The sequence below is a fragment of the Streptomyces sp. NPDC046931 genome, assembly GCF_040644655.1.
Lineage (GTDB): Bacteria > Actinomycetota > Actinomycetes > Streptomycetales > Streptomycetaceae > Streptomyces.
This window is the reverse complement of sequence record NZ_JBEYWX010000006.1, coordinates 111,466-166,994: the sequence shown is the minus strand read 5'-3', so window position 1 is coordinate 166,994 and position 55,529 is coordinate 111,466. Positions and strand designations below refer to the sequence as shown.

Here is a 55,529-nt window from a genome sequence, read left to right as displayed (position 1 = left end):
GGTCATGTGAAGTCCGTGGACCGGGCGCCCCAGTCGGCGCAGCAGATCGCCGCGTTCCTGGGCGACGGCCAGCTGGGCGAGCAGTTCACCGGGAAGGGCCGCCCGGTGGCCGTCCTCGTACGGCTCGACAAGTCCTCCGGCACGAGAAGCGGTTACCGGTGGTCGTCCGCGGACGGTCCTCCGTTCGCCCTCACCTCCATGACCCTGGCCACCGGTTCGATCCACATGGCCGATCAGCGTCCCGTCGATTGGCTTCTGCCGTGACCGCTCCCCCGGACACCCTGCCCCCGGTACGGGGGAGGCGCCGCGCCGCTCCGCCGAAGCGCACCGTACCCAAGGGCAGGACGAAGACCGTCCGCACCCCCACCGTGCTCCAGATGGAGGCCGTGGAGTGCGGCGCGGCCTCCCTGGCCATGGTGCTCGGCCACTACGGCCGGCACATCCCCCTCGAGGAGCTGCGGATCGCCTGCGGTGTCTCCCGCGACGGCTCGCGCGCCAGCAACCTCCTCAAGGCGGCCCGCAGTTACGGCCTGACGGCCAAGGGCATGCAGATGGACACGGCCGCGCTCGCCGAGGTGAAGGCACCCGCGATCCTCTTCTGGGAGTTCAACCACTACGTCGTCTACGACGGCATGGGGCGCCGCTTCGGCCGCCGGGGCGTGTATGTCAACGACCCCGGCAAGGGCCGCCGTTTCGTGCCGATGGAGGACTTCGACACCAGCTTCACCGGGGTCGTCCTGGTGATGGAGCCGGGCGAGGGCTTCACCAAGGGCGGCCGCAAGCCGGGCGTCCTCGGCGCCATGCCCGCCCGGCTGCGCGGCACCTCGGGCACCATGCCCGCCGCGATCCTCGCGAGCCTCCTGCTGGTGGCGGTGGGCGCCGCGCTGCCCGCGCTCAGCCGGACGTACATCGACATGTTCCTCATCGGCGGGCAGACCTCGCTGCTGGGCGTGCTCTTCGTGTCGATGGCCGCCTGTGTGCTGCTCACGATCGTGCTGACCTGGTTGCAGCAGGCGAATCTGCTGCGCGGCCGGATCATCTCCTCGACGCTCTCCAGCGCCCGCTTCCTGCGCCATCTGCTGCGCCTGCCGGTGACGTTCTTCGCCCAGCGCAGCCCGGCCGACCTGGTGCAGCGCCTCCAGTCCAACGACGCGGTCGCCGAGACCCTGGCCCGCGATCTGGCGGCGGCGGGCGTGGACGCGATCGTCGTCGTGCTCTACGCGGTGCTGCTCTACACCTACGATCCGCAGCTGACGTTCGTCGGCATCGGCGTCGCGCTGCTCAACGTGGTGGCCATGCGGGTGGTGGTACGGCTGCGGGCGACGCGCACCGCGAAGCTGCGCGCGGACAGCGCCCGGCTCACCAACACCGCCTACACCGGGCTTCAGCTGATCGAGACGATGAAGGCGACCGGCGGCGAGGACGGCTACTTCCGCAAGTGGGCCGGGCAGCACGCCACCACGCTGGAGGAACAGCAGCGGCTCGGGGTGCCGAGCGCCTGGCTGGGGGTGGTCGCGCCGACGCTCGCCACGCTCAACAGCGCGCTGATCCTGTGGATCGGCGGTCTGCGGGCGGTCGAGGGACATGTCTCGATCGGTCTGCTGGTCGCTTTCCAGGCGCTGGTGACGCGGTTCACGGCGCCCATCACCCGGCTCAACGGGGTCGCGGGACGTATCCAGGACTTCGCGGCGGACGTGGCACGTCTGAAGGACGTGGAGAACTTCGAGGCCGACCCGCTCTACGGCCGCTCCGGACGGGGCGAGTCGACGCGCCGCCTGCACGGCCATGTCGAACTGGAGCACATCACCTTCGGATACAGCCCGCTGGACAAGCCGCTGCTGAGCGGCTTCAGCCTGGCGGTCGGCCCGGGTCAGCAGGTGGCGCTGGTCGGCGGTTCGGGCAGCGGCAAGTCGACCGTGTCCCGGCTGATCTCGGGCCTGTACGCCCCGTGGGAGGGCGAGATCCGCATCGACGGGCGGCGTCTTCAGGACATTCCGCGCGGGGCACTCGCCGCCTCTGTCTCCTTCGTCGACCAGGACGTCTTCCTCTTCGAGGGCACGGTCCGCGACAACGTGGCGCTGTGGGACCCGTCGATCCCGGACGACGCGGTGGTCACGGCGCTGCGGGACGCCGCCCTGTACGACGTGGTGATGCGCCGCCCGGGGGGCATCCACAGCCGGGTCGAGCAGGACGGGCGGAACTTCTCCGGCGGCCAGCGTCAACGCCTCGAGATCGCACGGGCGCTGGTGCGCGATCCCAGCATCCTGGTCCTCGACGAGGTCACCAGTGCCCTGGACGCGGAGACGGAACAGACCGTGATCGACAACCTGCGCAAGCGCGGCTGCGCCTGCGTGGTGATCGCGCACCGGCTCAGCACGGTGCGCGACAGCGACGAGATCGTGGTGCTCCAGCACGGAACGATCGTGGAACGCGGGCGGCACGACGCCCTGGTGGCGGCCGGCGGGGCGTACGCCGAGCTGGTCAGGGAGCGATGAGATGACGGCGGTTCAGGAGGGCGACCTCGTCCTCGGCGCGCTGGGTGGGATGGGGTCCCCGGTCGACTGCTCGGGCCTGGGCCGGCTCGACCTGGAAGGCCCGCAGGTGCTGTGGCTGGTCGCGTCCGGCGCGCTGGACCTGTTCGCGGTGGACGCCGCCGTTCAGGGCCACTGGCACCATCTGGGCCGTCTCGAGGCGGGTTCGCTGCTGCTCGGCCCGGTCGCGGGCCCCCAGCACACCCTGGTCGCCCGGCCGGTGCGCGACTGCGCGGTGCGCCGCATCCAGCTCCGCGAGCTGTACCAGCAGGCCGACACCCAGACCTGGTCGTACGACGCATACGGCAACCCGCAGTACGTACCGCCGACGACGAGCCCGCTGGAGTACGCCCTCGCCCTGGGCGTCGGCCGGGCCCTGTCGATCCTCTTCCAGGCGCCGATGGCCGGCGAACGGGCCGCAGACATCACGGACGACGACGTGTTCTGGATGCAGGTGCCGCCGGGCAGCGTCCAGTACGGCTCCCTGTACGGGGCGGAGGCCGCGGCCGATCTGCTGATGGACCCGGCGGTCTGGCAGGGCATGGTCGACCAGCAGTACCGCCTGCTCGCCACCCTCGACCGGTGGATCGAGCAGGTGGAGCGCAGCCACGAGACCCGGACCGCGGCCGGCATCAAGGCGGGCGAGGCGGTCCGCGCCCAGGCCGACCGCACACTGCTCGCCTCGATCGGCAGACCGTCGGCCCGGCGCACGACGGCGGCCGAGGCCGACGCCACGTACGCGGCCTGCCGGCTGGTGGCGCGCGAGGCCGGGATCACACTCGCCGACCCCGGGCAGAGCGGCACCGAGAGCGACCGCCTCGATCCGGTCGAGCGGATCGCGGTCGCCTCCCGGGTCCGCGCCCGGGCCGTACGGCTGGAGGGGCGCTGGTGGCGCGACGACGTCGGCCCGCTGGTGGGCCATCGGGCCCTGTCGGGCGCGCCGGTCGCGCTGCTGTGGCGGCGCGGCGGCTATGTCGCCGTGCAGCCGTCGTCGGGTCGCGAGACGCCCGTCGAGAAGGCGAACGCGGCGGAGTTCGAGCCGCGGGCCGTGATGTTCTACCGCCCGCTTCCGGAGCGGCGACTGGGCCTGCTGCGGCTGCTGCGCTTCAGCATGCGCGGCACCCGGGGCGATCTGCTGGGCCTTCTGCTGAGCGGTCTTGTCACCGTCGCCATCGGCGCGCTGGTGCCCGTCGCCACCGGCAAGGTGCTCGGCGAGTACGTGCCGAAGGCCCAGGAGGGGCTGATCGTGCAGGTCTGCCTCGCCGTGATGGTCACGGGTGTGGTGGCGGCGGCGTTCATGCTGCTGGAGAACCTGAGCATCCTGCGCCTGGAGGGACGGATCGAGGCGACGCTCCAGCCTGCGGTCTGGGACCGCCTGCTGAGGCTGCCGACGAAGTTCTTCGCGGAGCGCTCCACGGGTGAGCTGGCGAGTGCGGCGATGGGCATCAGCGCCATCCGCCGGCTGCTCGCCGGAGTCGGTCCGGTGGTCGCCCAGTCGGTGACGGTCGGGGCGATGAATCTGGGGCTGCTGCTGTGGTACAGCGTGCCCATGGCACTGGCGGCGATCGGCATGCTGGTCGTCATCGCCGCCGTCTTCCTGGGGCTCGGCCTGTGGCAGGTGCGCTGGCAGCGGCGGCTGGTGCGGCTCGGCAACAAGCTGAACAACCAGGCGTTCCAGACGCTGCGCGGTCTGCCCAAGCTGCGGGTCGCGGCTGCCGAGAACTACGCCTACGCCTCCTGGGCACGCGAGTTCGCGCGCAGCCGTGAGCTCCAGCAGAAGGTGGGCCGGATCAAGAACCTCACCACGGTGCTGGGCGCGGTGTATCTGCCGCTGTGCTCGCTGTTGCTGTTCATGCTGCTCGCGGGCCCGGCCCGGGGCTCCCTGTCGGCCGCGGACTTCCTCACCTTCAACACCGCGGTGACCATGCTGCTGACCTCGGTCACCCAGCTCACCGGCGCGTTCGTCTCGGTGGTCGCGGCGCTGCCGCTGTTCGAGGAGATCAAGCCGGTGCTGGATGCGGCCCCGGAGGTGCGTACGGCGAGTACCCGGCCGGGTGTGCTGTCCGGGGCGATCGAGGCGCGCCGGCTGTCGTTCCGCTACGCCGACGACGGTCCCCTGGTCCTCGACGACGTGTCCTTCGAGGTGCGACCGGGTGAGTTCGTGGCCATCGTGGGCCCGAGCGGCTGCGGCAAGTCGACGCTGCTGCGGCTGCTGATCGGCTTCGACAGGCCCGTCTCGGGCGGCGTGCTGTACGACGGCCAGGACCTCGCGGCGCTCGACCAGTCGGCGGTGCGCCGGCAGTGCGGGGTGGTGCTCCAGCACGCGCAGCCGTTCACCGGTTCGATCCTGGACGTCATCTGCGGCACCGAGCCGTACACGCCGGAGGAGGCGATGGCGGCGGCCGAGATGGCGGGGCTGGCGGAGGACATCAAGCGGATGCCCATGGGTCTGCACACCATCGTCCAGGGCAGCGGCGCGGTCTCCGGTGGACAGCGCCAGCGGCTGATGATCGCCCAGGCGCTGATCCGCCGCCCGCGCATCCTGTTCTTCGACGAGGCGACGAGTGCCCTGGACAACGAGACACAGCGGAAGGTCATCGAGTCCACCCGTGCCCTGAACGCCACCCGGATCGTGATCGCCCACCGTCTGTCCACGGTGCTGGACGCGGACCGGGTCATCGTGATGGAGGACGGGAAGGTCGCCCAGCAGGGCCCGCCGGCGCAGCTCCTCGCGGACACGAACGGGCGGCTGCACGAGCTGGTGCGGCGTCAGCTGGCGTGAGCGGTCAGGCGCCGGCACCGGGGACGGGCGCGCCCGAGGGGACGCCGGCCCGGACGTAGCCCTCGTAGTACTCCTTCCAGGAGGTGCCGACCCCGGCATGTGGTCCCTCGTGGCCTTCGCCCCGGGCCCGGGCGTCCAGGGCCGAGAGGCAGACCTCCCAGCCCGCGCCGTTGCGGGCGGCGGCGTCCCGCTCCCCGAGGACGTTGGTGAGGGTGAACCGTGTGCGTCCGCCGTCCAGTTCCTCCAGGTCGAAGTGCAGTTCGTCGCCGCCCCACAGGAACGACAGGTGCCGGGGCGCGTCGACGGCCAGTACCGTGCCGGTCGAATCGGGCATGTGGGGGTCCCCGCTGAAGCGGACGGTGCCGCCGGGACGCAGCTCGAACTCGGCGCGGGAGGGGAACCACCGGGCGAGTTCGTCGGCGTCGGTGACGAACCGCCAGACGCGGTCGGCCGGGTGGTCGTAGACGCGGCTGAAGCGGACGGCGGAACGGCCGTCGTCGAGGGTGAGGTATGTGCCGGTGAGGTCGGCGGTCATGGCGGATCAGTCCTTCGCGGAGGTTCGTCGGGGTCGTCCGAGGTCTCGTCGAGGCGCCGTCCGAGCGCGTCGAGGCTGCTGTTCCACAGCCTGCGGTAGGGGTCGAGCCAGGCGTCGAGCGCGGCGATGGGGGACGGGTCGAGCGCGTACACGCGGCGCTGCGCGTCCTGTCGTACGCGGACCAGGCCCGCGTCGCGCAGCACCTTCAGGTGCTTCGACGTGCTCGGCTGGCTGAGCCCGCACGCCTCGACGATCTCACCGACGGGCCGCGGCCGCTCCAGGAGCAGCGCGACGATGGCCCGCCGGTGGGGGTCGGCGAGGGCGGTCCACAAGGAGGCTTCGGACACGGCCCTAATATGCCCTTGCAGTTATATTCCCGTCAAGGAATACGCGGTCGGCCCCTCGCTCGTCCGCGGTACCGGGCGACGAGGGCGGCGAGCCGTGCCTGCTGGGCGATCTCGTTGCCCGGGACGGCGGGCCGGTAGACGACGAGCGCCCGGTTCCGTTTGCCGAGCCGCAACGCCCCGGGAGCCGGGACGGCCTCGCCGTCGTACGCGCAGGTGTCGGTGCCCCTGAGGTTCTCGATCCGCACCTCGGGCACCCGCTCGGCGGCATACACCCGGGAGCGTGCGAGCGCCCCGGCCAGCGCCGAGAGGACCACCCGGGTGCGGGCCAGCCGGTGGTTCCCGTCGATCAGCCGCAGATCGAGCAGCCCGTCGTCGAGCCGCGGACGGAAGGCGGGCACGAAGCCGTCGGGCACATAACGGCCGTTGCCGGCGAAGAGCAGCCAGAGCCTGCGGGGACGCCCGTCGAGGCGCAGCTCGGCGGGCGTCGCGGTGCGCAGCACCCGGATGAGCGCCACGGTCGCCGCGGGCCACTTGCCGAGCCGGGGCTCCAGTCGCTCGCGCAGCCGGACCAGTTCGGGATAGAGACCGATGCCGAAGGTGTTCAGGAATTCCATCGGCACCGTGGCCGCGTCCGTACCCGCGTCCGCAGCCCGGTCCACGAGGGGTGCGGCGATCCCGACGTCCACGGCGACCGCCTCACCGCGCACGACCGCGGCCGCCGTGTCCTCCACGTGCGGAACACCCACGTCGAGGGCGAAGTGATTGAGGGTGCCGCCGGGGAACACCGCGAGGGCCAGACCGTGGCGGGTGGCGGCCCGGGCCACCGCGTTGACGGTGCCGTCGCCCCCGTGGACGCCCAGTGCGCCACCGAGTGCGAGGGCGCGACGGACCGCCCGGTCGAGCAGGGCCCCGAAGTCGCCGTCCGGTCCGCACTCCACGAGTTCCGCCCGCGGCAGGAGCTCCGTCAGGAGGGCGGCGAACGGCAGCGGGCCGGCCGGGGGCCCGGCGCCGGTGTTCACGAAGACGACGAGCCCGTCGCCGCCGGGCAGGGCGGGTGCCGCGACGGGCGGCCGCTCGCGCTGCGGGTTCACCTGGCGCGGCGGCCACCAGTGGCAGGTCAGCACCGCGGCGCCGATGCCGATCATGGTTCCGGCCAGGACGTCCCCCGGGTAGTGCACGCCCACGTAGACCCGCGAGAAGGCGACCGCTGCGGCCACGGGCGCGATCAGCGCGCCGTAGCCGGTGGATTCGAGGGCGACCCCGGTGGCGAAGGCCGCGGCCGACGCGGAGTGGCCGGAGGGGAAAGACGTGGTGCGCGGCTGCCGGAGGAGGTGCCGGATGGGCGGGACGGGGTCCAGCAGCGGTCTCGGACGCCGGGCCGTCCATTTGACGACGGTGTTCACGGTGAGCGAGGCGAGGGCGAGCGAACCGGCTCCGCGCAGGGCGGCGCGCCGGGCGGCGGGGCCGCCGAGCGCCGATAGCCCGGCCGCCGCCCCCAGCCACAGCCGTCCGTGATCGGCCGAGCGGCTCAGCCGGGTGAGCGCCGGATCGGCGCCGGGCAGACGGGCCGTGGCGACCCGGGTGAACAGCCGCTGGTCCAGCTCGCCGAGGAAGCGCATGCTCCACGGCTACCGGTATGCGCCGGCACCGGCATCCGGGACACACCCGACCGGCGTCCCACCTGCTCCGACCGATGGACACCGCGGGCCCACGGGCCCCGCCGTCCGGTCAGCCCAGCTTCGCCAGCAGTTCGGTGGCCAGCGGAGCGGAGGACGCGGGGTTCTGGCCGGTCACCAGGTTGCGGTCGACCACCACGTTCGGCGCCCAGGGCTCGCCCGTCTGCACCAGCACGCCGGCCTCGGTGAGACGGTCCTGGAGCAGCCACTTGGCCCGGTCGGCGAAACCGGACTGGGTCTCCTCGGCGTTGGTGAACGCCGCCACCCGGTACCCGGCGAACGCGTTGGAGCCGTCGGCCCGGGTGGCGGCCAGCAGTGCGGCCGGGCCGTGGCACACCACCGCCAGCGGCTTGCCCGAGTCGAGGGCGTGAGCGAGCAGGCGGCCGGAGTCGGCATCGACGGCGAGGTCCTCCATGGGACCGTGACCGCCGGGGTAGAACACGGCGGCGTACTCGTCGAGGTCGACGTCCGCCAGCGGGAGTGGGTGGCTGAACTCGGCGGCCGAGGTGAGGACCTCCCGGATCCGGTCGGCGTTCTCCTGGCCGCCGTTGAGCTCGGGCGTCAGGCTGCTCTCGTCCACGGTCGGGACGACACCGCCGGGGGTGGCCACGACGATCTCGTGGCCCGCGGCCCTGAACGCCTCGTAGGGGGCGACGGCCTCCTCGGCCCAGAAACCGGAGGGGTGCTTGGTGCCGTCGGCCAGCGTCCAGTGGTCGGCGCCGGTCAGCACGAAAAGGATCTTCGACATGGATTGTCTCCGAGGGTGCGGTCATGGGGGCCGGCATCCCGGACGGGGATCGTCCGATGCGCCGGCTTCCTCGACCGTAGGGCGCCGGGCGATAGGATTCCAATGATCGATGCAATGCCTGGTATTGGAAATCGAATGACTCAGGAAGCCTCGCGCCCCGCGGCCCCGCAGCCACAGCCCGATCTGAACCTGCTGCGCACCTTTGTGGCGGTGTACCGCTCCGGCTCGTTCACCGGTGCGGCCCAGTTGCTCGGGCTGTCGCAGCCGACGGTGACCACGCAGATGCGCACCCTGGAACGGCAGACCGGTCGCGAGCTGTTCGAGCGGCGGCCACGAGGCGTGTCACCGACGCCCGTCGCCGACGAGCTGGCCGCGAGGATCGCCGGCCCCCTGGACGCGCTGCTGACCGCCGCCGGGCCGGAGGGGGCGCCGGGCGGCCGGGCGGGCCCGGTGCATCTCGCCGGCCCCTCCGAACTCCTGTGCACCTCCGTGCTGCCCGCCCTGGCTCCGCTGGTGGCGGAGGGCGTCCGGTTGCGGGTGACGACGGGGCTGACCGACACGCTGCTGGAGGAGCTGCGCGCGGGCCGGCACGACCTGGTGTGCGCCACGACCCGCCCCCGGGGCCGGACCCTGACCTCCGTGCCGCTGGGCGACGAGGAGTTCGTGCTGGTCGCGGCGGGTCACTGGGCGGAGCGTGTCCGGCGGCGGCTGGCCGCCGAGGGGCCCGCCGCCCTGAACGAGGTGCCCCTGGTGTCGTACGCCGAGGACCTCCCCATCACCCGGCGCTACTGGCGTCATGTGTTCGGCACCCGGCTGACGCGAGCAGCCGCCCTGACGGTGCCCGACCTGCGCGGGGTCCTCTCGGCGGTCGTCGCGGGTGCGGGCTTCGGCGTCCTGCCGCGATACCTCTGTCTGGGCGAACTCGCCGCCGGAACCGTCGTCCTGCTGCACGAGCCCGACGACCCGCCGATCAACACGGGCTTCCTCGTCCAGCGTCCCGGTCCCTCGGAGAACCCCGACGTCGACCGGGTCCGCGACCAACTGCTGCGCGCCGCACGCTCCTGGTAGCCACCCGGCACACGGCACCCGGCACCCGGAAGGCACGGGGGAAGGGCCCGCTCCGGTATGGCCTTCCTCCGTCTTCCGCGTTGCCCCCCGCTGTGCTTGCCTGGGGAGCCCTTTCGGCGGTCGGGGCGGGAGTTGCGGCATGCGGAAGCCGTGGATCGTGGGAACGCTGGTGGCCGCTCTGCTGCTCGGCGGGTGCGGAGATCCGTCGTCCGGGCCCCAGCCGGCACCGCCCGCCCCCGCGGCCCCCGCGACGGCTCACCAGCGGGCGGCGGCCACCCCGGACCCCGCCCCCACGCGGACCCCCTCGGTGCTCTATCTCGGGGACTCGATCGCCATGGAGAACCAGAAGGTCCTGGGGCAGCAGCTCAGGAGCACGGTGCACGCGACGTACACGAGCGCGCCGTACTCGGGAACCACCCTGTGCGACTACCTGGAGGGCGGCCGGGAGCGGTCGCTGGTGCCGCCCGCGGACAAGGCGGCCGCGCTGGTACGCGCCGTCCATCCGGATTTCGTGGTGCTCCAGTTCTGGGGCAACTCCTGGGGCTACACACCCTGTATGGACGGGATCACCTACGACTCGGCGCGCTCCGGGTACTTCGCGCGCTACGCCGCGGACGCGGCCAGGCTTACGGAGCAGATCGCCGCGGCGGGCGGCACCCGGCGGCCCAGGATCGTCTGGGTGCTGCAAGGACCCGATCCGGTCACGCCCGACCGGGTCCGGCGCGTCAACGAGACGTACCTCAGGCAGGCACGCGCCTCGGGCGACCTCGTCTCCGACGCCGGCGGGAGGGTCAGTCCGTCCTCGGGCCGCTACACCTGGACGCGCTACCTTCCGTGCACCGCCTACGAGCACGAGCACCCGGTGTACTGCACCGAGCCGGCCCGCGGCCGCACGGCCCTGCATCGCGGCGACGACGCGCTGCACTTCTGTCTGGCCCCGACGACCTCGGCACCGAGGCCATGCCCCGTCCGCTCGCCGGGCGTACTGCGGATCACACGCGAGATTGCGCGGACCATCGCCGCGCACCGCATCTGACGGCTCCGGGCCCACGGGGCCGCTCCGTCGTGGAGCAGCCCCGCCGCCCGTGGCGGCTACCCGCCCGCGTACGCCTTCTCCAGGGCCGCGATGTCCAGCTTGGACATCGTCATCATCACCTGGGTGGTGCGCGCCGCCTTCTCCGGATCCGGGTCGCTGATCAGCTCGATCAGCCGGGCCGGTACGACCTGCCAGGACAGGCCGTACCGGTCCTTGAGCCAGCCGCACGGGCCGGGTTCGCCGCCGCCCTCGGTGAGCCGGTTCCAGTAGTGGTCCACCTCGTCCTGGTCGTCGCAGAAGATCTGGAAGGAGATGGCCTCGCTGAACGTGAACTGGGGGCCGCCGTTCAGGGCGACGAACTTCTGGCCGTTGGCCACGAACTCGACGGCCATGACGGAACCGGCCGGTCCGGGGCCGGCGTCGGTGTAGCGGCCCACACGGCCGAGCCGCGAGTTCTTGAAGACGGACACGTAGAAATCGGCCGCCTCCTCGGCCTGGCCGTCGAACCACAGACATGTGGTGAATCCGTCGGTGGGCATGGGCTACCTCCTCGGGCGGGAACGTCGTCACCCTGTAGACCGGCCCTCGGCGCCGAACTCATCGGTGGCGCGGAACCGATTTACAGGGTGGCAGCCGTCGCGGCCGGGTCCTACGATCCGCGCTCATGAGCGCCTTTCCGGATGCAGCGTCCCTCCAGCCGTTCCGCCTCGACATCGCGCAGAGCGATCTCGACGACCTGTACGAGCGCCTCGACCGGACCCGCTGGCCCGACGCGCTGCCGGACGTGGGCTGGGCGTACGGGGTTCCCCTCGACTATCTTCGCGAGCTCGTACGGTACTGGCGACACGACTACGACTGGCGCGCCGCCGAGGCGCGGCTGAACGAGTGGCCGCAGTTCACCACCACGATCGACGGGGCGAACGTCCACTTCGCCCATGTCCGCTCCCCCGAACCCGGTGCCACCCCGCTGGTCATCACCCATGGGTGGCCGGGGTCCGTGGTCGAGTTCCTCGACGTGGTGGGGCCGCTGACCGACCCGGCCGCGCACGGCGGCGACCCGGCCGACGCGTTCCACGTCGTGGTGCCGAGCGTCCCCGGATTCGGACTGTCCGGGCCCACCCGGGACCGGGGCTGGGAGGCGGGGCGGGTCGCCGACGCCTGGGCCGAGCTGATGCGGCGGCTCGGATACGAGCGGTTCGGAGCACAGGGCGGCGACTGGGGCGCGGCGATCTCCCGCGAGCTGGGCCGCGCCCACCCCGACCGGGTGATCGGCGTACACCTCAATCTGCTGCCGGGAGCGCAGCAGCTCACCGAGCCGACCGACGAAGAACTCGCCGCACTCGGCCCCGAGGAGCGGGAGCGTACCCTCACCTCCTGGCGCCGCTGGGAGGCGTGGCAGCGCGAGGGCGCGGGGTACGCGATCCTGCACTCGACCCGCCCGGGGACCCTCGCCTACGCGCTCACGGACTCGCCCGTCGGCCAACTGGCCTGGATCGTCGAGAAGTTCCGCGAGTGGACGGACTCCGAGGAACTGCCGGAGGAAGCCGTGGACCGCGACCGGCTGCTCACCGACGTGATGCTGTACTGGCTCACCGGGACCGCCGGTTCGTCCGCCCGGATCTACTACGAGCGGGCCCACCCCTCGGGCCGGGCGGCCGCCCCCTCGGAGCCGTCGACGGTGCCCACCGCGCTCGCCGTGTTCCCGGCCGAGATCCAGGTCCCGCTGCGGCACAGGGCGGAGCGCACCGAGAACATCGTGCGCTGGACGGAGTTCGGCCGGGGCGGGCACTTCGCGGCGATGGAGGAGCCGGACCTGCTGGTGGACGACGTCCGGGCCTTCTTCCGGCAGCTGCGCGAGAAGGGCTGAGCCCGGACTCCGCCTTCGGCGAATCTGCCACGGGCAGAGAAACGGCCTCCCCCCGTCGCCCGGGGCCGACAGTGGAGTCGACGGCGTCCATGCCACGACAAGGAGACGAGATGACTCCACTGACCACGCTCTCGCCACGGGCGCAGGAGGGCGACACCCCGCCCAGCCGGTTCGACGACCACCTCGCCGCACAACTGCTCGCCCAGCGCATCGTCTTCCTGGGCACGCAGGTCGACGAGGTGTCGGCCAACCGGGTGTGCGCCCAGCTGCTCCTGCTGTCGGCTGAGGATCCGCGCACCGACATCAGCCTGTACATCAACAGCCCCGGCGGGTCGGTCACCGCCGGGCTCGCCATCTACGACACCATGCGGCTCGTCCCCAACGACGTGTCGACCCTGGCGATGGGCTTCGCCGCCAGCATGGGCCAGTTCCTGCTCACCGTGGGAACACCGGGCAAGCGGTTCGCCCTGCCGAACGCGCGGATCATGATGCACCAGCCGTCGGCGGGCATCGGCGGCACGACGGCGGACATCGAGATCCAGGCGGAGAACCTGGAGTACACCAAGCAGGCCATCGAGCGGATCACCGCCGAGCACACCGGGCAGAGCGAGGAGACCATCGCACGGGACGGCGACCGCGACCGCTGGTTCACGGCCGAGCAGGCTCGCGAGTACGGAATGGTGGACCGGGTCGTGGAGTCGCTCGCCGACGTCCGCCCGGCCGCCTCGCGCCGACGGATGGGGTTGTGACATGGGGTCGTACACGGTTCCTTACGTCGTGGAGCGGACCGCGCAGGGCGAGCGGTCGTACGACGTCTTCAGCCGGCTGCTCTCCGAGCGGATCGTCTTCCTGGGCACCGAGATCGATGACGGCGTCGCCAACGTCGTCATCGCGCAGCTCCTCCACCTGGAGTCCGCGCACCCGGAGCAGGAGATCGCCGTCTACCTCAACTCGCCGGGCGGTTCGTTCACCTCGCTGATGGCGATCTACGACACGATGACGTTCGTGCGCTCCCCCATCTCCACCTTCTGTGTCGGGCAGGCCGCCTCGACGGCGGCGGTGCTGCTGGCCGGCGGCGACCCCGGCCGGCGGTTCGTGCTCGAGCACTCCCGGGTGCTGCTCGGCCAGCCGGCGGCCGGCGGGCAGCAGGGAACGGTCTCGGATCTGAGCCTCAAGGCCAAGGAGATGGTCCGCATCCGCTCCCAGGTGGAGGAGGTGCTCTCCCGGCACACGCACCACGATGTGGCGACCCTGCGGGCCGACATGGACCGGGACAGGGTGTTCACGGCGCAGGAGGCCGTCGCGTACGGACTCGCCGACGAAGTGCTCAGCCGACGGGTCCCGTTCGGGTGACGGGTGGGCCGGGAGCCGGACGTCGGCGAGGCGGTCAGGCGACGAGGCACAGACCGTCGTGCCGCGCCGTCGGCGACGTACGGCCCCGGCCGGACCGGCTTCGGGCCTGCCGTGCCAGCTCGTCCCGGGCAAGGGAGAGCAGGTCGGTGAGGCCGAGCCCGAGGGCCCGGGCCGCGGCCGCGAGGACCTCGGAGGACGCCTCCTTCCGGCCGCGCTCCACCTCCGACAGGTACGGCATCGAGATGCGGGCCGCCTCCGCGACGTCCTTGAGCGTGCGCTCCTGGGCGAGCCGCTCGCGCCGCAGTATGTCCCCGACGAGGTCGCGCCACAGAGGCTCCTTCGGAAGGGCCGTCCGCGGCCTGGGTCCCGGCTGCTGCGGAGTACGGGGCACTCCGCCGGTGCCGGGCACTCCGCCGGTGCCGGACGGTCCGCCGATGCCGGGCGCTCCGTCGATGCCGGGCGCTCCGTCGATGCGGGGCGGCGCGCCGCGCGGGGGGAGGGGGATGATGCGGGCGTCGTTCGGCGCATGAGGGCTCACCCCCTCAGCCTAGGGACACGAGGCGACGCGGGAAGGGGGCGGCATTCCGCCCTCGGTGAACCCCTGCCGTCGGGTACGGCGCAGGGCCTCCGCTGCCTCCCCCGGGTGGCCGCCGCGTGACCGACGCCACGCCGTATGGGTGAAAACACTTACATGACATGCCAACACCGGGGTATACGCGGTCACACGACGTATGGACGACGCCCGAGAGACCGAAGAGTGAGTTTCGTGGAAGAGGTAGAGGTCATGGACACCGCCATGAGCTGGTCGACGGTCACCGACGAAAGTGTCCGTACCAGGACTGGTGAGGGCCCCCTGCCGACCGTCACGGATCCGCAGACGGTGGCTCCTCGTGACGCGCGGGAACTGTCCCGGCAGTTCTTCCGGCGGCTGAGCACGCTGGAAGAGGGCACGCACGCGTACCAGTACGCGCGCAACACCCTCATCGAGATGAACATGTCGCTGGTGCGGTTCGCGGCCGGACGGTTCCGGGGCCGCGGCGACGACATGGAGGACGTCGTCCAGGTCGGCATGATCGGCCTCATCAAGGCCATCGACCGGTTCGAGATCTCGCGGGAGGTCGAGTTCACCTCCTTCGCGGTGCCCTACATCGTCGGTGAGATCAAGCGGTTCTTCCGCGACACCACATGGGCCGTCCATGTGCCGCGCCGCCTCCAGGAGTTGCGTGTGGAGCTGGCGAAGGCACGCGAGGAGCTCTCCACCCGCCTGGACCGGGAGCCGACGGTCGCCGAGCTGGCCGCGCTGATGAACCTTTCCGAGGACGAGGTGAGGGAGGCGCAGATCGCGGCCAACGGCTACAACTCGTCGTCCCTCGACGCCACGCTGACCGGAGACGACCAGGACGGGGAGGCGGCGCTCGCCGACTTCATCGGCGAGGAGGACGAGGGCATGCGCCTCGTCGAGGACTTCCACACCCTCGCTCCCCTCGTGGCGGGGCTCAGCGAACGCGACCGTACGCTCCTTCATCTGCGCTTCGTCGAGGAGGCCACCCAGGCCGACATCGGTGAGCGTCTGGGCTGCTCACAGATGCATGTCTCACGCCTCATCAAGCGCCTCATCGGACGGTTGCGCAGCGGCATGCTGGACGATGTCGACCGGGTCGACGCCACCTGAGAGCCAAGAGTTCGGCGCCCAGACCTGTGAACTCGGAGGCCTGTGAGCTCGGAGACCTGTGAACTCGGAGATCTTTTAGAGCTCGGAGCGGCGGGCCTGACTGACGCGGAGCCTCAGCCCGCCAGTTGCACGACGGCCCGCACGCACTTGCCGACCGGCACCAGTTCGGCCGTGACCTGGGTCGAGAGCGCATGGACGATCTCCAGGCCGTGCTGTCCGACACGGCCCGGGTCCTTCGGATAACGCCGGGGCAGCGCCGCACTGCTGTCGTAGACGGCGACCGTCACGGCGGTGTCGGTGCCCTCCAGCTCCAGGATGTACGGGCCGTGGCTGTGCCGCTGCGCGTTGGTGACCAGTTCGCTCACCACCAGGAGCACATCCCCGGCGGCGCGCTGGTCGACCGAGGCACACCACTCGGACCTGAGCTGCTCGACGAACAGCTCCCCGAAGGCCCTGGCCTCGGCGATGGACCCCGGCTCCCCGGTGTAGTGAGCCGCCCGCCGCAGCGGCTCAACGGGCATGTCGAAGTGAGTAGGTATTACTACTCCGTCCATGTGCTCCATCATGCGGTTCTCTCTCGGAATGCCCGGATTCGTACGGCGCGGCGCTCCCGTCGAAGGGGCACCGCACCAGTGCTCGTACCCAGCGATTCGGTCTCCAGTCACCCCCGCGACCGGTTCACCGGGCACGGTGACGGAATGCGGGGAGGCCGTCACAGCAGCGGCATCTTCGGGTGGGTCCGGGGCATCCGCATGGTACGGCGCCCGGTCGACGGCGGCCGGGGCCGGGGTACCGGAGGTGGACCGTGAGCTGGTGGGTGTGGCCGGTCCTCGTGGTGGTGGCGGTGGCGCTGCTGTCCGGACTGTTCCTGTGGGTGCAGGCGCACCGGCGGGCGGGCACGGTGATCGCGGTCCAGCGGGGTGACCGGCCCGGAAGGCGGGGTGGGCGATGAACGAACTGACGGGGGCGCGCGACCTGTCCGGGCGCCCGGTGGTGACGCTGGGTGGCGACGCGATCGCCCAGGTGCGGGACACGGTCTTCGACGGCCCGGCCGGCCGGATCACGGGCTTCACGCTCAGCGGCCGCGGTCTGCTCGCGGGCCCGCTGCGCAAGAGCCTGCCGTGGAGCGCGGTTCACGCGCTGGGCCGGCATGCGGTGATGATCCGGGGTCGGGACGTGCTCGCCGAGCCGTCCGCGGTGGTGGCGCGCAAGGAGGCGGCGCACGGGCAGGTGCTCGGCGCCAGGGTGCTGACGGACGCGGGCACGGAGATCGGTGTGGTGCTGGACGTGGTGGTCGAGGGCGGCACCAGCGGACGGGTGGCCGGCTTCCGGATCGACGCGCGGGCGTCGCTGGTCGCGGGGTCGCGCAGGCGTCGGCGGAAGGTGTTCGTGCCGCGCGGCGAGACGCTGGCCGTGTCCGGGCGGGCGCTGGTCGTCCCGGCGGACGCGGTCCGGTTCGTCGCCGACGACCTCGCCGGCTTCGCGGCCCGGGTGGAGGCGTACCGGGCGCGGGGCGGCGCCACCCCGGACGGCGTCGAGAGGGGGCCTCTGCCGTGATGACGTTCTCCGAGGCGCGGGGACTGCCGGTGGTGACCCTGGGCGAGGCGCGGGAGATCGGTGCGCTGACCTCGCTCGCACTGGACGCCGCGGCCGGCCGGATCACCCATCTGCGGGTGGCGGGACCGCGCGGCCGCAAGGAGACGGCCGTCGCCTGGAAGGCCCTGCACGCGGTCGGTCCCGACGCCGTTCTCGTGGAGTCGGACGTCCCACCGGACCCCGGCCCGTCCGGTCCCCGTCACCAGGTCCTGGGCCGCCGGGTGCTTTCCGAGGAGGGCGACGAGCGCGGAACGGTCCAGGACCTCGTCTTCGACCCGTCCACCGGCCGGATCGAGACAGTGGTCACCACTCTGGGTGAGGTCGCGGGCGACCGCCTGCTCGGGCTCGGGGACCACGCGCTCGTGGTACGGGCCGACTGAACCCGGCCACGGAAGGACCGGCCGGCGCCCGACGGCCCGGCGGGCGGGTGTACTGCGGGTCCGCGCCCGACGGCGCGCGACGGCCCGGACATGCCGGGGGCGGGAAGCACCCTTCTGCGACACCTGCCGCGCCTCCCTCGTGATCCGGTCACAGCGCGCGCCTCAGTCCGACGGCCTACCGGCGCGCGGCGGGTCACAGGCCGTGAGCGGACGCGGTCGGACCCGGTCGGCGGGCGGGGCGCGGACGGGCTGCTTACCGTGGCAGCGTGAACGCTCCGCCCTCGACCCACCCGGCCACCGCCCGCACCCCCGGCGGCGCCCCGGTCACCCCGCACGGCTGGTTCCAGGCCGCCTTGACCGTGCTGGCCGGGCTCGTCGTCATGAGCGTGCTCTCCGCCCTCGGGCTCTGGGCGGCCGGCGGTACCGGCATCCCCGACAACGGCTTCCCCCGGGTGGTCGTGGCCGTGGTCGTCGTCGCGATCGGCGGCAGCGTGAGGCTGGCGGGGGATGCGGGCCCGCTCGCCGGTACCCGCGGAGGGCTCACGGTGATGCCGCTGTCGGTGACCCTCGCGGGGGCGCTGGTGATCGCCGCGGGCTTCCTGCGCCCGCTGCGGCAGCGGGCCGTCACCGGGACGCCCCAACTGGCGGGCTGGGCGGGCCGGATCGCCTTGCTCTGGCTGGGGGCACTGGTCGGTCTGGCGCTGGCGGCCCGCCAGACCTTCACGGTTCCGCTCGGCGGCGGAACGATCGGCGACATCGGGCAGCTGTTCGGTATCTCCCCCAGGATCGGCTACACGACGGACGTGCCGCAGACCGTGCTCTTCGGACTCCTGTGGCTTGCGGGCGTGTTGTTCCTCGCCCTGCTGGTCTCACGCGGGGCTCCGCTCCCGCCCCGGATACTGCGCTGTCAGGAGTCCGTGCGTCCCGCCGCGTACGCCGTGCTGGCTCTGCTCCTGGCGTACGTCGCCCTGGGCGCCCTCATCGCTCTGGTGGTGGCGGCGACGCGCGGGCACCCCGCGGAGACGATCGCGGTGATCCTGCTGGGGATGCCCAACCTGGTGTGGCCGCTGCTCACCATCGGTCTGGGCGCCACCTGGCACGGGCGGGTGGACGGGCCGTTCGCGCTGCCCATGCCGCACGTGCTCGACGAGGTGCTGCGTACGCCGGACGTCTCGACGCTCGATCTCGGCACGCTCACCGAGCACGACGGCCGGGTGTGGTGGCTCGTGGTCGTGGACGCCCTGCTGCTCCTCGCCGCCGCGTTCGTGATGGCGAGGCGCTCACCGCCGCGGACACCGCTGTGGCGGCATGCGTCGCACCTGGCCGTCGCGCTGGTGTCGGCGATGCTGATGATCTGCCTGGTGTGCCGGATCCAGGCGCACTACGGGCTGTCGCTCCTCGGTGTCGGCGACCTGGACGGTGGGCTGTCCGGTGTGCTGTTTCTGACGCCGCAGTGGTGGACGGCGCTGGGCCTGGCCGCCCTGTGCGGTCTTGCGGCCGGTCTTGCCGGCGGCTGGGCGGCCGGGAGGGTGCCCTGGCGGGGTGAGGTCTCCGGGCCGGTACCGGGCCGGATGGCCGGTCCGTCGGCGGACACCGCTTCCGCCGGTTCCGGCGGTGCCGAGGACCGCTGAGGCCGGGAAGCGGCGGTCAGGCCGCCGGGGTGGAGAGCGCGGGGACGAAGCGCTGCATCCGCAGGGCGTCGACGGATTCGGCGAGCAGTTCGTACTCGGTGGTGTCGTCGCTGACGGCGACGCGAACCAGCCGTCCTGCGGCCAACTCGTCGGCGACCCGCTCCTGCCTACGGGTGTCACCGCACCAGGCACGCAGGACGCTCGGCACGTCGGGGACCGTGTCGGCGACGGGGGCGACGGAGTTCGGCGGGAAGAGCGGGTTGTCCGGATGCGGGTCGAGCCGTTCGGCGATCCAGGAGGCGCGATCCCGCATCCACCACAGCGCGAGGGCGAGCGTGGGCGCGCGGTAGGTGCCTAAGGGCACGCCGACACGCTGACCGCCGCAGATGCCGTATGCCGTGACATGGCACAGGAATTCGTCGTGCACGATCGTCCCCCAGTGCGGTACTCGGTGCCGGGCCGGCCCGTGGTGCCTTGCATGCGCTCCACTGTGCACGTGGGCGACCCGGACGCGGCGCAGCGTGCGCACGGGGATGTGGTCCGAACCACCCTGTCACTCGAGTATCGCCACTCCTGACGCTCTGTCACCATGCTATTTCGGCCAGTGTCCTGGCATATGCGCGGCCGCCGTTGACCGAAACGCAGCGCCTCGGCTTGCCGCGTGTCGGCGGCCTCGTCGCCGTACCGCGCCCACGGCTCCCTTACCCGAGAGGTAATCGACGCCCGCCGGGCATCCGGGCATGGTTGCGGTGTCGGCTTCCCGACGGGGCACGGCGCCCCGGGGCCGACGTCCTGCCAGCGCAGACGACCTCGATGGAGGCTGAACCGCCATGTCCGCAGACACCCACCGCCACGAGTCCGCCGTCGCCCGTTACCTCGAGGCGTGGAACTCCCGTGACCCCCAGGCGCTGACCAAGGCGGTCGCCGCCGCCTGGACCCCGGACGGCAGCTACACCGATCCGCTGGCCGACGTCAGCGGGCACGAGCAGATCGCGGCCGTGATCGCGGCAGCGCACGCCCAGTTCCCGGGGTTCTCCTTCCGGCTCTCGGGCACGGTCGACGGGCACCACGACATCGCACGCTTCGGCTGGGAACTGGTCGGCGACACGGACGGCTCGGCGCCCGTGGCCGGCTTCGACGTGATCGTCCTGACCGACGACGGACGCATCCGCAGCGTCCACGGGTTCCTGGACCGCGTCCCGGCCTAGGAGATGGGGCCGGGCCAGCTCGGGGGCTGCTCCTCGTCGTCCCCCGGGCCGCCCGGCGACGCGCCGCCGGACTCGCCGGGCGCCGACGCGGCGTGCTTCCTCTTTTCGGCCGGCGTCTTGGGACTCAGGGCCAGCCCGTCCTCGACGACGTCGACGAGGACCGTGTCGCCCGGGTCGAGCGTGCCGTCGAGCAGCATGTTCGACAGCCGGTTGTCGAGTTCCGACTGGATGGTGCGGCGCAGCGGCCGGGCCCCGAACTCCGGCTGATAGCCGCGGTCGGCGAGCCACTCCTTGGCCGCGTCGGTGACCTCCAGCCGGACTCCCTGTGCGTGCAGTCGACGCCGGGTGCCCTCTAGGAGCAGGTCGACGATCCGCACCAGGTCCTGGCGGCCCAGCGAGTGGAAAATGATCACATCGTCGATCCGGTTGAGGAACTCGGGGCGGAAGTGGGCGTGCAGCTCCGCCATCAGATCGTCTCTGATCTCCTCGACGTCTCCCGTGTGGTCGAGGATGTGCTTGGAGGCGATGTTGCTGGTCATGATGAAGACGGTGTTGCGGAAGTCGACCGTGCGCCCTTGGGCGTCGGTCAGCCGTCCGTCGTCCAGGACCTGGAGCAGCAGGTTGAAGATGTCCGGGTGGGCCTTCTCCACCTCGTCGAACAGCACGACGCTGTAGGGCTTGCGGCGCACCGCCTCGGTGAGCTGACCGGCCTCCTCGTACCCGACGTAGCCGGGCGGGGATCCGACGAGGCGGGAGACGGTGTGCTTCTCCTGGAACTCGCTCATGTCGAAGCGGACCATGCGGTCGGGGTCGCCGAAGAGCAGTTCCGCGAGCGCCTTGGCGAGTTCCGTCTTGCCGACGCCGGTGGGACCGAGGAAGAGGAAGCTGCCCGTGGGCCGGTCGGGGTCGCCCATGCCGGCCCGGCCGCGCCGCACGGCCTGGGCCACGGCGGTGACCGCCTGGTCCTGGCCGATGACGCGCTGGTGCAGCAGCTCCTCGAGCTTCATGAGCCGCTCACGCTCGGTCTCGGTCAGCTGGGAGACCGGGACACCGGTGCGCGCGGAGAGCACCTCGGCGATGTCGTCGACGGTGACGGCAGGGGTCGCCGGTACCCCGCCCTCGCCGATCTGGGAGAGCTGCCGCTCCAACTCGGTCATCTGCCGCTTTGCCTCACCCGCACGCTCGAAGTCCTCGGCATTGACCGCCTCGTCCTTCTCCCGGCGCAGCCGGTCCAGACGCTCCTCCATCGCGGAGACCTCGGTGGGTCCGCCCGTGATCCGCAGTGCGACCCGGGCCCCGGCCTGGTCCATGAGGTCGATGGCCTTGTCGGGCAGGAAGCGGTCACTGATGTAGCGGTCGGAGAGGGAGGCGGCGGCGTCCAGCGCCTCGTCCATGTAGCGGACCTGGTGGTGGGCCTCGTACGAGTCGCGCAGCCCACGCAGGATCTCGATGGTGTCCTCGACGGTGGGCTCGGGCACCATGACCGGCTGGAAGCGGCGTTCGAGCGCCGCGTCCTTCTCGATGTGCTTGCGGTACTCGTCGAGGGTGGTCGCGCCGACGACGCTGAGGTCGCCTCGCGCGAGCGCGGGCTTGAGGATGTTGCCGGCGTCCATGGAGCCCTCGCCGGTCGCGCCCGCGCCGACGACCTGGTGCAGTTCGTCGATGAAGAGAATGATCCCCTTCTTGGCACCGGTGACCTCGTCGATGACCTTCTTCAGCCGTTCCTCGAACTGACCCCGGTACTGGGACCCGGCGACGAGCCCGGCCATGTCGAGGGCCACCACGCGGCGGTCCTTCAGCACCCTGGGCACCTCTCCGGCGACGATGCGCTGCGCAAGTCCCTCGACGATCGCGGTCTTGCCGACGCCCGGATCACCGATGAGCACGGGGTTGTTCTTGGTACGGCGGGCGAGGACCTCGACGACCTGCTCGATCTCGACGGCCCGGCCGACCACCGGGTCGAGGCGGCCGCCGCGCGCCTCGTCGGTGAGGTCGCGCCCGTACTCGTCGAGCGTCGGCGTGTCCGTGTGTGCGCTCGCGGCGCGCCCCTCCTTGGCGGCGCCGCTCAGCACAGTGGGCGAGGCGCCCTCGGTCCTGAGGGTCCGGGGCAGCGGGGAGCGCGGATCGTCGAGGAGCGCGGTGAGGATGTGCTCCGAGCCGATGTACGAGGCGCCGGCCGCCTGGGACCGGGCATGGGCCGTGAGCAGGGCGCGCTTGGCCGCCGGAGTGAGGGCGGGCTCCCCCTCGCCGGTCCCGGAGGGCATCGACGGCTGGAGATCGGCGGCGATCCGGTCCGGGTCGGCGCCGGCCTGCTCCAGGATCTGCCGTGCGGCCGGGACCTGAGTGGCGGCCCACAGAAGATGGACGGCGTCGAGGTCGGCGCCGTCCTGCGCCGCCCGCTCGCCGGCGGCGGACAGCAGTTCGTGCGCGGAGTCGCTGAGTAGACGTCCGATGGGGACGCGCTGCACGGCGGGCGGGGAGGTCGCCGGGCTCATGCCGAAGAAGCGGTCGAACAGATCGGAGAAGGGGTCACCGGACCCGAAGGGCGAGATGCTCACGATTGACCACCCGTCCGGCGGCGACACACGACCGCGTCGCACGCCGAGTCGATTTGCCCGTACTCGCCCCAGTCTTCGCCACGTCACGTCGCACGACAACCCAGGCATTTCCTGGAAAACCGGGTGGTTCAGGGACGCTTGAGGAGAATAGCCTCGGGTACTCGGATCGCTTTCCGCACCTCGCCTCGCGCCCGCCCCGATCGACGTCTTCGCCGGAAGGTTCCTGGCCTCCGGCCGTCCGCTGGACATCCTGGTGAACAGCGCCGGCAACATGGCGCCCCCGCCGGCCCGGGGCGCGGGTGGTCCCGGTGTCCCCCCGGGGCTTCCGCTTCTCCCCCGTCGTCTTCGAGGACCTCTACTTCGACCACCGGCCCTACGACCCCTTCGCCGCCTACGGCCAGTCGAAGACCGCGAACGCCCTGTTCGCGGTGGACCGGGACCGGCGCGGCCGCGCGGAGGGTGTGCGGGCCTTCGCCGTACATCCGGGCACGATCGTCGACACGGGGCTCGCCAAGCATGTCTGGCGACGACGCTCTGCGGGCGGCCGGAGCCCTGGACGACGAGGGCCGCGCGGTAGTGCACCCCGCCCGGCAGCTGAAGACCGTCGCGCGGGGGGGGCGGCCACCAGCCTCCGGTGCGCGACCAGCCCCCGGCTCGACGGCCTGGGCGGGGTCTACTGCGAGAACTGCGACATCAGCCCGCTGGTGGCCGGGGAGGACGAGGCCGCCCGGCGTGCCGGGGCGGCGACCGTCGGGTGCTCTCCTACGCGGTCGGCCCTGAGGCGGCCGCCCGCCTCAGGGAGGTCAGCGAGCGTCTCCTCGCCCGATCACCGCGTCGATCCGCGCCAGCTCGTCGGTGTCGAAGTCCAGGTTGCGGATCGCCGCGACGCTGTCCTCCAGCTGCCGCGGGCTGCTGGCCCCGACCAGGGCCGAGGTCACCCGGCCGCCGCGCAGCACCCAGGCCAGCGCCATCTGGGCCAGCGACTGGCCGCGGGACCCGGCGATGTCGTCGAGCGCGCGGAGCTGCTCCACCCGGTCCTCGGTGATCGCGTCGGTGCTGAGGAACGGGCTGTCGCTCGCGGCCCGGGAGCCCTCCGGGATGCTGTCGAGATAGCGGGCGGTCAGCAGGCCCTGCTCCAGCGGCGAGTACGCGATGGAGCCGATGCGCAGCTCGTCGAGCGTGTCCAGGAGCCCGTCCTCGGGACGGCGGTCGAGCATCGAGTAGCGCGGCTGGTGGATCAGCAGCGGCGTGCCCAGTTCGCGCAGGATGCGGGCGGCTTCCCGGGTCTGCTCCGGCGAGTAGTTGGAGACGCCGACGTAGAGCGCCTTGCCCTGCCGGACCGCCGAGTGCAGGGCGCCCATCGTCTCCTCGAGCGGGGTCTTCGGGTCGAAGCGGTGCGAGTAGAAGATGTCGACGTGGTCCAGGCCCAACCGCTTCAGGCTCTGGTCGAGCGAAGACAGCAGATACTTTCGCGAGCCCCATTCACCGTACGGCCCCGGCCACATCAGATAGCCGGCCTTCGTGGAGATGACCAGCTCGTCGCGGTAGGGGCCGAAGTCCGCCCGCAGGGCGTCGCCAAGGGCGGACTCGGCGGCTCCGGGCGGGGGCCCGTAGTTGTTCGCCAGGTCGAAGTGCGTGACGCCGAGGTCGAAGGCCCGGCGCAGGATCCCCCGTTGGGTCTCCACCGGGCGGTCCGGCCCGAAGTTGTGCCACAGGCCGAGCGACAGCGCGGGCAGCTTCAGGCCGCTGCGTCCGGTACGGCGATAGGGCATGGCCTCGTAGCGGGAGGGATCTGCCGTGTACAACGTGCACTCCAGAGGGGCGTTTACTGACGACGCCCTCCACTCTCGCCCGGCCGTCGTACAGCGGTCCAACAGAGGAATCGGATGGGATTGAGCGTCTACGCTTCTCAATCATGGAATTGCGCCATCTCCAGCACTTCGTCGCGGTCGCCGAGGACCGGCACTTCACCCGGGCAGCCGAGCGGCTGATGGTGTCCCAGTCGGGTCTGTCGGCCTCGGTCCGGGCGCTGGAGCGTGAGTTGCGGGCCCCGCTGTTCGTGCGCACCACCCGCAGCGTCACCCTCACGGAGGCGGGCCGCGCCCTGCTGGTGGAGGCGGAGCGGATCCTGGCCCAGGTGCGGGCGGCCCGCGAGGCGGTGGCGGCCGTGCAGGGCGTGCTGCGCGGCACGCTGGCCCTGGGCACCGAGCAGTGCATCGCCGGGGTGCACGTCGCCCGGCTGCTCGCCGGTTTCCGGCGGCGCCACCCCGATGTGGAGATCCGGCTGCGGCAGGCGGGGTCGGGTGCGCTGGCCGAGGAGGTCACGGCGGGGCGGCTGGACCTGGCGTTCGCGGTGCGCACCCGGGCGGACACCGACCAGCTGCGGTCCGTACCGCTGACGAGCGAGCCGATGACGGTGCTGTGCCATCCCTCGCACCCGCTCGCCGGGCGCGGCCCGCTGACACCCGAGGACCTGGGCGGCGAGGCGTTCGTCGACTTCCACCCCGACTGGGGGCCGCGCCGCACCACCGACGCGGCGTTCGAGCAGGCGGGGGTCCATCGGACCGTGACGCTCGAGGTAAACGATGTGCACAGCCTGCTGGAGCTGGTGCACGAGGGACTCGGCGTCGCCGTCGTCCCGCGCCATTTCGGGCACAAGCCCGAGGCGTCCACCCTGGTCTCGCTCCCCGTCAAGGACGCCGCCGAGTACGAGACGGTGGCGATGCTGCCGCCGCACGAGGCCACCAGCCCGGCGGCCCGGGCGCTCATGAGCCTGCTCACGGCGGCCCCCGAGGACACGGCTGACACGGCGGACGCCGCGAACGCCTCCCGAGCCCGCTGACCGGCGCGCGACGGACGCGGGACACACGGCGGCCGGGTCGGCCCCTGCGCTCAGCGGGTTGGACGGACGCCCACGTGCGCGATACGCGATGGTGGAGCCATGCATGCGAAGGACATCCTCATCGACGCGTACAACCGCATCCGGGAAGAAGTCCATGCCGCCGTCGACGGTCTGGACCCGGACGACCTCAACGCCCGGCCGACCGGGGAGAGCAACTCCATCGCCTGGCTCGTCTGGCACCTCGCCCGTGTCCAGGACGACCACATCGCCGACGCCTTCGACCTCGACCAGGTGTGGCTCTCACAGGACTGGGAGAAGCGCTTCGCGCTGGATCTGCCGCGCCGCGACATCGGGTACGGCCACACCCCGGCGAAGGTCGCCAAGGTCCGGGTCGACTCCGGCGACCTGCTGACCGGGTACTACGACGCCGTGCACGAGCAGACCCTCGGGGCCTTGCGGGAACTGGCCGCCAAGGACCTGGAGCGCATCGTGGACGAGCGCTGGGACCCGCCGGTCAGCCTGGGCGTACGGCTGGTCAGCGTCCTGTCCGACGATCTCCAGCACGCCGGACAGGCCGCCTACGTACGAGGGCTGCTTCAGAGCGCGGCCTCGTAGCCGGGCAGGACCACGTCCCGGATGAGGGCGTTGCGCTCGTCGAACGGGATGAACGCGCTCTTGAGGGCGTTCACCGTCACCGCGCGCAGGTCCTCGACGGTCCAGCCCGCCTCCTCGACCAGCAGGGACATCTCGCGGGTCATCGTCGTGCCCGAGACCAGACGGTTGTCGGTGTTGAGGGTGACCCGGAAGCCCAGGTCCTTCAGAGCGGTGATCGGGTGCTCGGCGATCGAGGTGGCGGCGCCGGTCTGAAGGTTGGAGGTCGGGCACATCTCCAGCGCGACACGGCGGTCCCGCACCCAGCTCGCGAGCCGGCCGAGCTTGCCGTCGACGATGTCCTCGGTGATGCGCACGCCATGGCCGATGCGCTGGGCGCCGCACACCTGGAGGGCCTGGTGGATGCTGGGCAGGCCGTGCGCCTCACCGGCGTGGATGGTGAACGGGACGCTCTGCCCGCGCAGGTGCTCGAACGCGGCCAGGTGATCGGCGGGCGGGAAGCCGTCCTCGGCACCGGCGATGTCGAACCCGACGACTCCGGCGTCGCGGTAGGCGACGGCGAGGTCGGCGGCCTCGCGGACGCGGTCGAACATGCGCATGCCGCAGAGCAGGGTGCCGACCCGGACGGGAGTGCCGGCCAAGGCCGCCTTGGCCATACCGCCCGCGAGGCCCTCCTGGACGGCCTCCACGACCTCGCTCATCGACAGCCCGCCCTTGGTGTTCAGCTCGGGGGCGTAGCGCACCTCGGCGTAGACGACGCCGTCGGCGGCGAGGTCCAGAACGTACTCCTCCGCGACGCGCAGCAGGCCCTCGCGGGTCTGCATCACGGCAAGGGTGTGCTCGAAGGTGGCTATGTAGCGGACCAGGTCACCGGAGTTCGCGGCCTCGAAGTACCAGGCGGCGAGCTCGTCGGGGTCGGTGGCGGGCAGGCTGTGGCCGACCGCGGCCGCGAGTTCGACGACGGTGGCGGGGCGCAGGCCGCCGTCGAGGTGGTCGTGCAGGACGGCCTTGGGCAGGCGGCGGATCACTTCGGCATCTACGCGCGTAGCAGTCATGGCGGGTCTTTCCTTGAGCAGCGGTTCAAAGCGGTGGGAGGAGGATCACTCGGCGGGCTGGAGCAGGTCCCAGCGGTTGCCGTACAGGTCCTGGAAGACGGCGACCGTGCCGTAGGGCTCGTGCCGCGGCTCTTCCAGGAAGGCCACACCGGCGGCGGTCATCCGGGTGTGGTCGCGGGTGAAGTCGTCCGTGCGCAGGAAGAAGCCCACGCGTCCGCCGGTCTGGTCTCCGACCCGGGCGCGCTGCGCGTCGTCCTTGGCGCGCGCCAGGAGCAACCCGGTGCCATGGTCGGCGGCGCCGGGCTCGACGACGACCCACCGGGAGCCGTCGGGCCGCGGCTCGTCGGCCGCGAGCCGGAATCCCAGGGCCTCGGTGTAGAAGCGGATCGCCTCGTCGTAGTCGTCGACGACGAGGGTGACCAAGGCGATGCGTCTCATCAGGCCTTCCGGGACGGGGGACGTTGGTGCGTTATACGTAACACGAAGCGTACGGCATCCCGTCGAGTGGTGCTGGTCGCTCCCCCACGACCGGTGCCGCCGTGCCGGCGCCGGTGGGTCAGTCGCCTTCCTCGCCCTGGGCGATCTCCACCTCGTGATGGACGCCGATGATCCCGGTCGCCGAGGCGCACACGGAGACCGTGGCGCAGGCGACGAGCAGAGCGGCGATCCAGCGGGCGGCCCGGTGCGGCACTCTCGGGGCCGCCAGCAGCGCGGCGACCCTCTGTGGCACGGGTCCGGTGGTCGCGGCGGACACGAACGGCGGCCGCTCGGCCCAGGCGGCCCGGGCGGCCAGCGCGGCCCGGCCGATCGCCCGGGCGGTCAGCCGCCGGTCCCCGACCGCCGCGGCGGCGGTCTCGTCGGCCGCTCGTTCGGCCGCCAGGCGGATGACCGCCCGCAGGGGCCGCAGGCCCGGGTGACACAGCGCGGCGAGTTCGGCGGCGGCCAGGAAGTAGTGGTGCCCGGCCGCGTTGTGGGCGCGCTCGTGGGCGAAGAGCGCCTCCCGTTCGTCCGGGCCGAGGCTGCGGAGCATTCCGGTGGTGACCACGATGCGGTTCGGGCGTCCGGGCAGGGCGTACGCGTCCGGGCACGGGGAGTCGATGACGCACAGGTCGCCGGCGGTGGAGCGGCGGTCCGCCTCGGTGGTGGCGGCGCGGAAGGCCCGGGCCTGGCGCGTCACGGTGCGGCACGCGGTCCACAGGGTGACGGCGAGCGCACCCACGGAGAACGCGGCCGCCGGTACGACGAGCAGATCCGACCCGGTGCGCAGCGGACGCACCAGCTCCCCGAGCGCGGCGAACAGCGGCAGCTCGAGCAGCCCGGTGAGGACGTAGGCGCCCAGTGCGGTCAGGGAGCAGCACGCGAGGACGACCGCGGAGCCGGTCACCACCCACAGCGCGGTCGCGGGCGCGAGCCGCCGGAGGGCGCGACGGGCGAGGGGGGCCGTCACGAACGGCAGCGCGAGCGGAACGAGCAGCAGGAAGGTCACTGCTCACCCGATTCCAGCAGGTCCCGCAGGACACGCTCGTCGTCCTCGCTGAGCTGGGCGACGAAGCGGGCCAGAACGGTGTGCCGGTTGCTGTCCCGGTCCAGTTCGGTGTGCATGCGCCGGGCGGTCAGGCCGTGGGCGTCCTGGACGGGAAAGTAGGCGTAGCCGCGGCCCTGGCGCCTGCGGTCGACGACGCCCTTCTCGTGCAGCCGCGACAGGATCGTCGTCACCGTCGTACGGGCGAGACCGGCGCCCAGGCTCAGCTGCACCTGACCGGGCGTCTGGGGAGCGTCCGCGGCCCACAGGGCGGCCATGACGCCGGCTTCCAGTTCGCCCGCCGGGCGGCGCTCGTCCCTCGCTTCGGTCATGGAACCTTCCTCACCCCGTAATCGTCTACGATTCTGTAGACGGTCTACAGAATTGTAGTCCTCGCGTGTCCGGCCGGGGCCGTCCCGCACGTCCATTATGAAAGGGGTCCACGACCATGGACGCAGCATCGAGCACCGCACCGCCGCGCTCGCCCGGCGCCCCCCGGGCGGCTGCGTGAAGCGGGCGGACACCGCGGACCTCGCCGGTTCGGTGGCGGTGGGCGCGCTCGCGGCGTTCGCGCTGCTGGCGCTGACCGTGACCGGACGGGGCGGTTCCCCGCTGTTCGGCGACGAGGACCTGCTGGAGTGGTCGGTGGGCCACCGACCGCCCGCGATGGTGGCGGTGGCGCGGGCCGTGACGTTCACGGGCACGGGAGTCGTCCCGTATGTGCTCGCCGCCCTGGCGGGCCTGCTGGCGGGACGCACACCGCGACAGCGGGGCCCGGCGGTCGCCGCCGCGCTCCTGTGCCTGGCCGCGGGCCAGGCGGTGCGGTACGGGGTGATGTCACTGGTGGCGCGTCCCCGCCCGGCCCACCGGGACTGGGTCACGCACGCGTCGGGCTGGGCGTTTCCCTCGGGGCACACGACGACGGCCGCGATCGCGGCGGGGCTGCTGGCCCTGGCGATCCTGGCCCGCGCCCGACGGGGCGGAGCGGCCCTGGTCACGCTCGTCCTCACCTGGGGCGCACTCGTCGGCCTCACCCGCGTGTATCTGGGCGTCCACTGGTTCTCAGACGTCCTGGGCGGCTGGCTGTTCGCCCTGTGCTGGCTGAGCCTGTGCGTGTACACCGCCGCCCGCCTGGCCCGCGCACGGCGTCCGGCGGAGCCGAGCGGTCCTGCCCGTCAGCCGCAGGGCTGAGAAACCGATGCGGTGGACGGGCAGGTCGCCCGGTTCCCAGGCGCCCGCTTCCCAGGCGCCCACGGAGTCCACCGCGCCCGCGGTGATCGAGTGATTCGCGTGTGACGGACAGGCGTGGTCGCCGGGCGCTTTACGGATAGGTGTAGGTGTTCAGGGTGTCTACGGCGGACGCCGGGCTCCCGAGGTCGTAGCGGTCGACCGCGAGGAAGGTGGGCTTCTTGCGGGCGGCCGGCTGGCAGAACCGCTGGGTGCGGTCGGCGAGCTTGGTGTTGTCGGTCCGGGCCGTGGAAGCGATCGTCGCGTCACGGAAGTGGTTCATGACGAACAGCGGGCGGAAGCCGGGTTCGGTGCGGGTCAGAGGGATGGTGGTGTCCGCGGCGTACCAGCGGCTGTAGCAGGACCAGTCGGAGGAGCCCAGTCCCGAGCCCATGGACCAGTAGTTCTCCACCGTCCAGTCCTTCTGGTACATCACACCGAAGCTGTCGCGGGTGAGCCCGGCGGCCTCGTCGGAGGAACGGCTGTGGTCCGTGAAGATCAGCAGCCGGTGGCCCGCCGCGGTCAGATCGGCCATCTTCGGCCAGCCGTTCTGCCGCACGCCGGTCCGGTCCGGACGGTAGAGCACGTCCGGCAGGCCGTTCACCCGGGCCAGTTCGCTGCGCAGGACGCCCGGGTCGACGTAGTCCTCGAGGAAGATGGTGGCGAACTGATCCGGGTGCGCCTTGAGGAAGTCCACGATGCGCTGGACGTCCACCCACAGGGCGACCGGCCTGCTGACCAGGGTGCAGCTGTCGTGGCAGAGGATGGCCCCGTCGGGTGTCTGATGGATGTCCAGCATGAACCCGCGTACTCCGTCGGCCAGTTGCTGGTTGATGCCGCGTGTTTGATTGGGCACCAGATTCACGAAGGGCGGGGCGAAGCCGCCGTCGACGCCGTTGGCGTAGGCGTTGTGCGCGGTGAGGAACGTGACCTGGTCGAGGGTGCGCTGGTCCGCGGGCGGCATGGGGCGGGTGGGGGACGTTACGGGTGTGAGGTACCAGGAGGCCAGGCCGCCGGAGGGGCCGATGGCCAGCTGAGCGGGGTAGTTGGCGCCGGACGGCTTGGCGGCGACCGTCAGATAACGGTCGGTTCCGGGGGCCTTGAGGGTGTATTGGTCGCCGCCCGCCGGCGTCATCTCCCAGGACGCGTCGGCACTCGTGCAGGCGACCGTGCGGGCCTGGTCGCCGGAGCGGCCGAGGCAACTGCCCTGAGTGCCGGCGCTTTCGAGGACGTACGAGGATCCGGCGGCTCTCAGGTTCCACTGCTGGTGGTCCTCGTTGCCCTTGGGGTTGTGCTGCTCGACGACTCCCCCGTTGTCGGCCGCGTTCAGCCCGGTGGTCGCGCTCTGCACGTAGTAGGCACCGGTGGCGGGGATCGCGGCGGCCGCGTGGGACTGAGGCGCCACGACCGCGGCGGCCAGCGCGGTGGCCGCGGCCAGCAGGGCGTGGGGGGTTCGCATGGCAGTGCCCTTCCTTCGACGAAGCATGGTCAGGTGCATGACAGCACGCCCGGCGGTCGTATGGCGGCAGGAAAGGTGGCCGCCGGGTGAAGCTCCAACAACCCGGGCACGGCCGCTCCCGGGCAAGGGCGGCGCGGAGCGGTCCTTGCGCGCACGCGCCGGTCCGGCCGGTCGCGGCGCGGGGGCGGCCGTGGTGGGGGGTTGCGGAGGCACACTCAACCGCGTTGATCTGCACCAGTCAAGGGTGTAGACCTGTCAAGTGCGGCGGTCCGGGCGAGCGCCTCGGCCGGCCGGAGTGCGGCCGGTGCGCTCGGCCTCATCGGGCGGGGACATACCGGTCCGCGGGACCGACGGCGGAGAATGCCTCTCATGACCACCGCAGAGCACCCGCTCGTCATCCGCGCCCGGCAGCTGGCCGCCGATCTCCTGGTGCCCCGGGCGGAACGGGTCGACCAGGAGGGCTTCCCCGCGAGCCATGTCCAGGCACTCAAGAGTTCGGGGCTGCTCGGCCTCAACGCGCCGACGGAGTACGGCGGGGCGGCGGCACCCGGTGCCGTCGCCCGGGAGACCGCGGAGATCCTGGCCGGGGCGTGCTGTTCGACGTGGTTCGTGGTGACGCAGCACTACACGCCGGTCAAGCTGCTGGCCTCGGCGGATGTGCCGGTGCGGGAGCGGCTGCTCCGGCCGCTGGCGACGGGCGAACTGCTGGCCGGAATCGCCTACGCCCATGTCCGCGCCTTCCCGCGGATCCCCGTGCGGGCCACACCCGAGCGAGGCGGCTGGCGCTTCGACGGCACCGTGCCGTGGTACACGGGGTGGACGCTGAACGACGTGATGCTGCTCGCGGGTGTGTCCGAGGCGGACGATGTGGTCTTCGCCTTCACCGAGGCACGCGAGCAGCCGGGGCTGCGCGCGTCGGCGCCCATGCGGCTCGCGGCACTCACGGCCGCCCGTACGGTCTCTCTGGAACTGCACGGCCTGTGGCTGCCCGGGGAGGCGGTCGTGCTGCGCACACCGCGGCAGAAACTCGCCCTGGTCGACCGGCCCCGGAACGCCAACGCCTCCCCGGCCGTCTTCGGCGTGGCGTACGCGGCGCTCGAACTGCTGGAGGGCAGCCCGGATGCCAAGGACACGGCGCGTTCCCTGCGGGGCCGTCTCGACGAGGCGCGGCGGGAGTCCTACGCGCTGTGGGACCACCCGGTGCCGCACGAGTGCTTCGAGGAACGGCTCGCGTGGAAACTGCGGGCCCACGATCTGATGCGGGCCGCGACGACCGCCGCGCTCGTGGCCGGGGGCGGCCGGTCCACGCTCATGGACAGCCGGGCCCAGCGGCTGGCGAGGGAGGCGATGTTCCTGCTGGTGCAGGGGCAGACGGCCGAGGTGCGCCGCGCCCACCTCGACCATCTCTCCTGCTGAGCCCCAGCCTCTTTGACGGCGACCCGGCTCGCGAACGGCGCCGGGAGCGCAGCACCAGCCGAACCGGGTGCTCCCCGAGCATGACGCGCCGGGCGATACGGCGCCCCGCTCCGGGTGTCCGTCCGGTCAGTCGTCGTCGCGGGCCGGGACCACCACGAGGAACGTGTCCGACGCCAGATCCATGACGACCTTCGCGGGCTCACCCTCGGCACGGCGGGCCGCCGCGAACTCCTCCGCCGGCCACGCTCCGCGCGGAGCTCCTGCGGGAAACCGCTCCAACACCTTCGTGCCCATAACGGCAGACACCTCCAGCATCGACCGTCGGCTCGCCCCGACGACCAGCGACAACTCTCGTAGGATCCGCCTGCCCTCGATCGACGCCCACATGTCCGGCTTGCGGGAACCGTCTTTCTCCCGGCGGCCCGTCACCGCCCGGCACTCCCTCGGCGCATTCGGAACGCCCCCGCCAGGGGAAGACATCTCCGAACGACACCGACGACGAAGGACCACACTGATGAACGGCGACGAGGCCGGACCGGGGCTGCGCTGCCTGGTGACCGGCGCCACGGGATACATCGGCGGCCGGCTCGTCCCGGAACTGCTCGCCGCCGGGCACCGGGTGCGCTGCCTGGCCCGCTCGCCGGGCAAACTGCGCGACCATCCCTGGGCGGGCGAGGTCGAGGTGGCGGCCGGGGACGTCACCCGGCCGGAGTCGGTCGCCGAGGCCATGCGCGGCGTCGACGTCGCGTACTACCTGGTGCACGCCCTCGGCACGGGCAGCGGCTTCGAGGACACGGACCGCACGGCCGCGCGGACCTTCGGGGAGCAGGCCCGGGCCGCGGGAGTGCGGCGCATCGTCTACCTCGGCGGTCTGACGCCGGTGGGCGTCCCCGAGCGGGAGCTGTCCCCGCATCTGCGCTCCCGGTCCGAAGTCGGCCGCATTCTGCTGGACTCCGGTGTCCCGACCACCGTACTGCGGGCCGCCGTCATCATCGGCTCGGGCTCGGCCTCCTTCGAGATGCTGCGCTATCTCACCGAGCGCCTGCCCGTCATGGTCACCCCGCGCTGGGTGCGCACCCGGACCCAGCCCATCGCGGTGCGGGACGTGCTGCGCTTGCTGGTGGGCAGCGCGCGCATGCCCGGCGAGGTCAACCGCGCCTTCGACATCGGAGGGCCGGGTGTGCTGACGTACCGGGAGATGATGGTCCGGTACGCGGCGATCGCGGGCCTTCCGCGCCGGGTCGTCGTGCCCGTCCCGGTCCTCACCCCCGGCCTGTCCAGTCTCTGGGTCGGACTCGTGACGCCCGTGCCCGCGTCCCTCGCCCGGCCGCTCACCGAGTCCCTGCGCCACGAGGTCGTCTGCCGTGAGCGGGACATCGAGCGGTATGTGCCCGCCCCGCCGGGGCATCCGATCGGTTTCGACGAGGCGGTCCGGCTGGCGCTGAAGCGGGTGCGCGACGCACAGGTCACGACCCGCTGGTCGTCCGCGTCGCCGCCCGGCGCCCCGAGCGACCCGCTGCCCACCGACCCGGACTGGGCCGGTGGCAGCCTCTACACCGATCGTCGGGAGCTGACGGTCCACGCATCCCGCGAGGCGCTGTGGCAAGTCATCGAGGGCATCGGCGGCGACAACGGCTGGTACTCCTTCCCTCTCGCCTGGGCGGCGCGGGGATGGCTGGATCGACTGGCCGGCGGGGTCGGGCTGTGCCGGGGGCGACGCGACGCCGAGCGACTGCGGGTCGGCGACTCCCTGGACTTCTGGCGGGTGGAGGAGGTCGAACCCGGGCATCTGCTGCGGCTGCGGGCCGAGATGCGGCTTCCGGGGCTGGCCTGGCTGGAGATGTACGCCGAGCTCGACGGCCGGGGCCGCACCCGGTACCGGCAGCGGGCCCTGTTCCATCCGCACGGGCTCCTCGGGCACGCCTACTGGTGGGGCGTCTCACCCTTCCACGCCATCGTCTTCGGCGGCATGGCCCGCAACATCGCGAAGGCGGCCGCCCGGACTCCGTCCGTCCCCGCCCCCGATGACACGACCCTCCGCTGACGCCCGCATCCGCGGGGCGTCCCCGGACGGAAGCAGATCACGGCAACCCCCTCGCGTCACGGAGTCCGCTTCATGAACGTCTCGGTCGTCCTGTTCACCTCGGATCTGCGTCTGCACGACCATCCGCCGCTGCGGGCCGCCCTCGACGGCTCCCGTCAAGTCGTGCCGCTGTTCGTGCGCGACCGGGCCGTGGCGGCCGCCGGGTTCGCCGCGCCGAACCGGCTGGCGTTCCTCGCGGACTGCCTGCGGGACCTGGACGAGGGTCTGCGGGCCCGGGGCGGCCGGCTCGTCGTCCGCTCCGGGGACGTCGTCGACGAGGTGTGCCGGGTGGTCGCCGAGGCGGACGCGTGCGAGGTGCATCTGGCCGCCGACGTCAGCGCCTACGCGCAGCGGCGTGAGGAGCGGCTGCGGGGGGCCCTGGAGGCGGAGGGGCGCCGGCTGCACGTCCACGACGCCGTGAGCACCGCCGTGCCGCCCGGCGCGGTGACCCCGGCCGCCTCTGACCACTACGCCGTCTTCACTCCGTACTTCCGGCAGTGGTCCCGGCAGCGGTTGCGCGACGCCCTCGGTGCGCCCCGCACGGTGCGGGTGCCGGACACCGTCGGGTCCGAGGAACTTCCCGTGCGTGCGGAGGTTTCGGAGGTCTCGCCGGGGCTCGCCGCGGGCGGCGAGAGCGAGGGCAGGAAGCGTCTCGCGGCCTGGTTGCGCGGCGGCGTCACCGTGTACCAGGACCGCCACGACGACCTCGCGGCCGACGCCACCTCCCGTCTGTCGCCGCACCTGCACTTCGGCACGCTCTCCCCGGTCGAACTCGTCCACCGGGCCCGGGGAGCCGGCGGCCCGGGCGCCGACGCCTTCGTACGGCAGCTGGCTTGGCGGGACTTCCACCGCCAGGTCCTGGCGGCGCGTCCGGACGCGGCCACATCCGACTACCGCACGAAGCACGACCGCTGGCGTTCCGAGCGAGAGGCCCGCGCGGACATCGAGGCGTGGCGCGCGGGCCGTACCGGTTACCCCGTGGTCGACGCGGCGATGCGCCAGCTGCGGCACGAGGGCTGGATGCACAACCGGGCACGGCTGCTGACGGCGAGTTTCCTCACCAAGACCCTGTATGTGGACTGGCGGGTCGGCGCCCGCCACTTCCTTGCGCTGCTGGTCGACGGCGACCTCGCCAACAACCAGATGAACTGGCAGTGGGTGGCCGGAACCGGCACCGACACCCGGCCGGGCCGGGTCCTCAACCCGGTCGGCCAGGCCAAGCGCCACGACCCGGACGGGGCGTACGTGCACCGCTGGGTGCCCGAACTCGCCGGTCTGGACGCGCCCGTGGTGCACGAGCCGTGGAAGCTGCGCGGCCCGCAGCGTGCCGTCTACGACGCCTACCCGGACCCGATCGTCGACCTCGCCGAGGGCCTGGCACGCTTCAAGCGGGCCCGCGGACACGGCTGAGGACCACGCCTGGCCGTTACGGCGCCCGCGGCGCGCCCGGCCGCCGTCCTCAGCCCTGAGCCCGCCGAAGGCGGTCAGCCCACCGTCGGCGCGAATCCGGCGGCGGGTGCAGTGAGGGCTACGGCGCGCTCGCAGACCGGGCGAGGAGGACGGCGGGGCCGCGGGGTGCTCGCCCGGCCCGCGGCTGTGCCGCGATCGCGCGGCTCTCGCCCGTAAGCACCAGTCGTCCGAAGACGGCGAACTCGTAGGCGGCGAACCGGGGCGCGGCAACGGCCGATTGGCCCCGGCCCGGGCTTCCTTCGACCGGGTGACGGCATGGCCTTTCGTTCGCCGGTCAGGGAATGGGTGAAAGACGGGTCCGCCGCGCGGCGCGCCCCGCACGGGCGGCCGGACGGCGGCACGCACGGTCACGCGCCGATACGGCCCGGACGGGAAGGTCAGTGGTGGACGGACAGGCGTCGGTATCCCCCAGGAGACGGCCATGGCCGCGGCGAGTCGGTGTCCCGGCCGGCCCGGACACGGCGTGCGGTGCCGGACGCGCCCTCAGCCGGGCCGGACGGTTGTGGCCGGTGCTGTGGACGGCCCTGCGGCGCACCCCGGTGGCGATGTGGCGGGACGACGTGTCGGACTGGGCCGCGGCACTGACGTACTACGCCATCCTCGCCCTGCTGCCCATGTTCCTGATGGCGTTCTCCTTGATCGGGGCGGTCAGCCCGCATCTCACCGATGCGCTCATCACACGGGTCACGGCCTGGGCGCCGGCCGAGGCGGGGACGGCTCTGCACAGTACGCTGCGCCGCCTGGCCGGGGAGCGGTCCGCCGCGGTGACGGTGGCCGTCGGCGGCGGGGCAAGCGCACTGTGGTCGGCCTCCAGTTATCTGGCGGTGTTCCGGCGAGCGCTGCACGATCAGCATGGTGTCGCGGACAACCGGCCCGCCCTGCGCAAGGCGCACCGGATTCTGCTCACGGCCGTGACGCTGCTGCCCCTGCTCTTCGGCAGCGCCCTGCTGCTCGTCCTGAGCGGGCCGCTGGTGAGGGCGCTGGGACGGTGGGCGGGGCTCGGGAAGGCGGGCGAGACCGTATGGGTCCTGCTGCGCTGGCCGGCACTGGTGGCCCTGGTGGCGCTGCTGGTGCTGGTCCTCTTCCGGACGGGGCCGCCGCAGGCCCGGGAGTTGCGTCATGCGGTGCCGGGCGGGGTGCTCGCGGCGGCGCTGTGGCTGACCGCCTCGGTGAGCTTCACGGCATACGCCACCGGGCTCGGCACCTACAGCAGGCTCTACGGATCGCTGGCGGGCGTGGTCGTCTTCCTTGTGTGGCTGTGGATGTCCCATCTGTCGCTGCTGGCGGGGGCCCAGTTCGCGGCCGAGCTGACGCGCGCGGAGCGAGAGCGGTGAAGCGGCCACGGCTACACATAAAGAAAAAATAAGAGCACAATGAGTGTACGCGGCGATTCACCGCATACCGCTTCAGCGCGGCCATGCCGCAGAGTCGAAGGAGACGAGTGATGGCTCACGTCTCGCACACCAAAGGGGACATGACGACCCACCCCGATATCCACGAAATGCGGGCTCGCTACGCCCGTATGGTCGGTGGCCGCGATGTGGCGCTCATGGACGGGCCGGTGTTCCTGCTCGGTCTGTACTGCGCCGCATCCCCGTGGATAGTCCACTACACGACGAGCCAGCCCCCGCTCGCCACGCACAACCTCATCATGGGGATCGCGATCGGGCTGCTGGCTCTCGGCTTCACCATCATGCCGGAGCGCATGTACGGCCTGAGCTGGGCCATGTGCGCGCTGGGCGCCTGGATGATCATCTCGCCGTGGATCGTCGGCACGGCCCCGGACACCGGAGTCGTGGTCAACAGCATCGTCATCGGCGCCCTCGCGGTGGTCTTGGGCATGCTGTGCGCGGGCGTGACCACCAGGAGCGCTGCGCGCCCGTAACCCTGTCCACCCGTCACCGGGCACCGCGAACGCGGAGGCACACCCGGGGGCCGGTCCGCGGCGGCGGACCGGCCGACGCGCCCGCGGGTTCCGCCGGGCGGGCTACGCGCCCGCGGGTTCCGTGCGGGGCGCCACGAGATACTCTCCGCGACCTCCTTCGGCCCGAACGGCCAGACCTTCTCCAGCCGGGCCCACACCAGGAACGCCACACAGCCGAGCGCCGGCCAGGCCGGTGACCACTCGATGGGGTGGCGGCCCGGCGAGTTCCTGTCCGCGTAGCCGTAGATGACCAGCCAGCCGACGAGGGCGACGAGGCTCGGCACGGGGTACAGCCACATCCGGTACGGGCGGTGGAGCCCCGGCTGCCGCTTGCGCAGCACCGTCACGGCCGTGATCTGCGGACGCTGGAGGACGCGGTGTCGGGCATGGCGGTCGTCGGGTCGGCGCGGGCGTTCGGGATGACCGGTCAACAGCTCACGGCGAAGGCGGTGTTCGACGCGGCCCGGCAGGGCCATCCCGCCGCGGCCCAGGCCGTGCAGCAGGAGGGCGAGCGCATCGCGCACACGGTGGCGGCCGCGGCGGCCGTGCTCGACCCGGACCTGGTGGTGCTCGGCGGCGGCGCGGGCCACAGCGTCGACCTGCTGCTGCGCCCCGTGCGCGAAACGCTGCGCTCCCTCACCGCTCCGCCCGAAGATCGCGCCGAGCCGGCTGGGTGAGGACGCGGTGCTGCTGGGAGCACTGGCGACCGCCCTGGGGACGGCACGGGACGTGGTGTTCGAGCGCCGGTCGGCGGCGCCCCGACCAACTGGCCCAGGCGCAAAGGCCGGACAGGGGTGGGCCCGGGAGCCCACCCCTGGGGAGGTCAGCTCACATTGAGCGCCGTGTCGTCGACGACGAACGACGTCTGGAGGCTGGAGCCCTCGGTTCCGGTGAACTTGAGGGTGACCGTCTGCCCCGCATAGCTCGCGAGACTGAAGCTGCGCTGGGTGTAGCCGCTGCCGGCCTGGAGGTTGGAGTACGTCGCCAGGGTGCCCAGCACGGTTCCCGAGCCGTTGAGAATCTGCACCTTGAGGGTGTCGTACGCCGTGCTCGTGGTGGTCTCGTCCGTGTCGATGTGCAGGTAGAAGCTCAGCGTGGCGGTGGTGCAGCCGGACGGGATGCTCACCGGCTGGGAGAGGGTGTCGGTGTGCGCGGAGCCGTAGCCGTCCAGCCAGGCGTAGAAGGAGCCGGTGCGGGGCGACTCGCTGCTGGAGTCCGTGATGACGCCGCTGCCGGCGCTCCAGGTGGTGGCGCCGGACTCGAAGCCGTCGTTCCCGAGGAGCTGGGCGGCGGTGCAGGAGGTGGAGCCGCCGCCTCCGCCCCCGCTGCTGCCGCTCGCGCCGAAGAGCCATTCGGTGGCGTTGAGGGCCAGGGCGGCGTTGGTGGCGCCGGAGTCGTTCCAGCCGTCGTAGAGCGTGTTGCCGGACTGGCCGGTCCCGTCGTCGACCGGGGAGCTGTCGCCCCAGAAGGCCACACGGCCACTGCCGAAGGTGCTGGTCAGAAAGAACGCTCCGGTGTTGCCCGAGTAACCGCTGCGGTAGATCAGGCCCTTGACGGAGGAGTTGTCGGAGGGCTTGAGCGTGGCGGTGGTGCCGTTGGCGATGAGGCTCTTGGTAACGGTGCCGAAGGAGCCGTGCAGGACCGGGTCGGTGCTGTCGCTGACGGCGGCCGGGTAGCCGGAGGTGATGTTCAGCGAGTCGATGGAGAAACCGAACGGGTCGGTGGAGTCGACGCTGTTGTTGGTCATCAGGTCATTGAGGATCTTGACCGCGTCGGAGCCGTCGTTGTTGCGGTCGGCGCCGGCGTGGTCGGAGATCATGAACAGGCCGCCGCCGTTCTTCACGAAGTTCATGATCGCCGTCTTCTCGGCCGTCGTGAACAGCGTGTTCGGCTCGGGCAGGACCAGGGTGTCGAATCTCGACAGATCGGTCGCGGAGGAGCCACCGTAGCTGAGGCTGGATCCCGAGGGCAGCGTCTTGAGGCTGTAGTTGCCCGTCTTCTGAAGGGCGACACCCCAGGACGAGAGGGCGCCGGTCCAGTCCTTCTCGGCGGACGGGGTGGAGTCCTGGCCGAGGGGGTCGGGCTGGCTGGTGGAGATGATCCAGTCGGCGTTGCCGGCGGTCTCCGCGTGCGCGTTGTCGAACAGGACGCGGTGGGGGGTGGCCGCATGGGCCGGCGTGGCGGCCGTGGTCGCCTGGACGGCGGCGCCCGTGGCGAGCAGGCCGAACACGGCAAGGGCCGTGGTGCGTCCGTGGCGGGATCTGGTGGGTCCGGGCATCCGGCAGACCTCCGTGAGGGGAGTCGAGGGGAATCATGGGGAGTTGCGGGGGGCCGGGAAGAGCAGCGTGCGGGGTGCCGTGCGTCTTCGCGCGTAGAACCATCGTCACGGTCTGCGCGCGTAGAACTCCTTCTTACGCCACCCGCGCGACGGACTGTTGAACGGTACATGGCAACCGAGAGACTGAACGGGAGAATGCCGCCCCGGCAGGACGAGGATTGACCCGGCGTTGACCGGTCGTTGAAACGGAACGGACTGTTGCCACGCTCAGCGGGAACATAGACGAGTGCAGAGGCCTTCACCATAAGGGGCGGAGATGGAGATATCCGGCATCATCAGTGCCCTCGTCATCGGGCTCATCATCGGTGTCCTGGGGCGGCTCGTCGTCCCCGGGCGCCAGCACATCGGCGTCCTGTGGACGATCGTCGTCGGCATCGTGGCGGCCTTCATCGGGGCCGGAATCGCCGCGGCGGTCGGCGTGGCGGACACCAAGGGCGTGGACTGGATCGAGTGGCTCATCCAGATCGGTCTGGCGGCACTGGGCGTCGCGGCCCTGGACCGGGCACGGGCGCGGAGCTGACGGCGCGTTCCGGCCGCGACGGCCGTCACCGGCACACACGGGTGCGCCGGACACGGCGGCCGTCACCGGCACACTCGATCGCCTGACGCAACGGCCGTCACCGGCACGGGCGAACGCCCGACGGGACGGCCGTTGCGTCAGGCGCCGAAGGTCAGCCGAGTTCCAGGGTGGTCACCCCGTACACACGCTCCTGTGCGAACGGCCTGACCGGCCCCGTGTACATCCGGGCCGTCTCGAAGGACGGGGTGAGACCGGCGCGTTCGGCGAGCGCGACGGCGGCCGTGTTGGGTTCGGGGACGTCGATGGCGATGGGCCGGCCCGCGACTTTGGCGCTCAGGGTGGTGAAGAGCGCATCGGCGTCGTCGGCTGTGTCCGCGAACAGGGGGCCGACACGCAGGCCGTCACGGGCGGGACGGATCACCGCGTAGCCGGTCAGTCTGTCGTCCTCGCAGCGGACGAAGACCCGGTGCTCGGGGGCGGTGAGCCAGTGCTCCAGGAAGCGGGGGCGGTCGGCCGGGTAGCAGACGCTGTCGTACGCGATCACGGAGTCGAGGTCCGCCTTCTCGGCCGGGCGAACTCCGGGCGCCGCCTCCCCCGTGGGGGCGGGCCCGGTGAACCGCACGGTGCGGTGGGCCGGCTGGAACCCGGACCGGCGGTAGTTGTCCTGCTGGGCGACGACACCGTCCAGACCGATCGTGCGCCCGCCGGCGTGGGCGAGGCCCGTCTTCCAGGTGGCCAGTCCGAGGCCCCGGCCACGCAGGTCGGGGCGTACGAGGTAGCAGCCCAGGAAGGCGTAGTCGGCGCCGTAGGTCACGACGGAGATCGCCGAGACGGGTTCCTCGCCGAGCCGTCCGATGAAGAAGCCCCTGGGGTCCTGGGCGAAGAAGGCCGGGCCGTCGGACGCTCCGGGGTTCCAGCCCTCGTCCGCCGCCCAGCCGCTGATCACCGGCCAGTCGTCGAGCGTGGCCCGGGTGACGACGAGGGCATCGGGACCCGCAGACGTCATCGTGGCGCTTCCTTCCGTGGGGGATGGCGGTCGGTGCGGTGATCGGCCGCACCCGCAGCATCCTTCCCGATGCCGGGGTCGTACGCCATGCCGGCCTGCCCCTGTGGCCGAGAACGATCCCCTTCGCGGGAACGGCTCCTGACGACCGGTGGGACGCGAACGAGGGCCCCGCGGACGCTCGTGCGGCGGGACCCTCTTCGGCATACCGGGGACGGCTCAGCGGGTCGCGGCCGCACGGAAACGGCGGTACAGGATCGTTCCGCCGAGCACCAGGGCGGCGCTTCCCGCCAGCGTGGGCAGGGGCGCTTCCGCACCCGTGTGGGCGAGCACGCCCGCCGGCCGCGGGACGGTGTGGGCCTGCGGCGGGGGGGTGTGCGGCCTCGGCGGTACGGCCGGCCGCGGGGTGGGGCGGTGGGGCCGGCCTGGCGAGGTGTTCGTGGACGTGTTGCCCTCGGCCCTGTTGCCGACGCCGACCACGCTCACCGCGTTGCCGGAGAGGTTCACCGGGAGGTGGACCGGCAACTGCACCTCGTTGCCGGCGAGCAGGCCGCCCGAGCCCGTGGCCCGTCCGTGCGCGGAGGAGCCGCCGGGAGCGGTCCCGGTTCCCTGGTGCGGACCGCCCCGGGACCTGCCCTGGTTCACACAGGCGTTGCCCGCGGCCGGGTCGAGGACCCCGATGACGTTCACGGTGTTGCCGCACACGTTGACCGGCACGTGCACCGGCAGCTGGATGCTGTTGCCGGAGATCAGTCCGGGCGAACCCGCATCGGTGCCGTTCGCCGCGGAGTCCGCGTGCGCCGGAAGCGCCGCTACCAGCGCTCCCGAGGCGGCGGCCGCGGCGATCAAACCATTTCGGGTAACCCGTTTCATAGGTTCCCTGCCTTCCAGACATCGTCGCGAGCACTCGCTCGCACCCGATAAAACGCAGAGGGACCAATCCGAGTTATGGCTTATCCTCCTTTCACCCCATCGAGTGGCCCGGTGTCGAACTGTCAGGTGAGGGACAGCTCGGGCGTGTAGAGGTCGAGCCACAGCGCGAGGTCCAGGGTCCGTTCGAGGCCGCGGCGCGAGGTCTGGGTGATCTGCGGCGTGTCACGCCGGGCGGCCTGCCGTACCCGTTCCCGGCCGACGGGGCGGAAGACGGGATGATCGGGGCGGGAGAGCAGATCCTTGGCGTGCTCCTGGAGGGCGACCGCGTACCTCGGATCCTGCGTGGACGGGTACGGGCTCTTGGCCCGGTCGTAGACGGACTTCGGGATCAGGTCCCGGGTGGCCTCCCGGAGCAGGCACTTCTCCCTGCCGTCGAACGACTTGAGCGACCAGGGCGTGTTGTACACGTACTCCACGAGCCGGTGGTCGCAGTACGGCACCCGCACCTCCAGGCCGACCGCCATGCCGGCGCGGTCCTTGAGGTCGAGCAGGAGCCGCACGAAGCGGGTCAGATGGAGGTGGCAGATCCGCCGCATCCGGTACTCGAAGTCGCTCTCGCCGTCCAGGCGCGCGATTTGGAGACCGCCGAGCGGTACCCGTCCGCGATGTACGCCTCGAGGTCGAGGGCCTCGGTCAGTTCGGGGCGCAGGACGTCCTCCTCCTCGTCGGAGCGGAGGACGGGGGACACGAGCCGGGGGAACGTCTCGGCGGCACGGGCCTCCTCGTCGAAGAACTGGAGGTGACCGCCGAAGACCTCGTCCGCGGACTCCCCCGACAGCGCCACCGTGGAGTGCTCACGGATCGCCCGGAACAGCAGCAGCAGCGAGGTGTCCAAGTCGCCGAATCCGGCTGGGAGATCCCGGGCGTGGATGACCGCGGCGCGCACGTCGAGGTCGGCGAGGGCATCCGCGTCGAGGACGATGTCCCGGTGGTCGGTGCCGCAGGCGTGGGCGACGTCGTGCACGAAGGGCGTGTCGGGTGTGCGGCGCAGCTCGTCGGCGACGAAGTGGTCGGCCTGCCCGACGAAGTCCACCGCGAAACTGCGCACCTTCTCGCCGTGCCCGGCCAGCTGCCGTGCGGCTCGGGTCCGCGGCAGGCCATCGTCTCCGTCATGGCGTCCAGGGTCGTGCCCTCGGCCCGCAGATCACGGTCGTAGGAGGCCCAGCCGGTGATCCCGCACATGTCCGACCTCCCGCGTCCTGACCCTCGCACCCAAACCAGATGTATCGGGCAGCTATATGTCGAGCGTGTGTCACGTGCGCAGGGCGGTCAACTCGTCCGTCACGGTGCGGACCCCGGTCCCCAGGCCTTTCGGCCCGGTTGCGTCGTGCGTACCCGCGGACCGGCTCCGTGCCGGGCCGGATCCGCCGGGTCTCGGCTACCGGCAAAGAGTTCGCCAACCCCTCGCACGGCCGGACAGCCGCCACACGAGGGCGTACGGCACGGCGGCGGCCCGGTGGCCGGTTGCCCCGAATGCCCGACACTCGAATCGGCCCTAAGGTGCTGATATGGAAGCGCTCAGTCCCTCGACCCTCGCGGAACTGCGCCGGCCGCGGCCGTACCCCGCGGTGTCGGTCTTCGCGCCGACGCACCGCCGCGAGCCGGACAACATCCAGGACCGCGTACGGCTGCGCAACGCGCTGGCCGACGCGAAGAGGCAGCTCGAGTCCGATCCCGCGGTCACCCGTGAGCGCCGCGTCGACGTCGAGGCCCAGCTCGACCAGGCGCTCAGCGAGGTCGACCTGACCTACACCGAGGACGGCGTTGTGATCTTCGCGGCGCCCGGCGAGCACCAGGTGTGGTCGCTGTCCCGTACGGTGCCCGAGCGGGTGGTGCTCTCCGACACCTTCCTGACCCGCAACCTGGTGGCCGCGCAGGCCGCGCAGCGGCCGTTCTGGGTACTGGCGGTCTCCGCGGACCGGGTCACGCTGTGGAACGGCGGTGCCGGCCAGGTCACCGAGGAGCGCAGGGGCGCCTTCCCGCTGACCCGGGGCCGGGAGAACTTCGACGCGGAGCGCCGGCAGCAGATCGGCGACATGCCGAGCACCTTCCGTGACGAGGGCACCCGTCATTTCCTGCGCGAGGCCGACACCGCGTTGAGCAGGGTTCTGCGCCAGGACCCGCGGCCGCTGTACGTCACCGGCCAGCCGGCGGCGCTGTCGGCCCTCGACGAGGTCGGCACTGTCACCAAGGACGCGGTCCACGCCCCGCACGGCGGTCTCGCCCACGGCACCCGCGACACCGTGTGGCGTGCGGTTCAGCCGATCATCGCCGCAGAGGACGTCAGGAACGTCGACACGGCCGGCCGTGAGCTGGTGGCGGCGCGCGGCCGCAAGGCGTACGCCGCCGGGGTGGACGAGGTCTGGCAGAACGCGTCGGAGGGCCGCATCCGGCTGCTCGTCGTGGAGGAGAACTACCGGGTGACGGTCCGTGACGATGCCGGTGATCACCTGGTGCCGGCCGAGAGCGGGGACCTGGACGTCCGCGAGGACATCGTGGACGAGATCGTCGAGCGGTGCCTGGACACGGGCGCCGAGGTCCGCTTCGTTCCCGACGGCACCCTCGGCGACGCACAGGGCATCGCCGGGGTGCTCCGCTACTGAACCCGCCCCTTCCGCGGTCTACCCTGCCCGGGACGATCGGCGGAAGGGGAGGGCGGCACATGGGCGGCCTGCTGGGCGTAGCGGTACTGGGTGCGGGACACATGGGGACCGACCATGTACGCCGTCTGGACCGTGGCGTGAGCGGAGCCAGAGTGGTGTCCGTGGCGGATCCCGACACGGACCGCGCCAAGGAGGCCACGGGCGGCATCGACGGCGTACGGGTGTGTCCCGAACCGGAGGCGGCTCTCGACGCTCCCGGCGTCCAGGCCGTGCTGATCGCCTCCCCCGGACCGGCGCACGAGGAGGCGCTGCTCGCGGCCTTCGCGCGCGGGCTGCCGGTGCTGTGCGAGAAACCGCTGGTTCCGGACGCTGCCGGGGCGCTGCGGGTGGTGGAGGCGGAGGCCCGGCTCGGACGGCGGCTCACGCAGGTGGGGTTCATGCGGCGGTACGACACCGAGTACATGCGTCTGAAGTCCCTGCTGGACAGCGGACGACTGGGCCGGGCCCTGATGCTGCACTGCACGCACCGCAATGTGTCCTCGCCTCCGCACTTCACCACGGACATGCTGATCAACAGCTCCGTCTCGCACGAGATCGACGCGGCCCGCTGGCTGCTGGGCCAGGAGCTGACGGCGGTGTCGGTGCTGTGTCCGCGGCCGTCCCGGAACGCCCCCGAGGACCTTCTCGATCCCCAGTTCGTGGTGTTCGAGACCTCGGGCGGCGCCCTTGTCGACGTGGAGGTCCTCGTCAACTCCGGCTTCGGCTACCAGGTGCGCTGCGAGGCGGTCTGCGAGGACGGCAGCGCCCGTATCGGCGACGGGCACACCATGGTGGTGACGAGTGGCGGGACCGCGCACGAGGAGGTCGCGCAGGACTACCTCGTGCGGTTCGCGGAGGCCTACGACCGGGAGGTGCAGGCCTGGGTCGACGCCACGCGGCAGGGGCGGGTCACCGGGCCGTCCGTATGGGACGGGTACGCGGCCTCGGCGGTAGCCGAGGCCGCGGTCCGGGCGCGGCGGGACGGTGTCCGGCAGACCGTGGACCTCGCCCCGCGACCGGAGCCGTACGCCCACTACGACGGCCACCCGGACGCAGTGACACACACGCTCCCCGGGCGCACGCTTGAGCGATGACTCAGCCGTATCCGCGACCCCTCAAGTCCCTTGCGTCACTCGGGACTTGATCGGTCCGGGCCGGCGCGCCCGCCGACCCCCGGGGACACTCCACCGGGCCGGTGGCATATGCCAGAAGCACCACCGTATCGTGTGTTGCCAAATCCCTTACAGGGCGTCGCGGGCTGTGCAACAGTCGTAACGGTCCTTCCGTAAGCCTTGGTCGAACCGTCCCGTATCGGAGCGCGTCATGCCACCCCATCTCTCCGCGGACCGCCCAGCCGCCCGGTCCCCCCGGCACGGCACGGTGGACGCGCTTCTCTCGCAGACACGGCAGCTGCGCGGAGAGGTGGACGCCGTACGGCGGGAGGCACCCGAGGACGGCTCGGATCCCGAGGGCCGCTGGCAGCGCGCACTGTGCGACCTCGCACTGCACCAACTCAACGATCTGGACGAGCACTTGGGACAGCTGCGGGACGGCCCTCCGGCCGTGGCCGCCGAGCACCGTGGCGCGGACCCCGGCCCGGCGGTCCCGCTCCCGGCCCCAGGCGGCTCGCTGCTCAGCCGGGTCGGCAGCGCGGAGTGGAACCTCCTGACCGACGAGGCGAGTTGGTCCGGGGAGCTGTACCGGATCCTCGGCCGCGACCCCTCGGTCCCCGCGCCGACCCTCGACGAGCTGCCCTCGCTGGTGCACGACGAGGACCGGCCGCTGCTGACGGCGATGGTCACGGACTGCCTGGTCGACGGCAAGCCCATCGACGGCGAGTTCCGGATCGTGCGCCCCGGCGGCGAGGTCCGCACCGTGCACATGATGGGCGAGCCCGTGCTCGACGCCGACGGCAGCACCGCCTCGATGTGGGCCGTGCTGCGGGATGTCAGCGAACTGCGCCGCAGTCAGCGGACCGTGCACGAGACCCGTGACTCGTTGCAGCGTCACCGGCAGCGTGCGCAGACCGAGCACCGGCTCGCGGTCGAGTTGCAGGAGGCCGTGCTACCGCCCTGGCACGGCTCCCTGCGGCTCCCGCGCCACGGCCCCGGCGCACTGGACCTGGCCGCCCGCCATCTGCCGTCGTCCATCGGCGCACCGATCGGCGGCGACTGGTACGACGCACTGGAGCTGCCCGACGGGGACACCCTGCTCAGCGTCGGCGACCTCACCGGACACGGGGTGACCGTGGCCTCGGGCATGGCGACACTGATCGGCGCCCTGCGCGGGATGGCCGTCGCGGGCACCGAACCCGGCACCTTGATGGGCTGGCTCAACCAGTTGCTCGACGCCTCCGTCCAGCCGGCCCTGGGCAGCGCGGTCTGCTGCCGCTACCGGCCCGCCACCCGAACCCTGAGCTGGGCGCAGGCAGGACACCCCGCCCCGCTGCTCTACCGAGGCGAGACGGGGCGCGTGCTGGCAGCACCGGACGGCGTGCTGCTCGGGGCGACCTCGTCCGCCGCCTACGGGCAGGCCGAAGTGACCCTCGAGGAAGGCGACCTGCTGCTCCTGCACACCGACGGGCTGGTCCCGCGGCGCAGTGGAACGGCAGCCGTCCGGGAGCTGCTCGACCTGGCCCCGCGCCTCGGCGGAGCCCGCACGGCCCAGGACTGCGTCCGGATGGTCGTGGAGGCGTTCGGCGACAACGCGCGCGAGGACGACGCCTGCCTGCTCGTCGTCAGGGTCGTCTCCTGACGAACGGGCACCTCGGGCTGACGGACGGGTCCCCCGGACCGGTCTTCGACGGACGGGTTCCCCGGACCTGCGCGGGTGAGCGGATCCGTCACAAGCCGCCTCACGCCGGTGCGCGGTTGCCGCTCCCGGGTTTTGTGAGGCCCTTGGGAAGCGCCCGTTTGATCTCCTCACGCAGGTCCTGGATCTTCGGGTAACTGGCGTACTGTCCCGTGAGCCGGTACATCTCGCGCAACCGGTCCCAGGTCCGCAGGGACGAATTCGCGCCCATGGAGGTCAGGGCCAGTCGTGCGTAGCGGTCGGCCTGTTCCGGGTCGTCGGCGATGAAGCAGGCGGAGGCGAGCGAGATGTGGTCGAAGATCTTCGACCGGTCCCGGCCCGTGCCCCGCAGCTCCAGCGCCTCCTTGGCGTGCCGCTGGGCGATCAGGGCCGCACCCGGCTCGTGTTCGGCGAGAGTGCGGTAGGCCAGGGCCTGCATTCCGTGCAGATCCGCCTCGTCGAACAGCTGCATCCAGCTCGGCGGGGGCACGTCCCCCTTGTCGGAGACGAACAGGTCCTCCGCCTCGCCGAGGGTGCGCCGCATGGCCTGCCCCTTGCCCATGGACGCCTGTGCCCAGGCCTCGATGGTGCAGAGCATGGCCTTGGTGCGCGGCAGCACCTCTTCGCCCGAGCCGGACTTGGCGAGCTGCATCAGGTCCAGTGCGTCGTCGGGCCTGCCGAGGTGCACCATCTGGCGGGCGGCACGGGAGAGTGCCTCCCCGGCGCGGGGACGGTCGCCGCCCTCACGGGCCGCGTGGGCGGCGATGACGAAGTACTTCTGCGCCGTGGGCTCCAGGCCGACGTCGTGCGACATCCACCCGGCGAGGACGGCGAGGTTGGCGGCGACGCCCCACAGGCGCCGCTGGAGGTGGTCGGGGTGGCGGTAGGCGAGCATGCCTCCCACTTCGTTGAGCTGTCCCACGACAGCCTTGCGCTGCAGCCCGCCGCCGCGGGCTGCGTCCCAGGCCCGGAACACCTCGACCGAGCGCTCCAGTTCCTCGATCTCCTGCGACCCGATGGGGGCGGCCTCGTAGCGGTCGAACCCAGCGGGGTCGGCGTGCAGGGGATCGTCGAAGCGGGGAGCGTCGGCCGCGAGGGCCGGATCGGTGTGCAGCCAGTCGTGCATGGCACTGCTGAGTGCGGATCCCGCGGCGAGCGCGGCGCCCGCGCTCACCAAGCCGCGTCGGTTGAGCATGAGGTCCATTCCCGTGAATTCGGTGAGGACCGCAGCAGTCCGCTCGGGCGCCCACGGAACTCCGTCGGGGTGCTGCGCATGCCCGTCGTCACGCCGTCTCCCCACGCGCCCGTGCCGGACCAGACCGAGGTCCTCGATGGTCACGACACGGCCGAGTCGCTCGGTGAACAGCGCCGCCAGCACCCGCGGAACCGGATCGCGCGGGATCTCTCCCATGTCGATCCAACGCCGCACCCGTGAGGTGTCGGTCGCCAGCTGGGGGTGACCCATGGCCGCCGCCTGCCGGTTGACCATCCTCGCGAGCTCGCCCTTGGACCAGCCGGCCAGGCCGAACAGGTCCGACAGGCGGGTGTTGGGTTGTCCGCTCACGTCAAGCCCCCAGGTTCTCGGCTGAGTCGACAGTAGCCCGCCGTCAGTTGCTTGTGGACTATTCGCCAGGGTTCGCCAGGGTGCGCCAGATGGTGTGCCACCGGGCCACGGGTGTCAGGTAGGAACGCGCCACCCCGACCCGGTCGCCGCACGGACATTCCCCAGGGTGCACCCGCGGCGGCCGGGGCGGGCAGCGCGCTACTCGCAGGCACACGAAGGGATCTGTATCACCCATGTACGCAGCATCGTCCTCCGTGTCCGCCCCGCCCCGGTCGCTGCGCCCCCGCCCGGGCACCGGCGGCCCCTACCTCGACCCCGCACGGTCGGCGGCCCCGGTGCTCGGCACCGGCCGTACGCGCCGCGTCCCGGGTGTCGGCCCCTCACCGCTCAGCGGCAGAATCGACTTGTCCGGCCCTCAGGGCGCGCAACTGCGCACGGCGATCGCTTCGGTGCACCGCATCTGTCCGGAGTTCACCCCGGTTCAGGTGCTGCGCCGTAGCGGGCGCTCCGTCCTCATCGTCGGCACGACCGGGCGCAGCACGGCGGTCGCCAAGTGCTTACTGGACCAGTCACCGATCTGGTCCGAGCGCAGCCGGCACGAGATAGTGGCATACCGGTCCTTCGTCCGGCACCGGCCACCGGTACGGGTGCCCCGGCTGATCGCGGCGGACCCGGACAACTGCACCCTGGTGATCGAGCGGATGCCGGGCCGGGTCGCGGCACTTCAGCGGCATCCCGTGGAGGCGCCGCCGCGCGCGGACATCCGGACCGCGCTCGGCGCGATCTGCCGGCTGAACGCGTGGCGTCCCCCGGCCGGCACGTTCGACGCCCCGCTGGACTACCCGGAGCGCATCGCCCGCTTCCATGAGCTGGGGCTGCTCACGGACCGGGACATGGGCGACCTGCAGAAGCTGCTCCACGACATCGCCCACGCGGCGGGCCGTCAGGGCATGGGGCAGTTCTGTCACGGCGACGCGCTGCTGTCGAACATGCTGCTCTCACCGGCGGGTCCGGTGCTGGTGGACTGGGAGCACGCCGGCTGGTACCTGCCCGGGTACGACCTGGCGACGCTGTGGGCGGTTCTCGGTGACGCGCCCGTGGCGCGCCGTCAGATCAGCCAGATCGCGCAGTCGGCGGGCCCGGCCTCGCGCGACGCCTTCCTGGTGAACCTGATGCTCGTCCTGACCCGGGAGATCCGTACCTACGAGACGGCCGTGCAGCGTTCGATGCACGACACGGCCCCGGCGGCACCGGGAGTGGCCCCCCCGGGTGCTGCGCCGTCCGGCGAGGAACAGCGGCTGCTGCTGCGGCGGCTGCACGACGACTGCCAGTTGGCCCGACGGGCCGTTCGAGCGGCGGTCAGTACTCGCTGAGGGGGATGACGGTCCGCGGTGCGTACGCGAGAGCGGCGTACCGCGGACCTTCGTCGTGTCCCGGGGTCACGCCTCCTCCTGGGAACTGATCCGTCCGGGCCATTGGTCCACTCCACTGACGCCCCGCAGGCCGTGTCACCACCGTCAGGAAACTCCCCCCACCGCCGCTGACGTGGGAAATCGCCCGCCAGCGCGCATGATTGACGGATCGTCGGAGAGCCGGTACCACTGACGCACGTCCGGGCCGCACCCCCACCGCGCCCGACCGTCCCAGGAGGCTGCATTGCGCGTTTCCGCCACCGACCCCCACTCCCCCACCGGGCACAGACGCACCACCGTCAGGACGGCCGGCGCTCTCGCCGCGGCGGCGCTGCTGCTGCCGCTGCTGGGCGCTGCCCCCGCGCCCGGCGCACCGGCCGGGCTCCAGGGCGCCTTCGCCGCCGCGGCCGCCGAATACCACGTACCGCAGAGCGTGCTCCTCGGCGTCTCCTACCTCCAGTCCCGTTGGGACACACACGGCGGCGCACCCAGCGTCTCGGGCGGCTACGGTCCGATGCATCTGACCGACGCCCGCACCGCGGTCGCCCGGGCCGCACATCACGGCGAGGGCACGGAGGACGCACGCGGCGACCAGGCCCGCGCCGCGCTGCTGCCCACGACGAGAATGCCCGAGGAGGCCGAGTTGCCGGCCCGGCTCAAGACGCTGCCCCGGGCCGCCGCGCTCACCGGCATCCCGGCCGCCCGGCTGCGCACCGACCCGGCGGCGAACATCGCGGGTGGTGCGGCGCTGCTCGCCGCGGCGCAGAAGCGGCTGGGCGAACCGCTCAGCGACGACCCGGCCGACTGGTACGGGGCGGTGGCCGAGTTTTCGTCCGCGGACGACCGGGCCACGGCGGCGGCGTACGCGAATGACGTCTTCTCCGTGCTGCGCGAGGGCGAACGGCGCACCACGGACACCGGGCAGAGGGTGACGCTCGCCGCGCGGCCGGAGGTGGCACCGGACATCGCGCAACTCGATCGAACCGGGCTGCGTCCGGCCGGCACCGACACGACCGAATGCCCCCGGAGCGTCTCCTGCACGTGGGTCCCGGCGCCGTACGAGCCGTTCGGCGACGACGACTACGGCAACCACGACCTGGGCGACCGGCCGGTGTCCCAGAGCATCGAGTACATCGTCGTCCATGACACCGAAGGCCGGTGGGACGGCGTGCTCAAGCTGATCCAGGACCCCACCTATGTCTCCTGGAACTACACGGTGCGCTCCACGGACGGGTTGATCGCCCAGCATGTGAAGGCGAAGGACGTCGCCTGGCACGCGGGCAACTGGTACGTCAACGCCAAGTCGATCGGCATCGAGCACGAGGGCTTCCTCGCCTCGCCGGACGCCTGGTACACCGAGGCCATGTACCGTTCGTCGGCGCGGCTGGTGGGATACCTCGCCGGGAAGTACGGCATCCCGCTGGACCGGCAGCACATCCTCGGGCACGACAACGTGCCGGGCCCGACGGCCTCGACGATCCCCGGCATGCACACGGACCCGGGACCGTACTGGGACTGGCGGCACTACTTCGAGCTGCTCGGCAGTCCGTTCCACACCACGGCCGGCCCCGGGGGCGGACTGGTGACGATCCTGCCGGACTACGCCGCGAACCAGCCGGAGTACACGGGCTGCACTCGGCCGGGCGTGCCGTGCGCGGCGCACGGCTCCAGCGAAGTGCGCCTGTACAGCGCGCCGGACGACACTTCGCCGCTGATCAAGGACATCGGGCTGCATCCGGCGGGGGGCGACTCGACGATCGACGTGAACGACGTGGGCTCACGGGCCTCCACCGGCCAGCGGTACGCGGTCGCCGGCCGTGACGGGGACTGGACGGCGATCTGGTATCTGGGCCAGAGGGCCTGGTTCCGTGACCCGAAGGAGCGGCGGACGGCGGTGAACGCGTCCGGGCTCGTGGTGACGCCCAGGGCCGGCCTCACGGACATCCCGGTGTACGGCCGGGCGTACCCGGAGAAGGAGGCGTACCCGGAGGGGGTGCCCGCGCAGTCGGTGTCACCGCTGCCGTATCGCCTGCCTGCGGGCCAGAGGTATGTGATCGGCGACAGGGTGCCGGGCGAGTACTACTACGCGGTCACCTTCACCACGGACTCCCACCGGGTCGTGGTCGGCCGGGACCTGTACTACGAGATCCAGTTCGGCCACCGGGTGGCGTTCGTGCGGGCGGCGGACGTCCGGGTGCAGCGGTCGGACGCCTCGCCGTCGGGCGCGTAGCCGTCGGGCGCGTAGCCGTCGGACGGCGAAGGGCCGGTCCCGCGGGTGGCGGGTCCGGCCCTTCGTGCGTCGGTCGGTCAGCCCTGCTGGAACAGCTCCGCGGGCAGCGGCTTCAGCAGCGCGTACAGGTCGTCGGGGATCGGTCGGTCCCAGGCCGCGATGGTCACGAGGACGTTGTCGCTGCGGTCGAACTGGACGCAGGAGATCCGGCTCTCCGAGAGCTTGAGGCGGCGCACGATGAGCAGGTTGTCGCCCTGCATCACCGGGATTTCCTCGGTCCCGACGACGGTGACCTCCTCGTCGTTCCCCAGCGCGAGGAGGAGCTGGGCCACCTCGAAGGGGATCTCGCCCTCGGGGACCTCGCGGGCCGGGGAGCCCTCCGGCAGGTTGCCGATGATCATCGCGGTGCCGCGGCCGCCGAACAGGTCGTACCGCAGGAACACGCCCTGGCAGCTGCCGTCGGGGGCGGGCAGCAGACCGGCACCGAGATTGCCCGGCCAGTCCCCCGGATCCATGGCCAGTACGTCGAAGTCGGGCCCGGCGGGAGTGGCGCTGCGGCGGCGGAGGAAGGACATGCCGCCATGGTACGTGTCCGAGCCGAAAGCCGGGATCTGGTCCCCGGCCTGCGCGTTGCGTACGGCATCCGCCTTTTCCGGCGGCCGTTCGGGATGAGCGGCGCCTGTTCGGCGCGGTCTCCCGCTCACCAACACGGGCGCCACGGTCCCGGGCCGAAGGCGCCGTCAGCCGTCGGTGCGGGCGGGCTCCGCCGTCGGCGGGATCACCGCGACCGGGCTCGCCGCGTGCAGCAGGACGGCCTGCGTCACGGAGCCGATCATGCGGACGGGCGCGAGGAGCCGGCGGCGGTGACGTCCCACGGTGACGAGTTCCGCGCCCTGGGAGGCCGCGACGAGATGTCCCGCCGCATCGCCGGGCGGGGTCGACAGCTCGACACGGACGTGCGGGTGCCGTTCGCGATGGACAGCGAGCAGGGCCGCGGCCTCGGTCCGGATCTCGTCCTCGACGACGTTCTCGTCGACGGCGGGGGGCATGAGTTCACCGGGTGCCGGCCACAGCTGCACCGGGGGCCACGAGTAGGAGGAGATCACGTGCAGCCGGGCGCTCCGGTGCTCGGCCTCCGCGAAGGCGAAGGCGAGGGCGGCCTGCGCGGGGCTGTCGATGTGCAGGCCCACGACGACCCGTGGCCCGGGGGCCACGGGCGGGCCCTCGTGCACCTCGCGTCCCGGTCGCGGTACGACGACCACCGGGCAGGGGGCGTCGCGGGCCGCCGCGAGGCTGTTGGAGCCGAGCAGCAGGCTGGCGAATCCTCCGCGGCCTCGGGAGCCGAGCACCAGCAGCTGGGCGTCGGAGCCCAGTTCGGGCAGGACCGCGGCCGGCGGGCCCTGTGGAGCCAGGTACTCCACGACCCTCCGCGTCCCCTGGCTCTCCACCCGGGCTCGCGCCTGCTCGAGCACGGGGTCCACGGCCGGCTCCGGGGGGCC

The 55,529-nt window shown here is 72.2% G+C and carries 50 protein-coding genes and 3 pseudogenes (2 of these 53 only partly in view); 29 read left to right on the top strand and 24 right to left on the bottom strand.

The genetic code is table 11. The features are described 5' to 3' along the window. The 3 genes in view from ABZ876_RS14470 to ABZ876_RS14460 are tightly spaced (at most 17 nt apart) and all read left to right on the top strand, a layout consistent with a single transcriptional unit that may run on beyond the window. Positions 1-264: the 3' end of an HlyD family efflux transporter periplasmic adaptor subunit gene (locus ABZ876_RS14470; protein ID WP_361779503.1), read on the top strand. 543 nt of this gene lie to the left of the window's left edge; only the last 264 of its 807 coding nucleotides appear in the window; its start codon lies beyond the left edge, outside the window; the stop codon is at positions 262-264. 17 nt (positions 265-281) lie between these two features. After that, positions 282-2,495: an NHLP family bacteriocin export ABC transporter peptidase/permease/ATPase subunit gene (locus ABZ876_RS14465; protein WP_361779949.1), complete on the top strand. Its 2,214-nt coding sequence runs from the start codon at positions 282-284 to the stop codon at positions 2,493-2,495. Between the two features lies 1 nt (position 2,496). Then, positions 2,497-5,313, top strand: coding sequence for an NHLP bacteriocin export ABC transporter permease/ATPase subunit (locus ABZ876_RS14460; protein ID WP_361779500.1), 2,817 nt, complete (start codon positions 2,497-2,499; stop codon positions 5,311-5,313). A 4-nt stretch (positions 5,314-5,317) separates the two neighbouring features. Here the strand turns inward: ABZ876_RS14460 and ABZ876_RS14455 are convergent, their stop codons facing one another. From ABZ876_RS14455 to ABZ876_RS14440, 4 genes are all read right to left on the bottom strand, one after another. Next, entirely contained in the window at positions 5,318-5,848 is a 531-nt protein-coding gene (locus ABZ876_RS14455; RefSeq protein ID WP_361779497.1) for an SRPBCC family protein, read from the bottom strand. Continuing rightward, complete coding sequence (locus tag ABZ876_RS14450; RefSeq protein ID WP_361779494.1) at positions 5,845-6,195, bottom strand: metalloregulator ArsR/SmtB family transcription factor; 351 nt, start codon at positions 6,193-6,195, stop codon at positions 5,845-5,847. The genes ABZ876_RS14455 and ABZ876_RS14450 overlap by 4 nt, the downstream gene beginning before the upstream one ends. Positions 6,196-6,227: 32 nt before the next feature. Continuing rightward, positions 6,228-7,814: a phosphatase PAP2 family protein gene (locus ABZ876_RS14445; protein ID WP_361779491.1), complete on the bottom strand. Its 1,587-nt coding sequence runs from the start codon at positions 7,812-7,814 to the stop codon at positions 6,228-6,230. Positions 7,815-7,923: 109 nt separating this feature from the next. Next, the gene (locus tag ABZ876_RS14440) at positions 7,924-8,619 is read right to left on the bottom strand and encodes a type 1 glutamine amidotransferase domain-containing protein (protein ID WP_361779488.1); all 696 of its coding nucleotides are present in this window, start codon (positions 8,617-8,619) and stop codon (positions 7,924-7,926) included. 135 nt (positions 8,620-8,754) lie between these two features. On the opposite strand from ABZ876_RS14440, the gene ABZ876_RS14435 reads away from it, so the two are divergent. Together ABZ876_RS14435 and ABZ876_RS14430 are read left to right on the top strand one after the other, a co-directional pair. Next, a complete protein-coding gene (locus tag ABZ876_RS14435; RefSeq protein WP_361779485.1) occupies positions 8,755-9,687 on the top strand; it encodes a LysR family transcriptional regulator in 933 nt (310 codons plus the stop codon). A gap of 139 nt (positions 9,688-9,826) precedes the next feature. Beyond that, positions 9,827-10,723, top strand: coding sequence for an SGNH/GDSL hydrolase family protein (locus ABZ876_RS14430; protein ID WP_361779482.1), 897 nt, complete (start codon positions 9,827-9,829; stop codon positions 10,721-10,723). A gap of 56 nt (positions 10,724-10,779) precedes the next feature. Here the strand turns inward: ABZ876_RS14430 and ABZ876_RS14425 are convergent, their stop codons facing one another. Further along, complete coding sequence (locus ABZ876_RS14425) at positions 10,780-11,262, bottom strand: VOC family protein (protein WP_361779479.1); 483 nt, start codon at positions 11,260-11,262, stop codon at positions 10,780-10,782. 125 nt (positions 11,263-11,387) lie between these two features. Between ABZ876_RS14425 and ABZ876_RS14420 the strand changes: the two genes are divergently transcribed. From ABZ876_RS14420 to ABZ876_RS14410, 3 genes are all read left to right on the top strand, one after another. Continuing rightward, positions 11,388-12,590 carry an epoxide hydrolase family protein gene (locus tag ABZ876_RS14420; RefSeq protein ID WP_361779476.1) on the top strand — a complete coding sequence of 401 codons (1,203 nt, stop codon included), beginning with the start codon at positions 11,388-11,390 and terminating at the stop codon, positions 12,588-12,590. Positions 12,591-12,700: 110 nt separating this feature from the next. Next, positions 12,701-13,339, top strand: a complete 639-nt coding sequence (locus ABZ876_RS14415) for an ATP-dependent Clp protease proteolytic subunit (protein WP_361779473.1) — start codon at positions 12,701-12,703, stop codon at positions 13,337-13,339. A gap of 1 nt (position 13,340) precedes the next feature. Continuing rightward, positions 13,341-13,943: an ATP-dependent Clp protease proteolytic subunit gene (locus ABZ876_RS14410; protein WP_361779470.1), complete on the top strand. Its 603-nt coding sequence runs from the start codon at positions 13,341-13,343 to the stop codon at positions 13,941-13,943. 34 nt (positions 13,944-13,977) lie between these two features. On the opposite strand, the gene ABZ876_RS14405 is transcribed toward ABZ876_RS14410, so the two are convergent. Beyond that, a complete protein-coding gene (locus ABZ876_RS14405) occupies positions 13,978-14,481 on the bottom strand; it encodes a helix-turn-helix transcriptional regulator (protein WP_361779467.1) in 504 nt (167 codons plus the stop codon). A 246-nt stretch (positions 14,482-14,727) separates the two neighbouring features. Here ABZ876_RS14405 and ABZ876_RS14400 point away from each other — a divergent pair, with 246 nt between their 5' ends. Continuing rightward, positions 14,728-15,615, top strand: a complete 888-nt coding sequence (locus tag ABZ876_RS14400) for an RNA polymerase sigma factor SigF (RefSeq protein ID WP_361779946.1) — start codon at positions 14,728-14,730, stop codon at positions 15,613-15,615. A 113-nt stretch (positions 15,616-15,728) separates the two neighbouring features. Here ABZ876_RS14400 and ABZ876_RS14395 read toward each other — a convergent pair whose 3' ends face one another. After that, the gene (locus ABZ876_RS14395) at positions 15,729-16,181 is read right to left on the bottom strand and encodes an ATP-binding protein (protein ID WP_361779464.1); all 453 of its coding nucleotides are present in this window, start codon (positions 16,179-16,181) and stop codon (positions 15,729-15,731) included. A 239-nt stretch (positions 16,182-16,420) separates the two neighbouring features. Between ABZ876_RS14395 and ABZ876_RS14390 the strand changes: the two genes are divergently transcribed. From ABZ876_RS14390 to ABZ876_RS14375, 4 genes are all read left to right on the top strand, one after another. Next, positions 16,421-16,567, top strand: a complete 147-nt coding sequence (locus ABZ876_RS14390; RefSeq protein WP_361779461.1) for a hypothetical protein — start codon at positions 16,421-16,423, stop codon at positions 16,565-16,567. Further along, a complete protein-coding gene (locus ABZ876_RS14385; RefSeq protein ID WP_361779458.1) occupies positions 16,564-17,172 on the top strand; it encodes a PRC-barrel domain-containing protein in 609 nt (202 codons plus the stop codon). Before ABZ876_RS14390 ends, ABZ876_RS14385 begins: the two co-directional genes overlap by 4 nt. Then, the gene (locus ABZ876_RS14380) at positions 17,172-17,591 is read left to right on the top strand and encodes a PRC-barrel domain-containing protein (protein WP_361779455.1); all 420 of its coding nucleotides are present in this window, start codon (positions 17,172-17,174) and stop codon (positions 17,589-17,591) included. Before ABZ876_RS14385 ends, ABZ876_RS14380 begins: the two co-directional genes overlap by 1 nt. A 266-nt stretch (positions 17,592-17,857) precedes the next feature. Next, a complete protein-coding gene (locus ABZ876_RS14375; RefSeq protein WP_361779452.1) occupies positions 17,858-19,222 on the top strand; it encodes a streptophobe family protein in 1,365 nt (454 codons plus the stop codon). A gap of 16 nt (positions 19,223-19,238) precedes the next feature. Here ABZ876_RS14375 and ABZ876_RS14370 read toward each other — a convergent pair whose 3' ends face one another. Further along, positions 19,239-19,649, bottom strand: coding sequence for a hypothetical protein (locus ABZ876_RS14370; protein WP_361779449.1), 411 nt, complete (start codon positions 19,647-19,649; stop codon positions 19,239-19,241). Positions 19,650-20,052: 403 nt separating this feature from the next. Here ABZ876_RS14370 and ABZ876_RS14365 point away from each other — a divergent pair, with 403 nt between their 5' ends. Next, positions 20,053-20,430 carry a nuclear transport factor 2 family protein gene (locus ABZ876_RS14365; RefSeq protein WP_361779446.1) on the top strand — a complete coding sequence of 126 codons (378 nt, stop codon included), beginning with the start codon at positions 20,053-20,055 and terminating at the stop codon, positions 20,428-20,430. Here ABZ876_RS14365 and ABZ876_RS14360 read toward each other — a convergent pair. Then, positions 20,427-22,988, bottom strand: coding sequence for an ATP-dependent Clp protease ATP-binding subunit (locus ABZ876_RS14360; protein ID WP_361779443.1), 2,562 nt, complete (start codon positions 22,986-22,988; stop codon positions 20,427-20,429). The genes ABZ876_RS14365 and ABZ876_RS14360 overlap by 4 nt on opposite strands. 803 nt (positions 22,989-23,791) lie before the next feature. Next, positions 23,792-24,793 (bottom strand): L-glyceraldehyde 3-phosphate reductase, encoded by a 1,002-nt coding sequence (gene mgrA / locus ABZ876_RS14355; RefSeq protein WP_361779440.1) that lies wholly within the window; start codon positions 24,791-24,793, stop codon positions 23,792-23,794. A gap of 110 nt (positions 24,794-24,903) precedes the next feature. Here mgrA and ABZ876_RS14350 point away from each other — a divergent pair, with 110 nt between their 5' ends. Together ABZ876_RS14350 and ABZ876_RS14345 are read left to right on the top strand one after the other, a co-directional pair. Beyond that, entirely contained in the window at positions 24,904-25,830 is a 927-nt protein-coding gene (locus tag ABZ876_RS14350) for a LysR family transcriptional regulator (RefSeq protein ID WP_361779437.1), read from the top strand. A gap of 99 nt (positions 25,831-25,929) precedes the next feature. Beyond that, positions 25,930-26,445, top strand: a complete 516-nt coding sequence (locus ABZ876_RS14345) for a DUF664 domain-containing protein (protein WP_361779434.1) — start codon at positions 25,930-25,932, stop codon at positions 26,443-26,445. Here ABZ876_RS14345 and ABZ876_RS14340 read toward each other — a convergent pair. The 4 genes from ABZ876_RS14340 to ABZ876_RS14325 all read right to left on the bottom strand — a co-directional run bounded on the left by ABZ876_RS14340 (position 26,427) and on the right by ABZ876_RS14325 (position 29,351). Next, positions 26,427-27,497, bottom strand: coding sequence for an adenosine deaminase (locus ABZ876_RS14340; protein ID WP_361779431.1), 1,071 nt, complete (start codon positions 27,495-27,497; stop codon positions 26,427-26,429). The two genes, ABZ876_RS14345 and ABZ876_RS14340, sit on opposite strands and share 19 nt — an antisense overlap. Before the next feature lie 45 nt (positions 27,498-27,542). Further along, the gene (locus ABZ876_RS14335; RefSeq protein WP_361779428.1) at positions 27,543-27,935 is read right to left on the bottom strand and encodes a VOC family protein; all 393 of its coding nucleotides are present in this window, start codon (positions 27,933-27,935) and stop codon (positions 27,543-27,545) included. 118 nt (positions 27,936-28,053) lie between these two features. Further along, on the bottom strand, positions 28,054-28,983 hold the full coding sequence (locus ABZ876_RS14330; protein ID WP_361779425.1) for a M48 family metalloprotease: 930 nt from the start codon (positions 28,981-28,983) through the stop codon (positions 28,054-28,056). Continuing rightward, positions 28,980-29,351 carry a BlaI/MecI/CopY family transcriptional regulator gene (locus ABZ876_RS14325; RefSeq protein WP_361779422.1) on the bottom strand — a complete coding sequence of 124 codons (372 nt, stop codon included), beginning with the start codon at positions 29,349-29,351 and terminating at the stop codon, positions 28,980-28,982. Before ABZ876_RS14325 ends, ABZ876_RS14330 begins: the two co-directional genes overlap by 4 nt. 175 nt (positions 29,352-29,526) lie before the next feature. Between ABZ876_RS14325 and ABZ876_RS14320 the strand changes: the two genes are divergently transcribed. Then, positions 29,527-30,210 (top strand): phosphatase PAP2 family protein, encoded by a 684-nt coding sequence (locus tag ABZ876_RS14320; RefSeq protein WP_361779943.1) that lies wholly within the window; start codon positions 29,527-29,529, stop codon positions 30,208-30,210. A gap of 130 nt (positions 30,211-30,340) precedes the next feature. Here ABZ876_RS14320 and ABZ876_RS14315 read toward each other — a convergent pair whose 3' ends face one another. Continuing rightward, positions 30,341-31,705, bottom strand: coding sequence for a phospholipase (locus ABZ876_RS14315; RefSeq protein WP_361779419.1), 1,365 nt, complete (start codon positions 31,703-31,705; stop codon positions 30,341-30,343). A gap of 369 nt (positions 31,706-32,074) precedes the next feature. Here ABZ876_RS14315 and ABZ876_RS14310 point away from each other — a divergent pair, with 369 nt between their 5' ends. After that, positions 32,075-33,121 (top strand): acyl-CoA dehydrogenase family protein, encoded by a 1,047-nt coding sequence (locus ABZ876_RS14310; RefSeq protein ID WP_361779416.1) that lies wholly within the window; start codon positions 32,075-32,077, stop codon positions 33,119-33,121. Positions 33,122-33,247: 126 nt separating this feature from the next. Here ABZ876_RS14310 and ABZ876_RS14305 read toward each other — a convergent pair whose 3' ends face one another. Beyond that, positions 33,248-33,436 (bottom strand): hypothetical protein, encoded by a 189-nt coding sequence (locus ABZ876_RS14305; protein WP_361779940.1) that lies wholly within the window; start codon positions 33,434-33,436, stop codon positions 33,248-33,250. Positions 33,437-33,635: 199 nt separating this feature from the next. Between ABZ876_RS14305 and ABZ876_RS14300 the strand changes: the two genes are divergently transcribed. From ABZ876_RS14300 to ABZ876_RS14285, 4 genes are all read left to right on the top strand, one after another. Further along, on the top strand, positions 33,636-35,165 hold the full coding sequence (locus tag ABZ876_RS14300; RefSeq protein ID WP_361779413.1) for an SDR family oxidoreductase: 1,530 nt from the start codon (positions 33,636-33,638) through the stop codon (positions 35,163-35,165). A gap of 72 nt (positions 35,166-35,237) precedes the next feature. Then, positions 35,238-36,614, top strand: a complete 1,377-nt coding sequence (locus ABZ876_RS14295; protein ID WP_361779410.1) for a deoxyribodipyrimidine photo-lyase — start codon at positions 35,238-35,240, stop codon at positions 36,612-36,614. A 569-nt stretch (positions 36,615-37,183) separates the two neighbouring features. After that, on the top strand, positions 37,184-38,008 hold the full coding sequence (locus ABZ876_RS14290; protein ID WP_361779407.1) for a YihY/virulence factor BrkB family protein: 825 nt from the start codon (positions 37,184-37,186) through the stop codon (positions 38,006-38,008). A gap of 110 nt (positions 38,009-38,118) precedes the next feature. After that, positions 38,119-38,559 (top strand): SPW repeat protein, encoded by a 441-nt coding sequence (locus ABZ876_RS14285; protein ID WP_361779404.1) that lies wholly within the window; start codon positions 38,119-38,121, stop codon positions 38,557-38,559. A 143-nt stretch (positions 38,560-38,702) separates the two neighbouring features. Here the strand turns inward: ABZ876_RS14285 and ABZ876_RS14280 are convergent. Continuing rightward, positions 38,703-38,957 (bottom strand): annotated as a pseudogene (locus ABZ876_RS14280) (amino acid permease); the annotation flags it as partial. Positions 38,958-38,963: 6 nt separating this feature from the next. Here ABZ876_RS14280 and ABZ876_RS14275 point away from each other — a divergent pair. Then, a pseudogene (locus ABZ876_RS14275) lies at positions 38,964-39,351 on the top strand (ROK family protein); the annotation flags it as partial. A gap of 70 nt (positions 39,352-39,421) precedes the next feature. Here ABZ876_RS14275 and ABZ876_RS14270 read toward each other — a convergent pair. Continuing rightward, entirely contained in the window at positions 39,422-40,876 is a 1,455-nt protein-coding gene (locus tag ABZ876_RS14270) for a hydrolase (protein ID WP_361779401.1), read from the bottom strand. 316 nt (positions 40,877-41,192) lie between these two features. On the opposite strand from ABZ876_RS14270, the gene ABZ876_RS14265 reads away from it, so the two are divergent. Beyond that, positions 41,193-41,456, top strand: a complete 264-nt coding sequence (locus ABZ876_RS14265; RefSeq protein WP_361779398.1) for a GlsB/YeaQ/YmgE family stress response membrane protein — start codon at positions 41,193-41,195, stop codon at positions 41,454-41,456. 151 nt (positions 41,457-41,607) lie between these two features. Here the strand turns inward: ABZ876_RS14265 and ABZ876_RS14260 are convergent, their stop codons facing one another. The 3 genes and pseudogenes from ABZ876_RS14260 to ABZ876_RS14250 form a co-directional block, all read right to left on the bottom strand. Further along, positions 41,608-42,462, bottom strand: coding sequence for a GNAT family N-acetyltransferase (locus ABZ876_RS14260; protein WP_361779395.1), 855 nt, complete (start codon positions 42,460-42,462; stop codon positions 41,608-41,610). A gap of 216 nt (positions 42,463-42,678) precedes the next feature. Then, on the bottom strand, positions 42,679-43,308 hold the full coding sequence (locus tag ABZ876_RS14255) for a chaplin (RefSeq protein WP_361779392.1): 630 nt from the start codon (positions 43,306-43,308) through the stop codon (positions 42,679-42,681). A 146-nt stretch (positions 43,309-43,454) separates the two neighbouring features. Beyond that, positions 43,455-44,473, bottom strand: a pseudogene (locus ABZ876_RS14250) (asparagine synthase C-terminal domain-containing protein); the annotation flags it as partial. Positions 44,474-44,900: 427 nt separating this feature from the next. Between ABZ876_RS14250 and ABZ876_RS14245 the strand changes: the two are divergent. The 3 genes from ABZ876_RS14245 (at position 44,901) to ABZ876_RS14235 (ending at position 48,788) form a co-directional block, all read left to right on the top strand. Beyond that, on the top strand, positions 44,901-45,995 hold the full coding sequence (locus tag ABZ876_RS14245; RefSeq protein ID WP_361779390.1) for a chemotaxis protein: 1,095 nt from the start codon (positions 44,901-44,903) through the stop codon (positions 45,993-45,995). A 59-nt stretch (positions 45,996-46,054) separates the two neighbouring features. Beyond that, complete coding sequence (locus ABZ876_RS14240) at positions 46,055-47,128, top strand: Gfo/Idh/MocA family oxidoreductase (RefSeq protein WP_361779387.1); 1,074 nt, start codon at positions 46,055-46,057, stop codon at positions 47,126-47,128. Between the two features lie 229 nt (positions 47,129-47,357). Further along, on the top strand, positions 47,358-48,788 hold the full coding sequence (locus tag ABZ876_RS14235) for a SpoIIE family protein phosphatase (protein WP_361779384.1): 1,431 nt from the start codon (positions 47,358-47,360) through the stop codon (positions 48,786-48,788). A gap of 100 nt (positions 48,789-48,888) precedes the next feature. On the opposite strand, the gene ABZ876_RS14230 is transcribed toward ABZ876_RS14235, so the two are convergent. Further along, positions 48,889-50,388 carry a hypothetical protein gene (locus ABZ876_RS14230; RefSeq protein WP_361779381.1) on the bottom strand — a complete coding sequence of 500 codons (1,500 nt, stop codon included), beginning with the start codon at positions 50,386-50,388 and terminating at the stop codon, positions 48,889-48,891. Positions 50,389-50,621: 233 nt separating this feature from the next. Here ABZ876_RS14230 and ABZ876_RS14225 point away from each other — a divergent pair, with 233 nt between their 5' ends. Beyond that, entirely contained in the window at positions 50,622-51,761 is a 1,140-nt protein-coding gene (locus ABZ876_RS14225; protein WP_361779378.1) for an aminoglycoside phosphotransferase family protein, read from the top strand. A 283-nt stretch (positions 51,762-52,044) separates the two neighbouring features. Next, on the top strand, positions 52,045-54,030 hold the full coding sequence (locus ABZ876_RS14220) for a peptidoglycan recognition family protein (protein ID WP_361779375.1): 1,986 nt from the start codon (positions 52,045-52,047) through the stop codon (positions 54,028-54,030). Between the two features lie 77 nt (positions 54,031-54,107). On the opposite strand, the gene ABZ876_RS14215 is transcribed toward ABZ876_RS14220, so the two are convergent. Both ABZ876_RS14215 and ABZ876_RS14210 read right to left on the bottom strand, forming a co-directional pair. Then, positions 54,108-54,605 carry a hypothetical protein gene (locus tag ABZ876_RS14215; protein ID WP_361779372.1) on the bottom strand — a complete coding sequence of 166 codons (498 nt, stop codon included), beginning with the start codon at positions 54,603-54,605 and terminating at the stop codon, positions 54,108-54,110. A gap of 165 nt (positions 54,606-54,770) precedes the next feature. Beyond that, positions 54,771-55,529, bottom strand: the 3' portion of a protein-coding gene (locus ABZ876_RS14210) for a universal stress protein (protein ID WP_361779370.1). 162 nt of this gene lie beyond the right edge of the window; the window shows 759 of its 921 coding nt (coding positions 163-921); its start codon lies off the right edge, out of view — the gene reads right to left on this strand; its stop codon occupies positions 54,771-54,773.

What these genes read in the sequence shown, in the direction of transcription:
- ABZ876_RS14460 (WP_361779500.1), top strand. Translation starts at nt 2,497, where the DNA reads ATGACGGCGGTTCAGGAGGGCGACCTCGTCCTCGGCGCGCTGGGTGGG.
- ABZ876_RS14455 (WP_361779497.1), bottom strand. Translation starts at nt 5,848, where the DNA reads ATGACCGCCGACCTCACCGGCACATACCTCACCCTCGACGACGGCCGT.
- ABZ876_RS14445 (WP_361779491.1), bottom strand. Translation starts at nt 7,814, where the DNA reads ATGCGCTTCCTCGGCGAGCTGGACCAGCGGCTGTTCACCCGGGTCGCC.
- ABZ876_RS14440 (WP_361779488.1), bottom strand. Translation starts at nt 8,619, where the DNA reads ATGTCGAAGATCCTTTTCGTGCTGACCGGCGCCGACCACTGGACGCTG.
- ABZ876_RS14435 (WP_361779485.1), top strand. Translation starts at nt 8,755, where the DNA reads ATGACTCAGGAAGCCTCGCGCCCCGCGGCCCCGCAGCCACAGCCCGAT.
- ABZ876_RS14430 (WP_361779482.1), top strand. Translation starts at nt 9,827, where the DNA reads ATGCGGAAGCCGTGGATCGTGGGAACGCTGGTGGCCGCTCTGCTGCTC.
- ABZ876_RS14425 (WP_361779479.1), bottom strand. Translation starts at nt 11,262, where the DNA reads ATGCCCACCGACGGATTCACCACATGTCTGTGGTTCGACGGCCAGGCC.
- ABZ876_RS14420 (WP_361779476.1), top strand. Translation starts at nt 11,388, where the DNA reads ATGAGCGCCTTTCCGGATGCAGCGTCCCTCCAGCCGTTCCGCCTCGAC.
- ABZ876_RS14415 (WP_361779473.1), top strand. Translation starts at nt 12,701, where the DNA reads ATGACTCCACTGACCACGCTCTCGCCACGGGCGCAGGAGGGCGACACC.
- ABZ876_RS14410 (WP_361779470.1), top strand. Translation starts at nt 13,341, where the DNA reads ATGGGGTCGTACACGGTTCCTTACGTCGTGGAGCGGACCGCGCAGGGC.
- ABZ876_RS14400 (WP_361779946.1), top strand. Translation starts at nt 14,728, where the DNA reads ATGGACACCGCCATGAGCTGGTCGACGGTCACCGACGAAAGTGTCCGT.
- ABZ876_RS14395 (WP_361779464.1), bottom strand. Translation starts at nt 16,181, where the DNA reads ATGATGGAGCACATGGACGGAGTAGTAATACCTACTCACTTCGACATG.
- ABZ876_RS14385 (WP_361779458.1), top strand. Translation starts at nt 16,564, where the DNA reads ATGAACGAACTGACGGGGGCGCGCGACCTGTCCGGGCGCCCGGTGGTG.
- ABZ876_RS14380 (WP_361779455.1), top strand. Translation starts at nt 17,172, where the DNA reads ATGACGTTCTCCGAGGCGCGGGGACTGCCGGTGGTGACCCTGGGCGAG.
- ABZ876_RS14365 (WP_361779446.1), top strand. Translation starts at nt 20,053, where the DNA reads ATGTCCGCAGACACCCACCGCCACGAGTCCGCCGTCGCCCGTTACCTC.
- ABZ876_RS14350 (WP_361779437.1), top strand. Translation starts at nt 24,904, where the DNA reads ATGGAATTGCGCCATCTCCAGCACTTCGTCGCGGTCGCCGAGGACCGG.
- ABZ876_RS14345 (WP_361779434.1), top strand. Translation starts at nt 25,930, where the DNA reads ATGCATGCGAAGGACATCCTCATCGACGCGTACAACCGCATCCGGGAA.
- ABZ876_RS14340 (WP_361779431.1), bottom strand. Translation starts at nt 27,497, where the DNA reads ATGACTGCTACGCGCGTAGATGCCGAAGTGATCCGCCGCCTGCCCAAG.
- ABZ876_RS14335 (WP_361779428.1), bottom strand. Translation starts at nt 27,935, where the DNA reads ATGAGACGCATCGCCTTGGTCACCCTCGTCGTCGACGACTACGACGAG.
- ABZ876_RS14325 (WP_361779422.1), bottom strand. Translation starts at nt 29,351, where the DNA reads ATGACCGAAGCGAGGGACGAGCGCCGCCCGGCGGGCGAACTGGAAGCC.
- ABZ876_RS14315 (WP_361779419.1), bottom strand. Translation starts at nt 31,705, where the DNA reads ATGCGAACCCCCCACGCCCTGCTGGCCGCGGCCACCGCGCTGGCCGCC.
- ABZ876_RS14310 (WP_361779416.1), top strand. Translation starts at nt 32,075, where the DNA reads ATGACCACCGCAGAGCACCCGCTCGTCATCCGCGCCCGGCAGCTGGCC.
- ABZ876_RS14305 (WP_361779940.1), bottom strand. Translation starts at nt 33,436, where the DNA reads ATGCTGGAGGTGTCTGCCGTTATGGGCACGAAGGTGTTGGAGCGGTTT.
- ABZ876_RS14300 (WP_361779413.1), top strand. Translation starts at nt 33,636, where the DNA reads ATGAACGGCGACGAGGCCGGACCGGGGCTGCGCTGCCTGGTGACCGGC.
- ABZ876_RS14295 (WP_361779410.1), top strand. Translation starts at nt 35,238, where the DNA reads ATGAACGTCTCGGTCGTCCTGTTCACCTCGGATCTGCGTCTGCACGAC.
- ABZ876_RS14285 (WP_361779404.1), top strand. Translation starts at nt 38,119, where the DNA reads ATGGCTCACGTCTCGCACACCAAAGGGGACATGACGACCCACCCCGAT.
- ABZ876_RS14270 (WP_361779401.1), bottom strand. Translation starts at nt 40,876, where the DNA reads ATGCCCGGACCCACCAGATCCCGCCACGGACGCACCACGGCCCTTGCC.
- ABZ876_RS14265 (WP_361779398.1), top strand. Translation starts at nt 41,193, where the DNA reads ATGGAGATATCCGGCATCATCAGTGCCCTCGTCATCGGGCTCATCATC.
- ABZ876_RS14260 (WP_361779395.1), bottom strand. Translation starts at nt 42,462, where the DNA reads ATGACGTCTGCGGGTCCCGATGCCCTCGTCGTCACCCGGGCCACGCTC.
- ABZ876_RS14245 (WP_361779390.1), top strand. Translation starts at nt 44,901, where the DNA reads ATGGAAGCGCTCAGTCCCTCGACCCTCGCGGAACTGCGCCGGCCGCGG.
- ABZ876_RS14240 (WP_361779387.1), top strand. Translation starts at nt 46,055, where the DNA reads ATGGGCGGCCTGCTGGGCGTAGCGGTACTGGGTGCGGGACACATGGGG.
- ABZ876_RS14235 (WP_361779384.1), top strand. Translation starts at nt 47,358, where the DNA reads ATGCCACCCCATCTCTCCGCGGACCGCCCAGCCGCCCGGTCCCCCCGG.
- ABZ876_RS14225 (WP_361779378.1), top strand. Translation starts at nt 50,622, where the DNA reads ATGTACGCAGCATCGTCCTCCGTGTCCGCCCCGCCCCGGTCGCTGCGC.
- ABZ876_RS14215 (WP_361779372.1), bottom strand. Translation starts at nt 54,605, where the DNA reads ATGTCCTTCCTCCGCCGCCGCAGCGCCACTCCCGCCGGGCCCGACTTC.